General features: G+C 63.9%; 48 protein-coding genes and 1 tRNA gene (2 of these 49 cut by a window edge). 19 read left to right on the plus strand and 30 right to left on the minus strand.

The features are described 5' to 3' along the window. The 5 genes in view from K3152_RS00550 to K3152_RS00565 are tightly spaced (at most 54 nt apart) and all read left to right on the plus strand, a layout consistent with a single transcriptional unit that may run on beyond the window. Positions 1 to 360, plus strand: partial view of a deoxyguanosinetriphosphate triphosphohydrolase gene (locus tag K3152_RS00550; protein ID WP_221572166.1) — the 3' portion only. Its footprint begins 801 nt before the window's first position; only the last 360 of its 1,161 coding nucleotides appear in the window; the start codon falls outside the window, past its left edge; it ends in the stop codon at positions 358 to 360. After that, the gene (locus K3152_RS00555) at positions 353 to 1,048 is read left to right on the plus strand and encodes an NAD(P)H-binding protein (protein ID WP_221572167.1); all 696 of its coding nucleotides are present in this window, start codon (positions 353 to 355) and stop codon (positions 1,046 to 1,048) included. The genes K3152_RS00550 and K3152_RS00555 overlap by 8 nt, the downstream gene beginning before the upstream one ends. A gap of 10 nt (positions 1,049 to 1,058) precedes the next feature. Then, entirely contained in the window at positions 1,059 to 1,511 is a 453-nt protein-coding gene (locus K3152_RS00560) for an ABA4-like family protein (protein WP_221572168.1), read from the plus strand. 54 nt (positions 1,512 to 1,565) lie between these two features. Continuing rightward, on the plus strand, positions 1,566 to 3,116 hold the full coding sequence (locus K3152_RS14075) for a fatty acid--CoA ligase (RefSeq protein ID WP_247713094.1): 1,551 nt from the start codon (positions 1,566 to 1,568) through the stop codon (positions 3,114 to 3,116). Further along, positions 3,113 to 3,706, plus strand: coding sequence for a DUF938 domain-containing protein (locus K3152_RS00565; protein WP_247713095.1), 594 nt, complete (start codon positions 3,113 to 3,115; stop codon positions 3,704 to 3,706). Before K3152_RS14075 ends, K3152_RS00565 begins: the two co-directional genes overlap by 4 nt. 52 nt (positions 3,707 to 3,758) lie before the next feature. Here K3152_RS00565 and K3152_RS00570 read toward each other — a convergent pair whose 3' ends face one another. Next, entirely contained in the window at positions 3,759 to 3,890 is a 132-nt protein-coding gene (locus K3152_RS00570) for an entericidin A/B family lipoprotein (protein ID WP_221572170.1), read from the minus strand. Between the two features lie 13 nt (positions 3,891 to 3,903). Beyond that, positions 3,904 to 4,035: an entericidin A/B family lipoprotein gene (locus K3152_RS00575; RefSeq protein ID WP_221572171.1), complete on the minus strand. Its 132-nt coding sequence runs from the start codon at positions 4,033 to 4,035 to the stop codon at positions 3,904 to 3,906. A 112-nt stretch (positions 4,036 to 4,147) separates the two neighbouring features. Here K3152_RS00575 and K3152_RS00580 point away from each other — a divergent pair, with 112 nt between their 5' ends. Next, a complete protein-coding gene (locus K3152_RS00580; RefSeq protein ID WP_221572172.1) occupies positions 4,148 to 4,396 on the plus strand; it encodes a hypothetical protein in 249 nt (82 codons plus the stop codon). Between the two features lie 125 nt (positions 4,397 to 4,521). On the opposite strand, the gene K3152_RS00585 is transcribed toward K3152_RS00580, so the two are convergent. Next, on the minus strand, positions 4,522 to 6,042 hold the full coding sequence (locus K3152_RS00585) for a TadA family conjugal transfer-associated ATPase (protein WP_221572173.1): 1,521 nt from the start codon (positions 6,040 to 6,042) through the stop codon (positions 4,522 to 4,524). 232 nt (positions 6,043 to 6,274) lie between these two features. Between K3152_RS00585 and K3152_RS00590 the strand changes: the two genes are divergently transcribed. The 3 genes from K3152_RS00590 to K3152_RS00600 all read left to right on the plus strand — a co-directional run bounded on the left by K3152_RS00590 (position 6,275) and on the right by K3152_RS00600 (position 11,530). Continuing rightward, positions 6,275 to 7,177 (plus strand): DMT family transporter, encoded by a 903-nt coding sequence (locus K3152_RS00590; protein WP_221572174.1) that lies wholly within the window; start codon positions 6,275 to 6,277, stop codon positions 7,175 to 7,177. A gap of 57 nt (positions 7,178 to 7,234) precedes the next feature. Beyond that, entirely contained in the window at positions 7,235 to 9,058 is a 1,824-nt protein-coding gene (gene glmS, locus K3152_RS00595; protein ID WP_221572175.1) for a glutamine--fructose-6-phosphate transaminase (isomerizing), read from the plus strand. Positions 9,059 to 9,214: 156 nt separating this feature from the next. Further along, complete coding sequence (locus K3152_RS00600; protein ID WP_221572176.1) at positions 9,215 to 11,530, plus strand: putative bifunctional diguanylate cyclase/phosphodiesterase; 2,316 nt, start codon at positions 9,215 to 9,217, stop codon at positions 11,528 to 11,530. Between the two features lie 7 nt (positions 11,531 to 11,537). On the opposite strand, the gene purQ is transcribed toward K3152_RS00600, so the two are convergent. Both purQ and purS read right to left on the minus strand, forming a co-directional pair. After that, complete coding sequence (purQ, locus tag K3152_RS00605; protein ID WP_221572177.1) at positions 11,538 to 12,215, minus strand: phosphoribosylformylglycinamidine synthase subunit PurQ; 678 nt, start codon at positions 12,213 to 12,215, stop codon at positions 11,538 to 11,540. Next, positions 12,215 to 12,448: a phosphoribosylformylglycinamidine synthase subunit PurS gene (gene purS / locus K3152_RS00610; RefSeq protein WP_221572178.1), complete on the minus strand. Its 234-nt coding sequence runs from the start codon at positions 12,446 to 12,448 to the stop codon at positions 12,215 to 12,217. The genes purQ and purS overlap by 1 nt, the downstream gene beginning before the upstream one ends. A gap of 284 nt (positions 12,449 to 12,732) precedes the next feature. Here purS and K3152_RS00615 point away from each other — a divergent pair, with 284 nt between their 5' ends. Continuing rightward, the gene (locus tag K3152_RS00615; RefSeq protein WP_221572179.1) at positions 12,733 to 15,021 is read left to right on the plus strand and encodes a TonB-dependent receptor; all 2,289 of its coding nucleotides are present in this window, start codon (positions 12,733 to 12,735) and stop codon (positions 15,019 to 15,021) included. A gap of 78 nt (positions 15,022 to 15,099) precedes the next feature. Here the strand turns inward: K3152_RS00615 and K3152_RS00620 are convergent, their stop codons facing one another. Further along, entirely contained in the window at positions 15,100 to 17,979 is a 2,880-nt protein-coding gene (locus K3152_RS00620) for a M16 family metallopeptidase (protein WP_221572180.1), read from the minus strand. 167 nt (positions 17,980 to 18,146) lie between these two features. Between K3152_RS00620 and K3152_RS00625 the strand changes: the two genes are divergently transcribed. Continuing rightward, positions 18,147 to 19,028: a diacylglycerol/lipid kinase family protein gene (locus tag K3152_RS00625; protein WP_221572181.1), complete on the plus strand. Its 882-nt coding sequence runs from the start codon at positions 18,147 to 18,149 to the stop codon at positions 19,026 to 19,028. Between the two features lie 19 nt (positions 19,029 to 19,047). On the opposite strand, the gene K3152_RS00630 is transcribed toward K3152_RS00625, so the two are convergent. Together K3152_RS00630 and purC are read right to left on the minus strand one after the other, a co-directional pair. After that, the gene (locus K3152_RS00630; RefSeq protein WP_247713096.1) at positions 19,048 to 21,090 is read right to left on the minus strand and encodes a DUF3857 domain-containing protein; all 2,043 of its coding nucleotides are present in this window, start codon (positions 21,088 to 21,090) and stop codon (positions 19,048 to 19,050) included. A 79-nt stretch (positions 21,091 to 21,169) separates the two neighbouring features. Then, entirely contained in the window at positions 21,170 to 21,976 is an 807-nt protein-coding gene (gene purC / locus K3152_RS00635; protein ID WP_221572182.1) for a phosphoribosylaminoimidazolesuccinocarboxamide synthase, read from the minus strand. 227 nt (positions 21,977 to 22,203) lie between these two features. Here purC and K3152_RS00640 point away from each other — a divergent pair, with 227 nt between their 5' ends. After that, entirely contained in the window at positions 22,204 to 23,883 is a 1,680-nt protein-coding gene (locus tag K3152_RS00640; protein WP_221572183.1) for a hypothetical protein, read from the plus strand. A 37-nt stretch (positions 23,884 to 23,920) separates the two neighbouring features. Here K3152_RS00640 and K3152_RS00645 read toward each other — a convergent pair whose 3' ends face one another. After that, positions 23,921 to 25,225: a cation:proton antiporter gene (locus tag K3152_RS00645; RefSeq protein ID WP_221572184.1), complete on the minus strand. Its 1,305-nt coding sequence runs from the start codon at positions 25,223 to 25,225 to the stop codon at positions 23,921 to 23,923. Positions 25,226 to 25,302: 77 nt separating this feature from the next. Between K3152_RS00645 and K3152_RS00650 the strand changes: the two genes are divergently transcribed. Genes K3152_RS00650 through K3152_RS00660 form a run of 3 tightly spaced genes read left to right on the plus strand, consistent with a single transcriptional unit; the run spans position 25,303 to position 29,195 of the window. Next, on the plus strand, positions 25,303 to 26,208 hold the full coding sequence (locus K3152_RS00650; RefSeq protein ID WP_221572185.1) for a phosphoenolpyruvate carboxykinase (ATP): 906 nt from the start codon (positions 25,303 to 25,305) through the stop codon (positions 26,206 to 26,208). Between the two features lie 25 nt (positions 26,209 to 26,233). Continuing rightward, positions 26,234 to 28,141: a transglycosylase domain-containing protein gene (locus K3152_RS00655; RefSeq protein ID WP_221572186.1), complete on the plus strand. Its 1,908-nt coding sequence runs from the start codon at positions 26,234 to 26,236 to the stop codon at positions 28,139 to 28,141. A 49-nt stretch (positions 28,142 to 28,190) separates the two neighbouring features. Continuing rightward, complete coding sequence (locus tag K3152_RS00660) at positions 28,191 to 29,195, plus strand: acyltransferase family protein (protein WP_221572187.1); 1,005 nt, start codon at positions 28,191 to 28,193, stop codon at positions 29,193 to 29,195. Positions 29,196 to 29,222: 27 nt separating this feature from the next. On the opposite strand, the gene K3152_RS00665 is transcribed toward K3152_RS00660, so the two are convergent. The 5 genes from K3152_RS00665 to infA all read right to left on the minus strand — a co-directional run bounded on the left by K3152_RS00665 (position 29,223) and on the right by infA (position 31,338). Then, positions 29,223 to 29,298, minus strand: a tRNA-Phe gene (locus tag K3152_RS00665). An 88-nt stretch (positions 29,299 to 29,386) separates the two neighbouring features. Further along, on the minus strand, positions 29,387 to 29,566 hold the full coding sequence (locus K3152_RS00670; RefSeq protein WP_221572188.1) for a DNA gyrase inhibitor YacG: 180 nt from the start codon (positions 29,564 to 29,566) through the stop codon (positions 29,387 to 29,389). Further along, on the minus strand, positions 29,559 to 30,512 hold the full coding sequence (locus K3152_RS00675) for an Rne/Rng family ribonuclease (protein WP_345719742.1): 954 nt from the start codon (positions 30,510 to 30,512) through the stop codon (positions 29,559 to 29,561). Before K3152_RS00675 ends, K3152_RS00670 begins: the two co-directional genes overlap by 8 nt. Next, positions 30,499 to 31,074: a Maf family protein gene (locus tag K3152_RS00680; RefSeq protein ID WP_221572189.1), complete on the minus strand. Its 576-nt coding sequence runs from the start codon at positions 31,072 to 31,074 to the stop codon at positions 30,499 to 30,501. The genes K3152_RS00675 and K3152_RS00680 overlap by 14 nt, the downstream gene beginning before the upstream one ends. Positions 31,075 to 31,080: 6 nt before the next feature. Further along, positions 31,081 to 31,338 carry a translation initiation factor IF-1 gene (gene infA / locus K3152_RS00685; RefSeq protein WP_006833527.1) on the minus strand — a complete coding sequence of 86 codons (258 nt, stop codon included), beginning with the start codon at positions 31,336 to 31,338 and terminating at the stop codon, positions 31,081 to 31,083. Between the two features lie 271 nt (positions 31,339 to 31,609). On the opposite strand from infA, the gene K3152_RS00690 reads away from it, so the two are divergent. Then, a complete protein-coding gene (locus K3152_RS00690; RefSeq protein WP_221572190.1) occupies positions 31,610 to 34,285 on the plus strand; it encodes a TonB-dependent receptor in 2,676 nt (891 codons plus the stop codon). A 4-nt stretch (positions 34,286 to 34,289) separates the two neighbouring features. On the opposite strand, the gene K3152_RS00695 is transcribed toward K3152_RS00690, so the two are convergent. From K3152_RS00695 to K3152_RS00710, 4 genes are all read right to left on the minus strand, one after another. Continuing rightward, the gene (locus K3152_RS00695; RefSeq protein WP_221572191.1) at positions 34,290 to 35,069 is read right to left on the minus strand and encodes a lipase family alpha/beta hydrolase; all 780 of its coding nucleotides are present in this window, start codon (positions 35,067 to 35,069) and stop codon (positions 34,290 to 34,292) included. After that, positions 35,066 to 36,706 carry a WS/DGAT/MGAT family O-acyltransferase gene (locus K3152_RS00700; RefSeq protein ID WP_345719743.1) on the minus strand — a complete coding sequence of 547 codons (1,641 nt, stop codon included), beginning with the start codon at positions 36,704 to 36,706 and terminating at the stop codon, positions 35,066 to 35,068. The genes K3152_RS00695 and K3152_RS00700 overlap by 4 nt, the downstream gene beginning before the upstream one ends. Positions 36,707 to 36,824: 118 nt before the next feature. Next, positions 36,825 to 38,000 (minus strand): BaiN/RdsA family NAD(P)/FAD-dependent oxidoreductase, encoded by a 1,176-nt coding sequence (locus K3152_RS00705; protein WP_221572192.1) that lies wholly within the window; start codon positions 37,998 to 38,000, stop codon positions 36,825 to 36,827. A gap of 3 nt (positions 38,001 to 38,003) precedes the next feature. Then, positions 38,004 to 39,284, minus strand: a complete 1,281-nt coding sequence (locus K3152_RS00710) for an APC family permease (RefSeq protein WP_221572193.1) — start codon at positions 39,282 to 39,284, stop codon at positions 38,004 to 38,006. Between the two features lie 44 nt (positions 39,285 to 39,328). On the opposite strand from K3152_RS00710, the gene uvrC reads away from it, so the two are divergent. Further along, entirely contained in the window at positions 39,329 to 41,326 is a 1,998-nt protein-coding gene (gene uvrC, locus K3152_RS00715) for an excinuclease ABC subunit UvrC (protein WP_425594660.1), read from the plus strand. A 136-nt stretch (positions 41,327 to 41,462) separates the two neighbouring features. After that, the gene (locus tag K3152_RS00720) at positions 41,463 to 42,284 is read left to right on the plus strand and encodes a universal stress protein (protein ID WP_221572194.1); all 822 of its coding nucleotides are present in this window, start codon (positions 41,463 to 41,465) and stop codon (positions 42,282 to 42,284) included. A 71-nt stretch (positions 42,285 to 42,355) separates the two neighbouring features. Here K3152_RS00720 and K3152_RS00725 read toward each other — a convergent pair whose 3' ends face one another. From K3152_RS00725 to hisG, 11 genes are all read right to left on the minus strand, one after another. Then, positions 42,356 to 43,945, minus strand: coding sequence for an SGNH/GDSL hydrolase family protein (locus K3152_RS00725; RefSeq protein ID WP_221572195.1), 1,590 nt, complete (start codon positions 43,943 to 43,945; stop codon positions 42,356 to 42,358). A gap of 122 nt (positions 43,946 to 44,067) precedes the next feature. Further along, complete coding sequence (locus K3152_RS00730; protein WP_221572196.1) at positions 44,068 to 45,885, minus strand: DEAD/DEAH box helicase; 1,818 nt, start codon at positions 45,883 to 45,885, stop codon at positions 44,068 to 44,070. A 249-nt stretch (positions 45,886 to 46,134) separates the two neighbouring features. Further along, entirely contained in the window at positions 46,135 to 46,632 is a 498-nt protein-coding gene (locus K3152_RS00735) for a very short patch repair endonuclease (RefSeq protein ID WP_345719744.1), read from the minus strand. Next, positions 46,559 to 47,941, minus strand: coding sequence for a DNA cytosine methyltransferase (locus K3152_RS00740; RefSeq protein ID WP_221572198.1), 1,383 nt, complete (start codon positions 47,939 to 47,941; stop codon positions 46,559 to 46,561). Before K3152_RS00740 ends, K3152_RS00735 begins: the two co-directional genes overlap by 74 nt. 55 nt (positions 47,942 to 47,996) lie before the next feature. Further along, positions 47,997 to 48,854 carry a hypothetical protein gene (locus K3152_RS00745; protein WP_221572199.1) on the minus strand — a complete coding sequence of 286 codons (858 nt, stop codon included), beginning with the start codon at positions 48,852 to 48,854 and terminating at the stop codon, positions 47,997 to 47,999. 242 nt (positions 48,855 to 49,096) lie between these two features. After that, positions 49,097 to 50,011, minus strand: a complete 915-nt coding sequence (locus K3152_RS00750) for an acyl-CoA thioesterase (protein ID WP_221572200.1) — start codon at positions 50,009 to 50,011, stop codon at positions 49,097 to 49,099. 98 nt (positions 50,012 to 50,109) lie between these two features. After that, positions 50,110 to 52,263, minus strand: coding sequence for a sodium-translocating pyrophosphatase (locus K3152_RS00755; protein WP_221572201.1), 2,154 nt, complete (start codon positions 52,261 to 52,263; stop codon positions 50,110 to 50,112). A gap of 150 nt (positions 52,264 to 52,413) precedes the next feature. After that, a complete protein-coding gene (gene thiL / locus K3152_RS00760) occupies positions 52,414 to 53,283 on the minus strand; it encodes a thiamine-phosphate kinase (RefSeq protein WP_221572202.1) in 870 nt (289 codons plus the stop codon). An 85-nt stretch (positions 53,284 to 53,368) separates the two neighbouring features. Further along, complete coding sequence (gene nusB / locus K3152_RS00765; protein WP_221572203.1) at positions 53,369 to 53,821, minus strand: transcription antitermination factor NusB; 453 nt, start codon at positions 53,819 to 53,821, stop codon at positions 53,369 to 53,371. Beyond that, positions 53,818 to 55,107 (minus strand): histidinol dehydrogenase, encoded by a 1,290-nt coding sequence (hisD, locus tag K3152_RS00770; RefSeq protein WP_221572204.1) that lies wholly within the window; start codon positions 55,105 to 55,107, stop codon positions 53,818 to 53,820. Before hisD ends, nusB begins: the two co-directional genes overlap by 4 nt. Next, entirely contained in the window at positions 55,107 to 55,760 is a 654-nt protein-coding gene (hisG, locus tag K3152_RS00775) for an ATP phosphoribosyltransferase (protein WP_221572205.1), read from the minus strand. The genes hisD and hisG overlap by 1 nt, the downstream gene beginning before the upstream one ends. Positions 55,761 to 55,804: 44 nt before the next feature. Here hisG and K3152_RS00780 point away from each other — a divergent pair, with 44 nt between their 5' ends. Next, positions 55,805 to 56,872 (plus strand): DUF2332 domain-containing protein, encoded by a 1,068-nt coding sequence (locus K3152_RS00780; protein WP_221572206.1) that lies wholly within the window; start codon positions 55,805 to 55,807, stop codon positions 56,870 to 56,872. Here K3152_RS00780 and K3152_RS00785 read toward each other — a convergent pair. After that, positions 56,869 to 57,671, minus strand: partial view of an alpha/beta fold hydrolase gene (locus tag K3152_RS00785; RefSeq protein WP_221572207.1) — the 3' portion only. It continues 97 nt past the right edge of the window; 803 of the gene's 900 nt are visible here — the last part of the coding sequence; its start codon lies beyond the right edge, outside the window — the gene reads right to left on this strand; it ends in the stop codon at positions 56,869 to 56,871. The genes K3152_RS00780 and K3152_RS00785 overlap by 4 nt on opposite strands.

Here is a 57,671-nt window from a genome sequence, read left to right on the forward strand (position 1 = left end):
GTGAAGGGCATGGACAGCGAGGCCGATATCCGCAGCGCGGGCAAGCGGCTGGCGGGCTTTTCCGAGGGGCTGGCCGACGAGGAACGGCGCCTGAAGAAATTCATGTACCAGCGGCTCTATTATCACCCCGAGCAAATCGCGACGGCGGAAAGGGCGCGCGAGGTCGTGGCGAAGCTCTTCGTCGCCTACCAGCAGGAGCCGACCTCCATGCCCGACGATTGGGTCCAGCGCCTGCCCAAGGGAGAGCCGGAACAGAGCCGCCACATCGCCGACTTCATCGCCGGCATGACCGACCGCTTTGCCATCCAGCAATGCCGCCAGGTCTACGGCCGCGCACCCGAAGGGCTGTCGAATGTCTGACGCGCTGCGCCTTTGCCTGGTCGGTGCGACTGGTCTCATCGGGGGGCACATCATGCAGGAATGCGTGGGCCGCGAGGATGTCCGGCTGCAGGCCATCGGACGGCGCGAGGCGAAATTACCGCGGGGCATTCGCATGGAATATTTCGTCGCCGACCCGTCGAAATGGGGCGAGGTGTTCGAGGCGCTGCGGCCCAAGGCGGTCATCTGCGCGCTCGGCACGACCTGGAAGAAGGCGGGCGAGGACGAGGAGGCTTTTCGCGCCGTCGACCAGCACCTCGTGCTCGATACGGCGAAGGCGGCGCTGGAGAACGGCGTCGACCGTTTCGTGATGGTCAGTTCGGTCGGCGCGGATGCGACTTCGAAGAACTTTTACCTGCGCGTGAAGGGCGAGACCGAGCGCGAGCTCACCCGCCTGCGCTTCAACCGGCTCGATATCCTGCGTCCCGGCCTGCTGGTCGGCGACCGCGACAACGACCGGCGGACTGCAGAGCGGCTCGGCATCATCGCTTCGCCGCTCGCCAATCTCTTCATGCACGGCAAATATCGCCAGTACCGCGGCATCAAGGCCGACCTTGTTGCAAAGGGCGCCATTGCGCTCGCCAAGCGGGCGGCGCGGGGGCGTTTTGTGCATGACAACGACGCCATCCTGCGTGCGGCCAACTCTCTGCCCGCGCTGGTCGACAACTGAGGGCGCGGCCATGTGGGACACTGCCTTTTCGCTCGCCAATTTGCTGGCACTGGTCATGTGGGCGGCGCTTATCCTCCTCCCGCGTTGGCCCGCGCTGCTCTCGGCCATCCTCTATCTCGGCATCGGCCTGCTTTGCCTCGCCTATGCGCTGGGCCTCATCGGCATCCTGACCGGGACACTCGATTCAGGCGGCGGTCAGGGTCCGGGGATGGACTTCGGTTCGATCGAAGGCGTGCGCAGCATCTTCGCCAGCGATGGCGGCGTGACCGTGGGCTGGATACACTACCTCGCCTTCGATCTCTTCGTGGGCCTCTGGATAGCGCGCGATGCCGATGCCAAGGGCTTCTCGCGGCTGGTGCAGGCGCCTGTGTTGCTGGCGACCTTCATGGCGGGGCCGCTCGGCCTGCTCGTCTGGCTCGGTATCCGCGAGAAGCGGCCGAGGGCAGGCGGGCGCGCGAGATAGACCGCTTGCAAGCGGGCTTGTCCATGGCATGATGCGGCCAGAGGAGAGCCGCCGATGTCGCAAGCCGAGAAGCTGAGTTTCGACCAGTTCATCCGTCACTGGGCAAAGGAGAGGCCCGACAATATCGCGCTCGAGCAGGACGATGATGCGCTGACTTTCGGCGAACTCGACACCCGCAGCCGCAAGATTGTCGCGATGCTGGCGGCGCGCGGAGTGGGCAAGAGCGACCGTATCGCCTGGCTCGGCAAGAACGCGCGGCATTATTTCGAGCTGTTCTACGCCGCCGCGCGCGTCGGCGCGGTGATGGTCCCCATCGGATGGCGTCTCGCCGCGCCCGAGATTGCTTATATCCTCGGCGATACGGGAGCGAAGCTGCTGTTCCTCGGGGAAGGCTTCGAAGAGTTGGCGGCCAAGGCCTGCGGGCAGATGGATGCGCCCCCAGAAGTCATTTCGACCGCCGACGCGCTTGCGGCCATCGATGCTGCGCCCGCCGGCGACTTCACGCCTGCGGGACCCGACGATGCCGTGCTCCAGCTCTACACCTCCGGCACGACGGGCAATCCCAAGGGTGCGGTGCTGACCAACCGCAACCTCTTCGCGCTGCGCGTGCCGAGCGAGGAGGAAGGCCAGCCCTGGTCGCATTTCGACGAAGACGAGGCGATTCTCGTCTGCATGCCCTGCGCGCATATCGGCGGGACTGGGCTCGGCATCATGGCGATGGGCAGTGGTATCCGCGCCATCGTGCAAGCGGAGTTCACCCCCGACGGCGTGCTCGATGCATTCGAGCAGGGCATCACGCGGCTCTTTATCGTGCCTGCGGCTCTGCAAATGGTGGTCCAGCACCCGCGCGCGAAAAGCACCGACATGTCGGCCATCAAATATGTGCTCTATGGCGCGGCGCCCATCCCGCTCGACCTGCTGCGCGAAGCGGTGAAGACCATTCCCGATGCAGGCTTCCTGCAATGCTACGGCATGACCGAGACGACCGGAACCATCGCCGCTCTGCCGCCCGAGGACCACGACCTTGACGGGAACCAGCGGATGAAATCGGCAGGCAAGGCGGTGCCGGGTGTCGAGCTGAAAGTCATCGGCGAGGATGGCGAGGAATTGCCGCGCGGCGAGGTAGGCGAACTCATCTGCAAGAGCCCGTCGAACATGGCCTGCTACTGGAACCTGCCCGATGCGACCGAGAGCAGCCTAAAAGACGGCTGGATGCACACGGGCGATGCCGCCTACATGGACGAAGATGGCTATGTCTTCATCCAGGACCGAATGAAGGACATGATTATTTCCGGCGGTGAGAACGTCTACCCTGCGCAGGTCGAAAGCGCGATTTACGGACATCCAAGCGTCGGCGAGGTCGCGGTCATCGGCGTGCCCGACGACAAGTGGGGCGAGGCGGTGAAAGCTTGCATCGTCGCCAAGCCGGGCATGGAGGTGGACGAGGCCTCGGTCATCGAATGGACGAAAGAGCGGCTGGCCGGGTTCAAGGTGCCGCGGAGCATCGATGTCATCGAGCTTATGCCGCGCAATGCCAGCGGGAAGATCCTGCGCAAGGATTTGCGCGCGCCCTATTGGGAAGGCCGCGAGCGGCAGGTCAATTGAAGCGCACCGCCCCCGCCGCAGCGCGCAATTCTGCGCCGATTGCCGAGATTCTGGCGCAGGAACTGCCCGCCAGCGGGACGGTGCTCGAAGTTGCGAGCGGGACCGGCGAGCATGCCGTGTTCATGGCGCGGCGCTTTCCCGATATCGTCTGGCAGCCGACCGACCCCGACACCGAAGCGCTCGGCTCGATTGCGGGCTGGGCGGAGGAAGCGAGACTGGAGAACCTGATGCCGCCGCTGCAACTCGATGCGCGCTCGTCCGACTGGCCGATTGGAAGCGCGGATGCGGTGGTGTGCATCAACATGGTCCACATCAGTCCGTGGGCGGCAGCCGAGGGGTTGTTCGCGGGTGGGGCACGGCTGCTCGACAAGGGAGCGCCGCTCATCCTCTACGGGCCGTATTTTGAAGACAATGTCGAAACCGCGCCGACGAACCTCGCATTCGACGAGAGCCTCAAGGCGCGTAATCCCGACTGGGGCATCCGCAACATCGCAGCAATGGATGAGTTGGCCGCACGCACCGGCTTCTCCCGCACCGCCCGCTACGAAATGCCTGCCAACAACCTCACGCTGGTCTACCGCCGCACATAAAAAACGCCCGCCGGATTAGGGCGGGCGTTTTCTTTGAAAGCAGGCAAAAAACTTAGTTGATGGCTTCTTCCCCGGCTTCACCGACGGACTGGACGTCCCGGCCGAAGCCCTTGACCGTGTTGCAGCCGGCCACCACCGCCGACATGGTCAGGACAGAAAGAAGAAGGGTAAGTTTCTTGGTCATTGAAAGTCGATCCTTAATCGATCGCTTCTTCACCAGCTTCGCCGACCGATTCCACGTCGCGTCCGAACCCCTTGACGGTGTTGCAGGCGGTTGCCGTGAGGGCGATCGAAGTGATGCCGAATGCGAGTAAAAGCTTCTTGATCATCGGTTTTTCCTTCCCGAAGAACCCTTGGTGGCCTTCTGACGCTTAACAACGGCTTACAGTCGGGCGGGTTCCGGAGAGGAATGTCGGCAATTCGGCCTTGGCGTGCGACGACATGCTCACCATATGCGCGCCCGCGATGCCCAAGTTCCTCACCTTTGCCAGCGATGCCGATATCCTCGCCCTATGGGGCGCAGGCTTCCTGCTTTTCTCGCTATTCACGCTCTACATGGAGCGCCGCCGCATGAAGCGCGCGCGCATCGATGGTGTGGGCTGGGTTCCGTGGACCGGCCTGTTCCTGACCTGCGCGGTGGTAGGCGGCGGCCTGCTGGCCGTCGCCATACCGGGAATCGTCAGAAGCTAAAACACTAGAGGTCGGCAAAGTCTACGAAGCCGAAGGCTTCGCAAGCACGACCGTGCGCCGGCCGGTTAGGCCGGAGCCAAGCGGGCCGGAGGGCCCGCGCCCGGCGTTTGAGGGCGCGTGTCTCGTTAGAGACACGCCTCAAGATAAGCCTGGTCGAAGCCGAACTGGCGTGCTTTCTCCAGAGTATAGGGACGCAGGCCGCTCGAGCGGAACTCGCCGAGGATCTTGCCGTCCTCGCTCTCGTCGAGATACTCGAACTTGAACAGGTTCTGCGTCACGATCACGTCGCCTTCCATGCCGATCACCTCGGTGATGTCGGTGGTGCGGCGCGAACCGTCGCGAAGGCGCTTCACCTGCACGATCAGGTCGACCGATTCGGCGATCTGGCGCGAAATGGCTTCCTTCGGGATCTTGATGTCGCCCATCAGGATCATGTTCTCCATACGGCCGAGGCACTCACGCGGGCTGTTGGCGTGAAGCGTACACATCGAACCATCGTGGCCCGTGTTCATGGCGGCGAGAAGGTCGAAACATTCCGCGCCACGGATTTCGCCCAGGATGATGCGGTCAGGACGCATACGCAGGGCGTTCTTCACGAGGTCGCCGATGGTGATGGCACCCTGGCCTTCAAGGTTCGGCGGACGCGTTTCGAGCGGCAGCCAGTGCGGCTGCTGCAGGCGAAGTTCGGCGGCGTCCTCGATGGTGAGAACGCGTTCGCCCGGGTCGATCATCTTCGACAGGGCGTTGAGCATGGTCGTCTTACCCGAACCCGTACCGCCCGAAATGACGATGTTCATGCGGCAGGCGCCGGCAATCTTGAGCGCGGTACACATCTTCTCGCTCATCGAGCCGAAGCCCTGGAGCATGTCGAGCGTGATGGGCTTCTCGGAGAACTTACGAATCGAGATCGCGGTACCGCGCAAGCTGAGCGGCGGCACGATGACGTTCACACGTGAGCCGTCCTTCAAGCGGGCGTCGGCGAGCGGGGTGGTCTGGTCGACGCGGCGGCCGACCTGGTTCACGATGCGCTGGGCGATCTGGAACAGGTGCTGTTCGTCGCGGAACCGGATCGGCGCGATGACCAGCTTACCCTTCTTTTCGACATAGGTCTGGTCGGGGCCGTTGACCATGATATCGGAGATATCGGGGTCGTTCAGCAGCTCTTCCAAAGGACCAAAGCCGAGCAGTTCATCGACGAGGACCTTCTCGAGCGCGAACTGTTCGCGGCGGTTCAGAGTGACCTTCAGCTCGGCCAGCACTTCCATGATGATCGGTCGGAATTCCTCCGACAGTTCATCCTTGGTCAGTGTGGCGGCTGCTTCGGGGTCGACGCGTTCGAGCAGGCGGGGAAGCACCTGTTCCTTGATCTTGTGAACGCTGGCTTCGAAGCCGCCCACTTCGGATTCGCCCGAGTGGACCGTGTTCATGCGCTCGTCGAGGCGCGACATCGCGTCGGAGCTGGCCGCTCCGCCCGGAGCCGGCGGGGCGCCGTTCTGCGGCAGCGGCGGGAACTGTTCGCCGCCCTTGTCCGCCTTTTCTTCCGGTTTGGCCGCGCTGCCACCGCCCATCGGCCGGGCTACCCCGAACTGCGGACGAGCTCCGGCACCCATGCCAGAAGGCCCGTTTTTCCGCCCGAATGCACTCATTGCCTAAACCCCCGAGGTCGATATTTCGTCGCATATGTCCCCTGCCGAAAAGACAGCGAAGGGCGCGTTTGGATGTTTGGTGAATAAGTTGGAAACCTTGATTTTTCCTTACCTGCGAAGCGGGAAGGTCAGGGGAAGGGCAAATTTTCCTCAGGGGTTCCGGCACGAGGGGATTGCTGTATGCGCACAGCGTGACCAGCCGGTCTCGCCATTCGGGAATGCTACGAAAAACATGCAGACATCGGAAAGAAGCGGCATCCTGTTTGCCCTGTGCGGCTTTGCGCTGCTCAGCGTCGGCGATGCGGTGGTGAAGACGATGGCGGGAGAGTTCTCGCCGCTGGGGGCCGCCACCTTGCGCTTCATAATAGGGGCAATTGGCGTCTCCGCTCTTCTTTACCGGAAGGAGGGGCCGCGCGCCTTCAGGCCGGTTTCGTACAAATTGCAGGCGGCGCGCGGGTTCTGCCTCGCGGCCGCCTCGCTGTTCTTCTTCTCGGCCGTATTCGTCATGCCGCTCGCGACCGTGATGGCCATCGCCTTCGTCGCGCCGGTCATCGTGGCGCTCTTGAGCGGTCCCCTGCTGGGCGAGAAGGTCCGCCCCGCCGTGTGGCTGGCATCCTTCGCCGCGCTGGTCGGCGTTGTGCTGGTCCTCAGGCCCAACCTCGGCGAGCTTGGCCTCCTGGCGCTGCTTCCCTTGGGCTCGGCGCTGTTCTTCGCGCTGATGATCATCGCCAACCGCGCCAGTGCCGGGCAGGGCAGTGCGCTCTCGATGCAGGTCTTCATGCAGGTCGGAGCTCTGCCGCTGCTTTTCATCGCGGCCATCGGCGGGCATTTGTCGGGTGCCGAGAGCTTGCGCCTCGAAATGCCCGACTGGACCGTGTTCGCCCGCTGCGCGCTTGTCGCGCTTACGGCAAGCACTGCCCACTGGCTCGCCTATATCGGCACGCAGCGCGCTGGCGCCGCGACGATTGCGCCGACAACCTATGTGCAGATGCTGGTGGCGACGTTCATGGGCTGGTGGTGGTTCGACAACGTCCCCGACTTGCTCACGCTGGCGGGTGCGGCCATCATCATCGGAGCCGGACTGCTGCTGTGGTGGAGCACGCCGCGGGAACCTGCGCGCCTCCGCGGCAATTGATTGGCAGACGGGAGGCGCTACATCGGCGCCTGACAGACATCCAAGGGGTCACCACATATGTGCGGAATTATCGGTATCGTCGGCAAGGAATCGGTCGCGGAGCGGCTGGTCGACGGGCTCAAGCGGATGGAATATCGCGGCTATGACAGCGCCGGCATCTGCACCATCCATGATGACAAGCTTATCCGCCGCCGCGCCGAGGGCAAGCTCAACAATCTCGTCTCCGAACTGGCGGAGCATCCCGCACCCGGTGATGTCGGCATCGCGCATACCCGCTGGGCCACGCACGGCGCGCCCACTGCGAATAACGCCCACCCGCATGCCACCGACAAGGTCGCCATCGTCCACAACGGCATCATCGAGAATTACAAGGAACTGCGCGCCGAGGTGAAGGCTGCGGGCCGCACGCTCGAAAGCGACACCGACAGCGAAGTCGTCGCCCATTTGCTCACGCGCCGCATCGAAAATGGCGAGACCCCGCACGAGGCGGTCGCCAACATGCTGCCGCGCCTGCGCGGCGCCTTTGCGCTGGCGATTGCCTTCAAGGACCATCCCGACATGCTGATCGGCGCGCGCCGCGGTTCGCCGCTGGTGGTCGGCTATGGCGAGGGTGAGACCTATATCGGCTCCGACGCACTGGCGCTCGCCCCGCTGACGCAGCAGATTTCCTATCTCGAAGAAGGCGACTGGGTCGAAGTGACGCGCGACGGTGCGAAGATTTTCGACGAGGAGAACCAGGAGGTCACCCGCGAGGTGCGCACCTCGGGTGCCTCTGCGGCGGCGACCGAGAAGGGCAATTACCGCCACTATATGCAGAAGGAGATTTTCGAGCAGCCCACCGTGGTCGCGCAGACGCTTGGCTCCTACCTGCACCGCGAGAGCGTGTCGGTGGCGCTGCCACAGTTCGATTTCGACATTTCCAGCATCAAGCGCGTCACCATCGTCGCCTGCGGGACCTCCTATTATGCAGGGATGGTCGCGAAATACTGGTTCGAGCAATTCGCGCGCGTGCCGGTCGACATCGATGTGGCGTCCGAATTCCGGTACCGCGAGCCGGTGCTGGAAGAAGGTGGCCTCGCGCTTTTCATCTCGCAAAGCGGCGAGACGGCCGATACGCTGGCGGCGCTGCGCCATTGCAAGGAAAAAGGCCAGACGATCGCGGTCGTCGTCAACGTGCCCACCAGCACCATGGCGCGTGAGGCCGACCTGCTGCTGCCGACCCATGCCGGCCCCGAAATTGGTGTCGCCTCCACCAAGGCCTTCACCTGCCAGCTGGCGGTCCTCGCTGCACTCGCTGCGCATATGGCGGTCAAGAAGGGCCTGATGAGCCGCGAGGAGGAATATGACGTCGTCACGCACCTCCTCGAGGCGCCTGCCTGCCTCAATTCCGCGCTCGACCATGACGAGGATATCGCCGCCATGGCGCACCTGATCGCGCCCGCGCGTGACGTGCTCTACCTCGGCCGAGGTCCGGACTATCCGCTCGCGCTCGAAGGAGCGCTGAAACTCAAGGAAATCAGCTACATCCACGCCGAGGGCTATGCCAGCGGCGAGATGAAGCACGGCCCCATCGCGCTGATCGACGATGATGTCCCGGTCATCGTCCTTGCCCCTTCTGGGCCGCTTTTCGAGAAGAGCATTTCCAACATGGAAGAGGTCCGCGCGCGCGGAGGGCAGATCGTGCTGATTTCAGATGCCAAGGGTCTGGAAGAAGCGGGAGAGGGCTGCCTTGCCACGATCGAAATGCCACGCGTCCACCCGCTCATCGCGCCGCTGGTCTATGCCATCCCGGTGCAATTGCTCGCCTATCATGTCGCGTGCGTGAAGGGGACCGATGTGGACCAGCCGCGTAATCTGGCGAAGTCCGTCACGGTTGAATAAACCACCGGTTTCAGCAGCTTGGCGCAATCGCACGTGACCTGCTGAAAAAAGGCGGAAATCAGGCGGACATTTACCCGGGGCTAACCTTTCCGGCCTATGCCGCATGGTGTGAGCGAGACGAATTTCGTGCCGTCCCCAGCGGACGCGTCGCTGAGCATGCGACAGATCATCGGGCTAGATACCCCCGATGGCGACCATTTTGGTCGCGTGCACGGGACGCAATATGCCATGGTCCGCAAGCGTGCGGGCACGCGTGTTATCCTCAACCTGTTCGCCGCGGCAGTCGTCTACTGGCTGTGCAAGGACACGGTGGCCTGGGAGATACTGGCTGCGTTCGGAGGTGCACTCCTGTGCGCCCTCGGCCTCGCCTTTACTCTCGATTTCCGGCTCCGCGATGCCGACCAGCGGTTCTTCTCGCCCGAAGACATGAAGCGCCATGCGCTCGGTTCCGTTTTCAAGGGGCTGGTCTGGGCCACGGGCTTCTGCGTGCTCACCTTCACGGGTGCGGCAGAGCAGGTCGCGGCCATCTGGGCGGTAATCGCCTTCCTCGTGATGGCCAGCTCGGTCAGCCGTTATAGCGCGCCGCTCAGTGCCATCAGCTACGCTCTCATGGTCTGCGCAGGCGGACTCGTCGCTTCGCTCGCGACGTTCAATTACGGGCTCGCCGTGGTCGTCGTCGGTACGGCCTTCTTCGGCTGCTTTGGGGTGGTGGAGACCGCCCGCATGGCCGTCGGCGTCCGCATCGCCGAGCTCGAAATGCAGGAGAAGAGCGAGACCGTCTCCATGCTCCTGCGCGAATTCGAGGACGGGCAGGCCGACTGGCTGTGGCAAATCGACACCAAGCGCAAGCTGCGCTCGGTCAGCCCGCGCCTGACCTTTGCGCTCGGCCGCGAGGTTGCCGAGGTCGAAGGGCAGTCGCTGCTGCAGCTCATTTCGGGCGATGGCTGGAAATCGGGCCAGTTCCCTGCGAGCCTGCACGATCTCGCAGATCGGTTGAAGGGCAAGGAGAGCTTCTCCAACCTGGTGGTCAAGGCGCTCGTCAATGGCGAGATTCGCTGGTGGGAAATGTCGGGTACGCCGATGTTCGACGAAGACGGCAAATGGCTCGGCTTCCGCGGCGTGGGTTCGGATGTCACCGCCCAGCGCGAGAGCAGCGAGAAGATCGAATTCCTCGCCCGCTACGACACGCTGACCCAGCTACCCAATCGCCTGCAGGTCAATGAGTCGCTTTCCGATGCGCTCGCCTATGCGCAGGAATGGCGCACCCGCTGCGCGCTGCTGATGATCGACCTCGACCGGTTCAAGGCGATCAACGACTCGCTCGGCCACCTCGTCGGCGACCGGATGCTGGCGCAGGTCGCCGCGCGCCTGAAGCCGCTGATGGACGAGGGTGAGCTGTGCGGACGCCTCGGCGGTGACGAGTTCGCCGTCATCATTCGCGACGCCAAGGACCGTCGCCGCGTCGACACCATCGCCAAGGCCATCATCTCGGCGCTTTCGGCACCCTATTACATCGACAATCACGTGCTCTATGTCGGCGCCAGCGTCGGTTCGGCCATCGGTCCGCGCGATGGCAGCAAGGTCGAGGAATTGCTGCGCAACGCCGACCTCGCGCTCTACCGCGCCAAGGACGAAGGCGGCGGCGAGCATTGCGAATACGAGCCTTCGCTGCACGTGAACGCCGAGGAACGCCGCCTGCTCGAGGTGTCGCTGCGCCACGCGCTCGAGCGCAACGAATTCGTGCTGCACTACCAGCCGGTGGTCGACGCCAATACCGAAGAGGTCGTCAGCTTCGAGGCGCTTGCCCGCTGGAACAGCGAAGAGCACGGCTTCGTCAGCCCGGGCAAGTTCATCCCGATTGCCGAAGACACGCGTCTCATCGTTCCCATCGGCACCTGGGTCATGCAGGAAGCCTGCCGCGAGGCCGCCGCCAACTGGCCCGAACACGTCAAGGTCAACATCAACGTCTCGCCCGAACAGCTGGTCGAGCCGGATTTCGCCGGAACGGTCGTGCGCGCGCTATCGCACAGCGGGCTCGACCCCAAGCGTCTCGAAATCGAAGTGACCGAGAGCATTTTCATGCGCGATGCGGATGTGGCCCGCAAGGCGCTGGAACAATGCATGGCGCTGGGCTGCTCGGTCGCGCTCGACGATTTCGGGACCGGCTATTCCTCGCTCGGCTATTTGCGCAAGCTGAAGTTCACCACCATCAAGGTCGATCGCAGTTTCGTGCAGGGTGCGGGTCAGAACAGCCCCGAAAGCCTCGCCATCATCCGCGCTGTCGTCGCGATGGCCGACAGCCTGGGCATGACCACGACGGCAGAAGGCGTCGAAAACGAGGACGAGGCGGATTTGATCCGGCGCCTCGGCTGCAACAAGATCCAGGGCTACCACTTCGGCCGTCCGATGCCGGCAGACGATGCGGTGAAGATTTTCAGCCGCAAGGACGCAGGCGGCCGCAAGCGCGCCTGAGCTTGAATCAGGCGTTGGCGAGCGCCTTCATCGCACCTTCGAACAGCATAAGCCCGTCGGTCCCGCCGTGCGCGGCATCCACGGCGCGCTCGGGGTGCGGCATCATGCCCAGCACATTGCCCGCCTTGTTGAGCACGCCGGCGATATCGCGGCGCGAACCGTTGCAGTTCTCGATGTAGCGGAACGCCACCCGGCCTTCACCCTCGATCCGGTCGAGCGTCTCTTCGTCGGCGAAGAAGTTGCCGTCGTGATGGGCCACGGGAATGCTGATCTCCTGCCCGCCCACATAGCCGCTGGTGAACAGCGAATCCGCGTTCTCCACCTTCAGGCCGACATTGCGGCAGATGAAGTGCTGGCTGGCGTTGCGCATCAGCGCGCCGGGCAGCAGGCGGGCTTCGGTCAGGACCTGGAACCCGTTGCACACGCCGAGCACAGGCACGCCGCGGTCGGCAGCGCGCACGACTTCGCGCATGATGGGGCTGTTCGCGGCCATCGCGCCGGAACGCAAATAGTCGCCGTACGAAAAGCCGCCGGGCAGGGCGATGAAATCGAGACCGTCGGGCAGTTCGGCGTCGCCGTGCCAGACGCGGAAGGGCGCCGTGCCCGAAACCTGTTCGAGCGCCACCGCCATGTCGCGGTCGCAGTTCGAACCCGGGAAGGTGATGACTGCGCTGCGGAAAGCCATCAGCCCAGCTTCTCGATCTTGTAGTTTTCGATGACGGTGTTCGCGAGCAGCTTCTCGCACATCTCATTCAGCGCTTCGTCGCTGGTGTCGTCAGCCACGTCGAGTTCGACCGTGCGGCCGATGCGGACATCGTCGACGCCCTTGAAGCCGAGGCCTTCCAGCGCATGGTGGACGGCGCGGCCCTGCGGGTCGAGCACGCCGGGCTTGAGGCTGACGAGAACGCGAATCTTCATGAGCGGCCTTTCGGAATTTACCGGATGGGCAGGTTGCGCCGCGCCTATGCCGCGAGAGAGGGCCGAGGGCAAGCTTCTCGGGAAAAGCGAGCGGGGACAGTGGCTTGGCCGAAGAAGCCTGTTGCTGCAGCGCAACATCCACGAAAAACCGCAGAGTTCTGCGCCTTGATGACTCGTGTTTTGTTACATTTAGGCTACAGGCGCGCCGGTCAATTCGCCTCTCCCATCCCACCAACCCGCACGAATCGGAAAACCGTGACGGGCCAAAAGGATTACCTCTCCCAATGATTGACCGCTCCCTTACTTGCAAGCTCCTCTCCGCCAGCACGCTGGCGCTCGCTTTCGCGCAGCCCGCGCTGGCCCAGGACACCATCGACAGCTCCGACAGCGATGCCACCGGCGCCGAACAGGCCGACAATGGCGCGCTCGACGTCATCGTCGTGACTGCCAACCGCCGCGAGGAAAACCTGCAGGACGTCGCCGTTTCGGCCGCGACCATCTCGGCCGACAGCGCCAAGACGATCTTCGACGCCGGTGCCGACGTCACCGCGCTCGCCGCACGCGTCCCGGGCCTCTTCGTCGAAAGCTCGAACGGCCGTGCTGCCCCGCGTTTCTACATCCGCGGCCTCGGCAACACCGATTTCGACCTTGCCGCCTCGCAGCCCGTCTCGGTCGTTCATGACGACGTCGTGATGGAAAACGTCACGCTCAAGAGCTTCCCGATTTTCGACGTCGCGCGCATCGAAGTGCTGCGCGGCCCGCAGGGTACGCTGTTCGGCCGCAACACGCCGGCCGGCATCGTGAAGATCGACACCGTGAAGCCGGGTGACGAATTCGCTGTCACCGGCTCGGCCAGCTATGGCAGCTTCAGTTCGGTTTCGCTCGATGGCGGCCTGACCGTGCCGATCGTCCCGGGCGTCGCTTCGATCCGCCTGTCGGGCCTGTGGCAGCAGCGCGGCGACTGGGTGGATAACGGCTTCACCGGCGAAGAAGACGCTTACGGCGCCTACAGCGACATCGCCGGCCGTGCCCAGCTGCTCATCACGCCGACCGATCGCATCTCGCTGCTCGGCAGCTACTCGGTGCGCGACCTCGACGGCACCTCGACGCTGTTCCGCGCCAACATCCTCGGCCCTGGTTCGAACGACCTCAACGAGAATTACGACCGCGACACGGTTTTCTATGACGCGGGCGCAGGCAACCAGGCCCAGTACAAGGCCGAAATCGCGACCGTGAAGGCCGATTACGATGCCGACTTCGCCACTTTCACCAGCATCACCAGCTGGGCGAGCAGCGAAGGTTCGAGCCGCGGCGATATCGACGGCGGCAACGTGGTGTTCGGCCCCGGCCCGATCCCGTTCCCCTCGGATACGCGCGACAGCATCACGCTGGACCAGTTCACGCAGGAAGTGCGCCTTGCCTCCAACAGCGGCGGCACCTTCGAGTGGCAAGTCGGCGGTTTCTACTTCGACAGCGATTTCGACGTGACCACGGTCGGCTTCGACTTGGCTGGCAATGTTGATTTCCCACCGTCGACTACTGTGAACCACACCAACGAGAGCTGGGCGGTTTTCGGACAGGTTACCAGCCAGGTCACCGACCTGCTCAAGCTGACCGGCGGTCTGCGCTATACCGAAGACGACAAGGACTTCTTCGTTCGTGACGCAGCCGACCCGCAAGCGCGTTCGGTTTCGGATGAGCGTATAAGCTGGGATTTCGCTGCATTTTACGAAGTAAGCGCCGACGCCAGCCTCTTTGCTCGCGTCGCCAGCGGCTTCCGCGCACCGACCATTCAGGGTCGCGATGTCGCTTTCTTCAACCCGCCGTCCGTTGCGACCAGCGAAACGATCATGAGCTATGAAGCGGGCCTCAAGTCCGAACTGCTCGACCGCAAGGTACGTTTCAACCTCACCGGTTACTACTACACAATCGATGACCCGCAGTTCTCGGCCGTCGGCGGCGGGGGCAACTTCGTGCAGCTGGTCAACGCAGACAAGGGCCGTGGCTACGGTTTCGAGCTCGATAGCGCATTCCAGATCACACCGGACTTCCTGATCACGGCCGGCGCAAGCTGGAACAACACCGAGATCCAGGACGAAAACCTGCTCGTCGGCGTGTGCCAGCCCTTCCCGGGTGCTCCGGTCCACTGCGCAGTGACTGATCCTACGGTCGTATTCGATACTCCAACCGAATTTGATCCGGACGCGACTACGACCCGCGCTTTTGTCGACGGCAACCCGTTCCCCAACGCTCCGGAATGGATTGCCGACGTTTCCGCACGTTACGGCGTTCCGGTTGGCTCGGACGGTGAGGTTTTCGCCTACACCGACTGGACCTACCAGGGTGCGACCAACTTCTTCCTCTACGAGAGCGCCGAGTTCAATGCGGACAGCCAGATCGAAGGCGGCCTGCGTCTCGGTTATGCCCGCTACGACGGTAGCCTCGAAGTGGCGCTGTTTGCCCGTAACATCACCAATGAGGACAATGTGAAGGGCGGCATCGACTTCAACAACAACACCGGCTTCGTAAACGACCCGCGCGTGATCGGCCTGTCGGTTCGCTTCCAGCACTAAGCGCTGGAAGTCTCCGGACAAACAAAAGGGCCGGGAGGGGGATACCCTTCCGGCCCTTTTCTGTTGCTTGGGTGCGGATTACTCGGCGCCCGGCGCGAGGCTCTCGTGGACGATACTGATGCGCAGCATGTCGTCCTCGGTGAGGTAACGCGCGGCCGCTTGCTGCAGCAATTCCGGCGTCACATTATTCAGCCGCTGCTCGTAAGTGCGATAGCGGTCGAGGCGGTCCGCCCCGAGCTGTGCATCGGACAGTATTCGCAGCCAGTATCCATTCTGTGTGCGCTGCTGGGTGAGGTTTTCCAGCATCGGCTTGCGCGCGCGGTCGAGCAGGTCCGCATCGACCGGGGTCTCGCGCAGGTCCTTCGCGATTTGCGAGACGGTGGCGAACACGCGGTCGGCATCTTCGGGCGCGACAACGACCGAGGTCCAGAAAGCACCGTAATCGTCGTAGGTGTTCGACATGCCCGAACTTGCGCCGGGCGAATAGGACGCGCCAAGATTTTCGCGGATTTCCTCGAGCAGCTGGAGGCGCATCACGCCGGCGAGGAGGCGCATGGTCGCCTCTTCCTGGGCGTCGTCATCGTCGGTGGTCGGCCAATAGGCGAGCGCCAGCGCCTGGTCCGGCGCTCCGGCGTGGGTCAGCGTCACCGGTTCGCGGCGCGAGGTGAAGCTCGCCTGACGCGCGGCGGTGAAGGGCTGCAGCGCAGTCGCACGTTCGGGTAGTGCTCCGAAGGTGCTGGCGACGGCGGCGATGACTTCGTCCTCGTCGATTTCGCCGACCACGGCAATCTCGATTGCGGCCGATGCGAACTGCTCGGCCACCAGTGCACGGGCTTGCTCCAGCGTCACCGCCTCGAGCTGTTCCTGCGCCGGGATGCCGAAGCGCGGATTGTTGTCCGAAATCAGCTTTGCCAGCTTGAACTGGGCAACTGCCTGCGGGGTCGCATCCGCCTGCGCGAGGAACGGCGGGAGGATGGAGAGCCAGCGCGTCAGCGCCTCTTCGCGGAAGCCCGGGTCGGTGAGGAAGGCGCTGGTCAGCTGCATCTGCAGGCCGAAGTCGTCCATCGTCGTGCTACCGGCCCTGCGGAACTGGTCGGTGGATACAGAAATGCCGCTCGCCACATTGCGGCCCGCCATGATGCGGCGGATTTCGTCATAGCTGTGCTTGCCGAGCCCGCCGCTGGCAAGCGCCGAGGACACGAAGGTGCCGGTCGCGACAGCATCATCGGGCAGCGACAGCATGCCGCTGCCGATGCGGACCGAATAGCGCAGCTTGCCTTCCTCGAAATCGGTTGGCTTGAGGTTGAGCATCACGCCATTGGCGAAACGGATCTGGCGGAAGCCAAGGTCCTCCACCATCGTGTCCGACACCACTTCACCCGGCGTGCCGAAATCGGTGTAGCCGAAGCTGGCCACCTCGACCGCTGCGGGAGGCTCGACCGGGGTCGCCTGCGAGGCGGAGAGCACGTCGAGAATGGCCTGCTCGCCGCCCTCGATGGCTTCCTTGGTGCTGACATGCACCAGCGCGGGCGACAGGGCGTAATCCTCTTTGAAAACCGCATGCACCATTTCGGGCGTGACGGTTTCGGCAAAGGCCTGCCACATGTCGTAACTCGTCTGCGGCGTGAAGAAGAGCGTGCCGGTCTTGGCCGTGTTGAGGATGCCGCCCGCAAGTCCCGCGCTCTGGCGCGTGTTCTGCTGCTGCGCGCTGTTGCGGAAGGTGCGCGTGAAATTGGCAATCTGCTCGGCCAGTTCGGCTTCGGTGAAGCCATGCTCGATGGCGCGGCGCCATTCCTGTTCGCCGATGGCCAGCGCCTGCTGCCATTCGCCTTCCTTGGCCTGCATGGTGACCGAGGACTGGTCGGCAAGGCGGAAGAAATCGCCCCCCGAAAGGCCGCCGGAGATAATCGGCGCATCGGGCGCGTTGCGGATTTGCTCGAAACGGCGGTTCACTATCGCGCGTCCAAGCATGGACAACATCGAACGGCGGAATTGCGCGACCGTGCTGACTGGCTCGTCATAGGGCGCGTAACGCTGGATGACGACGAGATAAGGCACGTCGGGGTCGACGAAATTGGCCGCCGCCGGACCGCGCGTCAGGTCGATTGTGCCGCCGTCGACATAGTCGATGGCCTCGGCGGGTTTCGCCCAGTCGCCGAACACATCGCGCACCTTGGCCTCGACCTCGGCGACATCGACATCGCCTACGATGACCAGCGCCGCATTGTCGGGACGGTAGTAGCGTGAATAGAGGTCGCGCAGCCGCTCTGCCGGGGCCGCATCGATATTCTCGACCGTACCGTCAGCGCGGAAGCGGGCGGAATAGCGCGTGTCGGGCGCGACGAACTTGAAGAGGTCCTTGAAGCGGCGGATCTGGAAATTGTTTCGCGTGCGGGTTTCCGACTGGATGACCCCGCGTTCACGGTCGACGGCATCTTCGGCAATGGTCAGTTCGCTTGCGGTTTCACGCATCAGCATCAGCGCGGTGTCGAACAATTCGCCATCGTTGCGCGGCAGGTCGAGCTTGTAGATGGTGTCCTCGAACCCGGTCGAGGCATTGGTGTCGGCGCCGAATGCCAGCCCCTCGCGCTCGAGCAGCTTGATCATCTCGCCTTCGGGGATGTTGGTCGAACCGTTGAAGGCCATGTGCTCGATAAAGTGCGCAAGGCCCAGCTCATCGTCTTCCTCGTCGACCCAGCCCACGTCGAAACCGAAGCGCAGCACCACGCCCTTCTCGGGCCGCTCGTTATGCATGATTGCGTAGCGCATGCCGTTTTCGAGCACGCCGTAAGTGACCGAAGCATCGGGCGCGATGTCGTAGATGGCATTGCCCCATGCGGTCTCGGCAGTCTGCGGGGTTGCGGCGACCTTGGCATCGACTTCCTGTGCGGCCAGCGGAGCGGCCATGGCGATAAGCGGCAGCGCGGCCAATACGCGCGTGAACTTGCGGATTTTCATAAGAATTGCGTCCCTCTTGCGCCGCAGGAATCGCGGCAGTCCCGTCTCGAACCCTACAAATCGGGGGCCAAGGAGCAAGGTGAGCGGCGTTCCAATCTACCAATTGCCAGCCAGCGCCGACGAATTGCGTGTTCTCTTTTGCGGACAGGCAGCTACATGTTCGCACCATGACTGCGCTCGACCTCGTCTATAATCCCGTCTCGGGCAGTTTTTCGGCCAAGCACCTCGAAAACCTGGTCGCTGCACTCGAAGCGGAGGAATTTTCGGTCACGCCCATGCCGACCACTGCCGAAGGCGCGGAACTGTCGGGAACTGCGGACATAGTCTGCGTCCATGGCGGTGATGGCACGCTGCGCGATGTCGTGCGCGCCCTGGGCGACAAGGCAGGTGATGTCCCGCTCTGTGTCGCGCCATCGGGCACCATCAATCTCGTCGCGCGCGAGCTGGGCTATTCGCGCAAGCCTCGCAACTTCGCCCGCGAACTTGCCGAGGCATGGAAGCGGGGCGAGGAAAGCTGGGTGGCCGCGCCGCTTTACCGGCTGGGCGAGATGCCGATTGTGTCCTGCCTCTCCATCGGTCCCGACAGCCACGCGGTCGCGCGCGTGTCGGGCAAGCTGAAGAAGCGCATCGGGCGGTATGCCTATGTCGCGGCGATGATGCAGCAAATGCGCGAATGGCCGCGTGCCCCGATGAAGGTGCGCGGCACGACCACCGAAGGCGAGGATTTTGCAGACGAGGCCGAAGCGGTCATCGTCTCCAACGCCGCGCTTTATGCTGGCCCCTTCCGGCTTAGCCCCGAAGCCGCACTACACGCGGATTCGGTCGAACTGATCAGCGTGGACGAGAGCACGCGCCTGCGCATCACGCTGCTGAGCATCGCCGCCATGCTGGGCCTGCCTGTCGAACGCTTCGCCAAGGCGCGCGTGCGCAGCTGCCGCCGCATCGAATTCGACCGCTGCGTGACGCCCGTACAGGTAGACGGAGACCACATGCCCGACTGCGCCTATGCCATTGCGCCTGCGGGCCTCAGCTTGCGCTATGTAGTCTAGCGAGCTTTCCGCTTACGCCTTACCGCAGGTCTTCGGGCAGGCAGGGCGCTGCGGGCGAGACCCAGTCGAATTCGTAGACAGCCGGAACGGGGCTGAGATTACCCCAGGAATTCATTGTCCGTTCCGGGTCATAGGTGATGTTCGCCTTGGAGTTGTCGAACTGCTCGATGCGGCCATTGTCGCGTTCTGCGCGTTCCGGGGAAATCTCGATAACTTCGTTTCGCGACCCACGGACCATGCGGATAGTCATGTCGTCGCGCTTCTCCATCATGCGGTAATAGACCCGCCCGAACAGCATCGTGTCGAAGGTCGAGTTGAAACCCCAATTGTCGAGGTCCGTATCGCGCGGCAGGCGCAGCGTCGTCGAATGGCAGCTATAGCTCGGCGGGGAGTAAAACGGGGCGGTCTGGTCCTGCTCGGAGGAACGACGCCGCCGGTTTGGTGGGCTGAAGCCACCGCCGGGAAGGACCAGGCTGCGTGCGCCATCTCCATCATCGTCCCAGTCAATCGGGCCCACGCCGGAAATGGTCAGCACGCTCGCCAGCGTATCCTTGTCGTAGCGATAGGTGACGGAAGTGATTTCGTCCCATTCGCCGCCGCCTGTCAGGTTGGAGCGATAGGAAGTCTCGATCTGGTCGGCGGTCATCGCCGAATGCTGTATATATTCCAGCACTCCGGCGGGGCCGCGCGTGACATTCGTATAGGTCTTGCGCGCGGGAACGTCGAAGCCATCGCGCGCATCGAGTTCGTACAATCCCATTTCTGTCGGCAATGCGAGTGGCTCCGGTTCGCGCGAGACCAGCTCGCTCCCCTCGCTCGCCAGCGGGAGGACCCAGCGATATTCGAAGAGGGGCCTCGTCTGCATTCCCACCACTGCGGGCAGTGTGCCGTCGAGCCAGTAGGTCTCGCCGTCGAAGTCGGCTTGCACCAGCACGTGGTCGAACATGCCCGGATTGGGCAGGAAACCGTCCAGCCCGTCGTCCCCGCCGCTGTTGTTCACAAGAACAGCGCGCGCATCGATGTCCATTTCTGCCAGCAGGGCGAGCAGCAAGGCGGTCTTGCCCTTGCAATCGCCATAGCGCCGCTCCCACGTCTCATCGGCCGTGGCCGGGGTGAAGTTCCCGCCATTGAGGCCGACAAAGATGTAGCGAACCTGCTGCTGCACCAGTTCCAGCGCGGCGGCTGCGCGCTCCTTGTCGGTCGAATAGCTACGGGCGATACGCGCGGCTTCCTCCTTGAGCGAGGAACTGGCGCTCAATTGCGAGGCATTGTCGAAGAGGGTGTCGAAAGTGCTGGAAACCTCCCGCCAGCTTTCGAAATCGCTGAACTGCGCCACACGGTGGAAGGCGTAGCGCGGCGGGGCATCCTTGGGCATCGTGCGGGTGGGCAAATTGTCCGCGGCGATGAGCAGGCGGTCGGAAGTCTGGGTGGTGTACTCGCGCAGGCCCTCGGGTACCTGAATGTTCGGCTTCTGGCCGTCTTCCCATGTCAGCGACATGCGCACGCGCCCCGGCGGCGCGCTGTCAGCAAGGAACAGGACGCCGAAACTCTGTTCTTCCAGCGTGGGGTCGTGGGCGGGGGCGGTCCATGCCAGCTCAAGCTCATCACCAACCCGCAGGTCCGGAACACGCATGACGGCTGTCAGGATGCCGTCGAGCATCGCTTGCTCGAGCTGGTCCTCGCGCCGCAGGATTTCGAACTGCGTTTTCTCGAGCACGTCGATGGTCTCGCCGTCGCGATGGACGAGGACGCGGTGCACGACCGCATCGCCAGCAGCCGGGTTCCATGCGATGCCGAGATTGCCCGCCTGCAAGGCTTGCGGATGCAGGATGGCGAGATGCTGGGCGTTGAAATTCCACTGCCCGTGGTCGTCGAAATGTACCTGCGTGTCCTGGCGCCGCAGGAAGAACATGCCCGACGCATCTTCGGGCACGGGGAGCGGCTCGCTCTCCTGCACCCATGCGGGGACAGGCCCGGTGCTTATCGTCTTCTCCTGCGCGGCGAGCGGCGACGCGGAGGCGAGCAGGGCGGCTAGAAGAATAGCGTGCGTAGATTTCATCATTCGGACCCCGTTTAGGGCCCGAACAATGAAGTAATCTTGCGAATTGGCAAGGGGTCGCGGCGAGAAAACCGCAGCCCGATTACTTTTTCGGCGGGGTAATCTTGTTGCGCAACCGGCTGCGGTGGGCGCTCATGTCGAGCACTTCGCCCGGTCCATCGTCGCTGTTCTGCAACAGGCCGAGACGGCGCGCGACTTCCTGATAGGCCTCGCTCTCGCCGCCGAGGTCGCGGCGGAAGCGGTCCTTGTCGAGCTTTTCGCCCGTGTTGATGTCCCAAAGGCGGCAACCGTCGGGGCTGATTTCGTCGGCGAGGATGGTGCGGCTGTAATCGCCGTCCCAGATGCGGCCGAACTCCAGCTTGAAGTCGACGAGGCGGATGTCGATGGCAGCGAACATGCCCGACAGGAAGTCGTTGATTCGCACGGCCATGCTCGACATGTCCTGCATCTCTTCATGGCTGCACCAGTTGAAGCAGGCGATTTCCTCTTCGGAGACTTTGGGATCGCCCAAAGCATCGTCCTTGAGGCAATATTCGATGAGCGTGTGCGGCAGGACCTCGCCTTCCTCGATGCCGAGGCGCTTCGAGAGCGAGCCGGCGGCGACATTGCGCACGACGACTTCGAGGGGAATGATTTCGACCTGGCGGACCAGCTGCTCGCGCATGTTCAACCGGCGGATGAAATGCGTCGGGATGCCGATATGCGAGAGGCGCGTGAAGACATACTCGCTGATGCGGTTGTTGATCACGCCCTTGCCGTTGATCGTGCCTTTCTTCTCGGCGTTGAAGGCGGTCGCATCGTCCTTGAAATACTGGATGAGCGTGCCCGGTTCGGGGCCTTCGTAGAGGATCTTGGCCTTGCCTTCGTAGATCTGGCGGCGACGTGCCATGCGCAGCGTTCCCTTCACGCTTAAAAACTTGCGCCCCGGCAGGTGGAATCGGGTGAGGATTCGCAGCGTCCGGGGCGATTGGCTGGCGCTTACCGGAAGGCCGGGGTGAAAGCAATTGCGCTACCCTTTCAGCTGCACAGGCCCGTGTAGGACAATTTCTGCTTTCCTACCGCGATTTCGCCTCAATATTTCGCTCGCTCCGTGAAGGAATCAACAGGAGCAAGCACTTGACCACCATTGCCACACGCGCCGCCGCCATCGGGCAGGATTTCACCGGCAGCGAGATTATCGAAACCGCCGGATACGCGTCGAAAGGAGATGGGGGCGAGGGGACGTACTACCTCATCGACCCCGCCGCTTATTCGGGCGCGCCTGCCGATGCGGGCCCGGGCACCATCGAATGCGCCAACGGCTGGTATCGGCTGCTGGGCGAAACGCTCTTCATCGAGCAATTCGGTGCGAAGAGCAGCGGACCGGACCAGGCCACGCTTGATGGCAGTTCGGGTTTCGACAATGCGCAGGCGATCAACGACGCGCTTGCCTTTGCCACCGCGAACGGGGCGCATCGGGTCGGGGCACGTAGCGAGACCCGTTTCGGCGTCGGTTCCAAAATCACCATCTCCGACAAGCGCATCACCTTCGGCAACTGCACTTCGCCGCTCAGCCTCGACATGGTCGCGCTGGCCGCGAATGATTTCGTGGCGGGCGAGGGGATTGTCGAGGTCACTGCCAACCGTGCTTCGCTCGACGGGTTCAGCCTGACCATCCCGACCTCGGTCTGCGACCCGGTCGCCGGTACCGGCACCCAGGTCTCGGGCGTGAAGACGGTGGGCGAGGGCAAGCTCATCTACCACAACCGCATCTGGAACGTGGAAGTGGCGGGCGGGCACAAGGCCTTCGATCTCGTCGGGCTGGAAGGAGATATCCGCAAGACCCGCGCCAAGGGCCCCTATGCCTATGGCTATCACGTCACCGGCAGCGACAACGAGTTCTCGCCCAGCTGCACGGCGGCGGACGGTGATATCGGCTTCTATTCCGATGCCGGCGCGGAAGGCGCGATGCATTGCGTGCGCAACCGCATCAATTTCCACTTCGACAGTGGGCTGCCCAATCGCTTGTTCTGCTTCGACGACACGCCGCTCGAAATCGGTATCTGGTGCCAGAACGTGCGCGGGGCGCATTTCCTCACCTATCACGGCAAGGTCGGCCAGCATGCCAATGCTGCGGCCGAGGCGCATTACATCAAGCTCGAACGCTCGCGCCATTGTACCTTCGAGAATGTCGCCACTTACCGCGCACAGGATGCGGCCACGCTGGCGGTTTCGGCCCCGGCCTACTTCCTCGACGTGCCAGCCTCGTGGAACGGCGATCCATGGTCGAGCGTACGCAACCGCTTCCTCGGCTACCAGCTGGAAGGGGTGGACCTTGCCAAAGACACCGCAACGCTGGAGCGGGTGGCTCACAACACCTTCCTCGGCTGCGAGGGGGGCGAGGTATCGCGCCTCGCGGGCGACAATCACCAGCTCACGGGCAAGGGCGAGGTGCTGGCAGCGGGAGGCACGGCCAGCTTCACCCGCTTTCTCACGCGGCGACCGGGCGGAGAATACCCGCATGTCCTGCGCGTGCTTGGCCGCGCCATCGTGTCGCGAAGCGATGCGGAAGATGTGTTGCTCGACATTTCGCTGCGCGTACCCATCCTCGATGGGGTTGCAGCCAGTTTCGCAGGCACGGCCCATGTAACCGAGCGCGAGAAGACCGGCAGCGGCAATTACTCGGTGAGCATTGCCAACGTCAGCTACAAGGTCGCCGACAACAGCATCGGCTTCGACCTCACCGGCCCGGCGAATTTCGCCAGCAAGTGCGAAGTCGTGCTGACCGACGTGCTGTGCGACAACGGCGGCTTCTGAGACGGCCGGGCGGGGGAGGGGTGCGCTCCTCTCCCGCTCAATGCACCGCCTGCGTGTCCTCTTCGACGGCAGGCGCGTGGTCCTTTTTCAGCTTCTCGATGAGGCGGCCAAGCGTGGCGCGCTGGACGAGGACGCTGAAGAGGACAGCGGCAAAGGTCGCGGCGAGGATGAGGTCGCGCGTCTCGCCCGGCGGGAGCGAGAGGGCGAGCGCGATGGAGATGCCGCCGCGAAGTCCGCCCCACCACAGCACGCGGCCCGCACCCTTGTCCTGCAGGCGCGCTGCCGGAATGGTCTTGGTCGAGACGAAGATGCCGACCGCGCGCGCCATCAGCGTGAGCGGGATGGCGAGCAGGCCGAAGAGCAGCACGTCGCCGCCCACGGTCAGGACAATCATTTCAAGGCCGATGAGCAGGAACAGCACCGAATTGAGCAGCTCGTCGAGCAATTCCCAGAACTTGAGCAAATAGTCGCGCGTCACGTCGCTCATCGCGTAGGTGACACCGTGATTGCCGATGAGGAGGCCCGCGACGGCCATCGCCAGCGGGCCGGAGATGTGCAGCTGGCTGCACAGCGCATAGCCTCCCATGACGACCGCCAGAGTAATCAGCACTTCGAGCGTGTACTCGTCCATTCCCGCCAGCGCCCGGTAGCCGAGATAGCCTGCGACAAGGCCGACGAGGATGCCGCCGCCCGCCTCGATGGCGAAGAGTTCGGCGCCTTCGATGAAGGAGAACTCGTTCCCGCTCACCGCTGCGCCCAGGAGGATGATGAAGACCACGATGCCCACGCCGTCGTTGAACAGGCTCTCGCCCGCAACGGCGCTTTGCAGCGACTTCGGCACGTTTTCTTCCTTGAGCACTCCGAGCACTGAGACGGGGTCGGTCGGGGCAATCAGCGCGCCGAAGACGAAATACCATATGGGCGCGAAGGTAAGGCCGATGAGCGAGCCCACTCCCCACATGGCGAGGCCCACCAGCACGGTCGAAATCATCACCCCGACGGTGGAGAGCAGCAGCACGGGCAACCACGCGACCTTCAGCCGGTCGAGATCGACATGGAGCGCTCCTGCAAACAGCAGGAAGCTCAGCATCCCCTGCAGCAGCGTGTCGGTGAAGTTCATCTGTTCGAGCGTCGAGGCGACCCAGTCGTCGAGCGTCACGCCGGGCAGGAAAGCATCGGCTGCGGTCAGCGCGATGGCGGCAATTGCGCCCATCACGGTCAGGCCGATGACATGCGGCAGCTTGATGAAGTGATGGTTGAACCATCCGAGCAGGGCGGAGGCGACAACCAGCAGGGCGGCGATGTCGAAGGCGGAGAGCGCGGTCGCGGTTTCTTCGTGCATAAAGAGCGCGATAGCGTGGAGAGCGCGCGAGGTGAAGCTTGCCTGTGGACGGGGCGCTGGGGCAGGGTCGTTGCGTCATGCCGGAGCCGTTCCACTATCGCCATTCGGGGTTGCACATAGCTTCGCAGCTGGAGCTTCCCGAGTGGGAAGCCTTCGCCTGCGAAGAGGGCGAGCCGGATGTTCGCATTGTGCTGTCGGACGAGCCATGCCCCGACTGCCCGACCGACGGCAGCGTGGCGGTGGGCGAGACCTTGCGGTTCGCGGTGGAGGGCATCGGCGGCTGGCAGGTCGAGGGCGGCCACACCATTCGCCTCCATCCCGGGCTGACTGCGGATGTGCCCGAACTGCGCCTGTTCACGCTGGGCAGCGCATGGGGCGCGCTCGGCTACCAGCGCGGCTTTGCCATGTGGCATGGCAGTGCGGTGGAGGTGGATGGGCGCGTGGTCCTGTTCTGCGGCGATGCAGGGGCGGGCAAGAGCACCATGGCGGCGGCACAATGCGTTGGCGGAGCGAAGTTGGTCGCGGATGACCTCAGCCGCATCGAGCCCTCGGCAGGCGGTGCTCTCATCCACCCTTCCAGCATGCGCATCAAGTTGTGGCGCGAGGCGGTGGAGCATTTCGGCTGGCAGGATCGCATCCTCCAGCGGGACTACTACCGCGACGACAAGTTCCACTGCAGCGTGCCTTCGCATCATGCGGGAGGCGAGGCGCTGCCACTCTCGGCTGTCATCATCCTTGCGGACGCGGAAAAAAGGCACCTTGAGCGATTGTCCGGTTCCGCTGCGCTGGAGGCAGTGATGCAGGGCACGCTTTACCGGCCAGAAATGCTCGATGCGCTGGGCGGGTGGGGCGTGCAAGGCGGGCTGGCCGCACGCGTGCTGGGAGAGGTTCCCGTGTGGCGATGGGCGCGGCCCAAAACCTTCACCGCAGCCTCGCTCGAATCACCCATGAAAACCATCCTCAGTACTAGCCGAGAACCATAAGCCTCCCTCATGCGTTCGGTGCGGCATGGAGGGTAAACTTCGCCACACTACCGACACAATTTCGCTCTGGGCGAGCCAGAGGGCATGGCCGTGGCTGCGCGAAACACTCTGGCCCTGGCTGCGCGACCGCCCGCTGCGTTATACGCTCGCCGGTGCGGCGCTCGCCCTCTTGCTGGCATGGCAAGTCGTGGCCATCCCCCCATGGAGCGCGGGCGAGCGCCGAGGCGAGCCCAGCCTCACCTTCCTTGCCAGCGACGGAAGCATCGTCGCCCGCCGCGGACCTGCGCCGGTCGAGGAAATAGACGCTTCGCAGCTTCCCGACCATGTCCGATACGCCTTCATAGCCATTGAGGACCGCCGGTTCGAGGACCATGGCGGCATCGATTTGCGCGGCCTCGCGCGCGCCACGCTCGCCAACATGAAAGCGGGCGGGGTGGTCGAGGGCGGCTCCACCATCACGCAGCAATATGTGAAGAACGCCTATCTCACGCAGGACCGGACCTTCACCCGCAAGTTCAAGGAATTCCTGCTCGCCGACTGGGTCGAGAACTGGATGGGCAAGGACGAGATCCTCTCGCGCTATCTAGAAAGCGCCTATTTCGGCGGCGGCCAGACCGGGCTGACCGCGGCGGCACACTATTTCTTCGACACCACGCCGCAGGAACTGACGCTTGGACAGGCGGCGATGCTGGCAGGCGTGATCAAGGCACCGTCCAACCTCGCTCCGACTGTCGACCGCGAAGCCTCGCTCGAACGGATGCAGGTGGTGCTCGACGCCATGGTCGATGCCGAATTCATCACCCGCGAAGAGGCGGATGCTGTCGAAAACCCGGAAGTCGACAAGGGCGAGAACAGCGAAGTCGCCGCCGGAAGCTGGTTCACCGACTGGCTTTTGCGCGACATGGATGACGACGACTTCGGCGAGGTGCAGACCACGCTCGATGCCGACATGCAGGAGGCAGCCGAAAAGGCCATCGCCAATGCCGGTCTCGGAAGCGCCGAGGCGGCGCTCATCGCCATCCGCCCAGACGGCCGCGTGCTGGCGATGGTCGGCGGCAAGAAATGGCAGCCCGAAGCCTTTAACCGCGCGCTTTTTGCCGAGCGCCAGCCCGGTTCCACTTTCAAGCTGTTCGACTATCTCGCCGCCCTGCGCGACGGGGCCACGCCCGACGACATCATGCTCGACGCCCCGCTCGATATCGACGGATGGCAACCCAAGAACGGCTACAAGGGCTATTACGGCCCGGTCACCATCCGCGAGGCCTTCGCATTTTCCAGCAACACCGTGGCCGTGCGTGCGGCACAGACGGCGGGCTATGACGAAGTGCGCGAGGCTGCCCGAGACCTTGGCGTGCATTCCGACTTGCCCGAGGCCGACAGCCTCCCGCTGGGCACGGCGAGCATGACGCTGGCCGAACTGGTCACGGCCTATGCGGCGTTTGCTGGCGGAAGCTATCCGGTGAAACTCTATGGCATCGAGGATGATTTCGACGAACCCGACCACAAGCTTGCTCGCCACGACGAATGGGCGCCGATGCTCGACCTGCTCTTTTACGCGGCCAATTACGGCACGGGTAAACGCGCCGCTCTCGATGTGCCGACCTTCGGCAAGACCGGCACCACGCAGGACGGTCGCGACGCGCTGTTCGTAGGCTTTGCGGGCAATGTGGTGACCGCCGTGTGGATCGGCCGCGACGACAACAAGCCGGTGTCGGGCGCGAGCGGCGGACGCTTGCCCGCGCAAATCTGGCGCGCTTTCATGTCGCAAATCGAGCTGGAGCCGATGGCCTTGCCCTATATCCCTGGCGGACGTCTGGAACAGATTCGTCAGCCTCTGCCCGAGTTCGAGCCTCAACCTGCTCCCCGCGCCGAACCGCGTCGAAGCGGCAGGAAAGGCAAGAAAAAGCGCAGGGGCCCGCGCCACACGCGCTGAATTCGTTCGGTTTTAGGGAGCCTTAACCATAAGCTGCGATTGTCCGACGATGGACAAGGGACGGCTTCACGGACTGGACGGCCTGCGCGGTCTCATGGCGTGGTGGGTCGTTGCCGGACATATCGGTCACACCTTCGGCAGCGAGAACCCCGTCCTTGCCAGCAACGGGCTGGCGGTCGATGTGTTCATCATCCTGTCGGGTTTCGTCATTGCCAAGCTGATCGAAGAGCAGCGCGAGGACTACGCGACCTTCATCACACGCCGCGCCTTGCGGCTCTTCCCGCTCTATCTCGCGGTCCTGTTCGCCTCGGCGCTGCTTCTTCCGTTAATCTACGAAGTGCTTGTGACTTTCCCTGAGAACGCCCGCAACCACGCGCGCGAAATTGTTACGGTTGAAGGTCTGGCCAATCTGCCGCTTCACCTTGCCGCACATATTCCCCTCCTCCAGGGACTCGTACCGCACTCTGTTCTCGAATACTCCGCTTACACAATTGTAGGGCAGGCCTGGAGCGTCTCGCTCGAATGGCAATTCTATCTTGTCGCACCGCTGGTGATGGGCGCACTGGCCACGCGCCGTTACGTGCTCCTGGGTGCATTCTGCGCAGTGCTGATGGCGCTCTCGCTGCACATGGGACCCGCCTTCCTGGGGAGTAAGCTGGCGCTCTTCGCGGTCGGTATCGGCAGCTACCGCTATCCGCGGCTGTTGCTGCTTGCCGTTCCGCTCGCTCTCTGGGCAGACGGGATAGCGGTGTTCGTGCCGCTGGCGATATGGGCGGCCGCACTGCCCTTCGCGAACAGCGCGCTGATGGGGGCGGCACCGCTGCGCTACCTCGGTGACCGATCCTATTCGGTCTACCTCGTCCATATGTTGCCGCTCTACGTCGGGGGGTGGTTCACGCGGGATGCGCTGGTGCTGAGCGCGATCGTGGTGTTCGGGACGCTGGCGCTATCCCACTTCACCTACCGCTTTATCGAACTTCCGGGAATCGCCCTCGGCAAGCGCCTGACGCGGCGGATGCACGAGCGCAGGGCGCTCCTGGAGGTGGCTGCCTGACTTGTGTTGGCCGAAGGGTGGGAAAAGTGGTGCCCGGGGACGGATTCGAACCGCCGACACTGCGATTTTCAGTCGCATGCTCTACCAACTGAGCTACCCGGGCTTACCCTCGCTGCGGCCTCGCGTGGGGCGCTGCAGCGGTTGGAGTGCGCGCCTATGGCGAAGGCACGCGCGCTTGGCAAGGGCCTATTTCAATCGTCTTGCGGCTTGATCACTTCGGCAGCGATTTCCTCGGGCAAGGCGGCGCGTCCGGGGACGGCGTAACCGTCGCCGAACCACTGTGCGAGGTCGCGGTCGCGGCAGCGCACGGAGCAGAACGGCTTGTGCTCTTCGCTGCGCGGTTTCTTGCAAATGGGGCAGGGCTTACTCATGGGGGACCACTTGGGCAGCGGCTGCCTCGATGGCAAGGCCGGGGTCGGTCTCTATCCGCAGAGTGCGGCCCGTGCGGCGCTCCACGAGGGCGAGCCATTCGGGCTTGAGCGTTGCTTTCAAGGCGGGGTGGACGGTGAGCAGCGTTACGCCTGCGCCTTCGACCATTTCCGCGCGGCGCAGCGCCATGCGGGTGGCCATCCCGACACGCGAGGTCGCGAAGCGGTGGAGCAGGGAGGGGCCTTCGAGCCGCGCCACAAGCTGGACGAGGCCGAACCCGTTCATCGCGGTGCGTTCGTGCGGCCAGTCCGCCAGCGTCTCACCAAGCGCCTCATCGACGGCCTTGCGGTCGGCCTTGGCCTGCAGGGTCGGGAAATCGATACCGATGGAGCCGCCGAGGTCGAACTGGCGCAGAGCGTTCGCGAGTGGCTCGACAGCGGCCAGCGCGAGCGAGCGCAGGTCGAGGTCGCCGTCGATATCGACCAGCGTCATGGCGGGGGTGACAGCGAAGAGCAGCGAGCCGCCGCTGAAGGCAATCTCGCCCGAGCTGGCGGCGTGCCAGACGTCTTCCCATGCACCCGCCGGGAAGCGATGGACGCGGCGGGCAGTCTCGAAGATGTCCTCGCCTGACGAAACCAGGCCCGCAGGCCGCGCGGCTGGCAGCTTATACCGCCCGCGCTCGGTCATGGCGGCGCGGGTGATGGCGAGGTCGAGCGTGCTCCCCTCACTTGCATCGCGCGGCAGCTTGTCGACCAGCACTTCGCGGCCCTGGGCGGTCACAGCCGTGCCGCGTGTCCCGCGCTTGGTGGTGAGCTTGGCAGAGACCTGCTGTCCGGCGTCCAGTTCACCCTGCCAGCGACATTTCGCCGCCAGCACTATGTCGCCATCCATCAGGAGCGCGCGGGTCTCGCCCACGCCGTCCTCGACCAGCCACTCAGGCAATTTCAAATCCCGCCGCCTTCAGCAGCGCGCGCGTCTCGTAGAGCGGCAGGCCGACCACGCCCGAATGGCTGCCCTGGATGCGGGAGATGAGCCCCTCGGCAATGCCCTGGATGGCATAGCCGCCTGCCTTGCCGTCCCATTCGCCGCTGGCGATGTAGGCATCGATTTCTTCTACGGAGAGGCGCTTGAACATCACCATCGTCTCGCTCAACCGCTCGCGCATCGAGCCGTCGGGCGAACGCAGCGCGATGGCGGAAAGCACGCGGTGGCGGCGGCCCGACAGCAGCTCGAGACACTTGCGCGCCGTGGCCTCGTCCTCGGCCTTGGGCAGGATGCGGCGTCCGGCAGCAACCACCGTGTCGCCCGCCAGCACGAAGCCGTCATAGCTGGCTGCAGCCTCGGCCTTCTCGCGCGCCATGCGCTTGGCATACTCGCGCGGGAGTTCGCCCTTGGCGGGCGTCTCGTCGATATCGGCAGGCGCGATGGCGTCCGGCGTCAGCCCGAGACGCGCGATGAGCTCGCGGCGGCGCGGACTGGCGGAAGCGAGGATGAGAGTGGGCTTGCCCACGCGTGTTTACTGCGGACCGGGGCCCTGGCCGGGACCGCCACGACCGGGCATGAAGCGGTAGGTGATGCGCGCCTTGGTCAGATCGTAGGGCGTCAGTTCGCACAGGACCTCGTCGCCGACCAGCACGCGGATGCGGTTCTTGCGCATCTTGCCCGCCGTGTGGCCGAGCACTTCATGGCCGTTCTCGAGCTCGACGCGGAACATGGCGTTGGGCAGCAGTTCCACAACGCGCCCGCGCATTTCGAGAAGTTCTTCCTTGGCCATTCGTATCCTTAAGTCATGCAGTTGGTCGAGTAATGTCGCGCGCCCATAGCGGCAGGCGGGAAAAAAGGGAAGAGTCTGGCATTGAGCCTTGTGCAAGGTGTGCGCGACGTTCTGTTACGCGACAACTCCTTGTCCCCCTTCGGATTTTACCCGAAGAGCCGCGTGCGAGGGGTCACACAGGCAAAGCGAGACTGCACTCTTGGCCAGAAATTCCCGTAAATCCGCGCTGTTGGCGCTCACTGCCATATGGGTATGGCAGGTTCCTTCTGCAATGGCACAGGATGCTGACGCGGGCGAGCAGGAGGCCGGAGAGGTCCAGGCGACCGGCGACCAGCCACGCGTCGAGGATGGCGATATCCTCGTGTTCGGTACGCGATTGAAGGGCCAGCTCAACGTCGACCGCCCCCCGCTTGCGGAATATGACGAGGCAGACATTGCAGCGCTGGGTGCAGGCTCGATTGCCGACATCGTCGCCGCGATTGCGCCGGCGACCAACAGCGGTGCGCGTGGCAGTCGCGGGGGCGGGCGGCCGGTATTCCTCATCAACGGCATCCGCGTATCGGGCTGGCGTGAATTCCGCAGCTATCCGCCCGAATCCGTCGCCAAGGTCGAGGTATTTTCCGAAGAGGTCGCCCAGCGCTTCGGCTATTCGCCCGACCAGCGCGTGGTGAACATCATCCTGAAACCCAATTTCCAGAGCCTGACGGGCGAGGTGGAGTACGAGCAGCCCGAAGACGGCGGTTTTTCGCGCAATGAGCAGGAGCTGACCTGGCTGAAGATTGGCGAGAAGGGTCGGCTCAACCTCAATGCCCAGCTCGAAGACCGCAGCCTTTTGACCGAGGCCGAGCGCGGACTAGTCACCGTGGGCTCGCCCGAGGCAGCCGAATTCCGCAGTCTTGTCTCCGATACGATGAGCGCGCAGCTGGAGGCGAACTATGCGCGCGCGGTCATCGAAACCGGGACTTCCTTCAACATCAACGGCACCGTTGCCCGCAGCGAGAGCCGTAGCCTTTCGGGTCTTGCCGTAGACGGCACGACCCCGCTCGAGCGGCGCGGGGATTCAGACAGCTATTCGGCGGCGCTGTCAGTCAACCAGCCGCTCGGGGGATGGGTGGCGACCTTCACCAGCGATGCCAACATCACGCGCTCCGCGACCGAAATCGACCGCAATGATGCGAGCGGTTTCGACACGGCGCTCAGCCGGACCTACACCACGGTCAACAAGCTGACGGTCAACGGCTTCCCGCTCCAGCTGCCAGCGGGCGAACTCAGCACCACGCTCGACCTCGGCTTCGACTGGAAGCATATCGAGAGCGAGGACTCGCGGGTCGAGGAAGACCTCGGCCTGACCCGCCGCCGCTTCAACGCCGGCCTCAACGTCGTCGCACCCATTGCGCGGCGCGGCGAGGGGCTGGGGGCAATTGGCGACATCAGCCTCACCGCGACCGGCGGGGTGGAGGATTTGTCCGACTTCGGCACGTTGGCGAACTGGACGCTGGGTGCGAACTGGTCGCCGACCGAGAAACTGAGCCTCAGCGCGACGCGCATCTGGCGCGAGGTCGCGCCGTCGCTCACCAATCTCGGCAGCCCGCGTATCGATGAATTGAACGCGACGGTGTTCGACTACCGCAGCGGCGAAACCGTGCTGGCGACGCTGGTGACGGGCGGCAATCCGGACCTGCTCGCCGAAACGCAGGCCGACTGGAAGTTCGGCGCGAACTGGGAGCTGCCCTTCTGGAAGGACACGCGGCTAAGTGCCGATTACGGCATCAACCGCTCGCGCGATGTGACTTCGACGCCTGCCTTCAGCTCGGCCTTCGAACAGGCTTTTCCGGACCGGGTGGAGCGTGATGTCGATGGCAGCTTGCTCGCCGTCGACCGGCGACCGCTGACCCTGTTCGAGACGCGCAGTCGCATACTTTCCTTTGGCCTTTTCTCGCGCGGGCAAATCGGCAAGGCGCCTGCGCGCTCTGAACGCAGCGGGCGTGGCGGACCACCTCAAGGTGCGGCAAGCAGCGGGCAAGGCCGTCCGGGTGGCGGCGGTGGTTTCGACCCCGCGCGGATGCAGGCCATGCGCGAGGCCTTCTGCAACACGCCCGAAGGCGAGACTCCTGACCTTTCGCAAATCCCCGAGATGTTCCGCGCGCGCCTGCTCGATGCGGACGGCAATCCCGACCCCGAGAAAATCGCTGCAGCTCGCGCGCGCTTCTGCGGCGCCGAGGCGGACGAGCGCGGCGAGCGCTTCGCCGCGATGCGCACTGCGGTCTGCGCCGACCCGCCCAAGCTCGACGACCTGCCAGAGGAAATGCTCGCGCGGCTGAAAAACGAGGATGGCGAAATCGACCCCGAGAAGCTGAAGGCCCTACGCGAACGCATGTGCAGCGCCGACGGCGCGCAGCCTCAGGGCCAGCCGGGCGGCGGTCGCCGCCGCGGAGGAATGTCGATGTTCGGCGGCGACCCGTCCGACACGCGCCCGCGCTACTTCCTCAGCCTCAACCACAACATCACGCTCGAAAGCGAAGTGCTGCTGGCAGAGGGCGGCCCGCTGTTCGACCAGCTCGACGGCTTCGTGCTCGGCGGCGGTGCGCCTGCGCGCCATTCCTCGCGGCTCGAGGGCGGCATTTTCTGGCAGGGTTACGGCATGCGCCTGTCGGGGCGCTACACCGGCAAGGCCGTGGTGCGCGGCGGAAATTTCCCCGGCGCAAGCGACCTGTTCTTCGACGACATCGCTACGTTCGATATCCGCCTCTTTACGAACCTCGGCGAAGTCTTCGACAAGGAAGACGGGTGGATGGACGGGCTCACCGTGTCCGTGCTGGTCGACAATGTCTTCGACGGCCAGCGCCGCGTGACCGACGAGAACGGCGTTGTCCCCGACGCCTACGACCCGCGCCGCATCAACCCCACGGGCCGCTATTACGGCATCGATATCAGGAAGGTGTTCTGACCGCTCAGTGCAGCGCGCGCTTGGGGAAGAACACCCGTACCAGCGGGCCGGGTTCGAAGCGTTTCCACGCGCCTTCTTCCTGCGCAAGCCGGTCGGCGACGGCATAGACCACTGCCGGGTTGACGCCGAGGCCGCAATGGCTGGCGATGACCTCGATGTTCTCGCAATCCTCGCGGTCGCCGCACTGGACCGAGCCGCGCCAGTGGACGACGCCGTCGGTGCGGGTGAGGATGGAGGTGGTCGGCACGGGCGGCGCATCGCCGAGCCCTTGGAATCCGCCGTCGCGCAGCGGCTCGGGTTCCTTGCCGTTCAGGAGTTCGAACAGGCGCGCGGCATTGGTATGGCCGCGGTCGTCGCTGATGGGCGAGCCGAGGCTGATGACGAGGCGCACCTTCTCGGGCGCCATCTTGGCCAGTTCGCGCGCGAAGACACCGCCGAGGCTCCAGCCGACGATGCTGATGGGACGTTCCGTGCGCTCGAAGAGTTCGTCCACGCAGCCCATCATCGCTTCGATACGGGCGTTGTCGACCTTGACGTTGCGGCCCAGCTTCCAGCCAGTCGCGTCATAGCCGAGGTCGGACAGCAGGCGGCGCAAGGGGCGGGTCGAATAGTCGCTCGCCATGAAGCCGGGGAGCACGAGCACGCCGTGCCCGTCGCCGCGCGGCAATCCGCTCATCAGCGGGCGCAGTGCATAGAAGCTGGCGAGTTCGCCGAAAGCGCGTCCGGGCTCTGCCAGCGTGAGCAGGCGGCTGGGCGGACGGGCGGTGATGGCTGGTGCCGTCATGACTTGGATGTTCCTTTCCCTTTCGGGGCAGCCTTCTTACGGCTGGCGACCCCCTTTGTGCCCTGCGTCCCCGTCTTCTTTTTCGCAGCGGGTTTGGCAGGCGTTTTCTTGTTCGCAGGAGCAGCCCGCTTCTTTTCGGCAGGCTTGGTCGCACCCTTCCTAGGCGCTTTTGGTTTATTTGGGGTTTCCGTCGAAGGCTTTGAAGCGCTTTTTCCCACGGTTTTCCCCGCTTCGCGCAGTTCCTCGAAACTTTGCTCGATGCAACTCCGATAGAATTCGGGGTCCGGCATCATCTCGCGGTCGGCGGTGAAGGCGATGGTTGCCTCGTCGGTATAGCTCTGCACGACGTGGCCGAGGCCGAGACCGTCGGTGAGGCACAGGAGCCCCATCATGCTCTCCATCCGCGCGCCGGCGGAATAGATGGGGATGGGCGGGCCAGGCACGTTGGTTACGACGGTGGTGAACACCGGTCCCACCCCGCGATTGGCGAGGCTGAGGCGGCTGTAAAGCTGCGCGCCCAAGGCCATGAAGAGCGCCGGCGAGGCCTTGCTCATCTCGGTCATGTTGCGCGCGCCAAGCGCATCGGTCATCGCCTTGGAATTCATCGTGCGCTTGTGCACCCACGCCAGCCGCTCGACCGGGTCGGCGATATGCGTGCCGAGCGGGGCAATCATCGCCGCAACCTGGTTGCCCATCGCATTCTTCTCGTCCTTCGCGCGGACCGAGATGGGCGCCATGGCGGTGAGGGTCTTCTTGGGCAGCTCGCCCTTGTCATCGAGATAGCGCCGCATGGCCCCGCCGATGATGGCGAGGAAAACATCGTTGACCTTGGCCCCTTCGGCAGCGGCGCGAATGGCCTTGATGTCGGCCAGGGGCACGCTGACCCCCTCGACCACGCGGTGCGGCGAAATCTTGCGGTTGAAGCGTGTCTTGGGCGCAATCATCTCGGTCGAGACGTCGAAATCCTTCGCCGCCAGACCTTTAAGCGCCTTGGCAAGACCCGGAGCGGCCTTGGCGGCAACCTCGAGCTGCTTCATCGGGTTGGTTATCGCGCTCATATAGCTGCGGCCGAGGAGTTCGACCGGGCTGGGCAGTTTTTCCGGCTTCCAATTGTCGGGCGTATCGGGTGGCGGCTGGTCGGGGCGCAGCGTGTGGGTCGCCTCCATCAAATCGATGCCGCTCATCCCGTCGATGGCGGAATGGTGGACCTTGGTGATGTAGGCATAGCAGCCCTTGGGAATGCCTTCGACGTTGTCGAGGCCTTCGACCACAGTGATTTCCCACGGCGGGCGGTCGAGGTCGAGCGGGCGGGCGAAGATACGCGCCGCCTGGATACACAGCTGCCGCCAGTCTCCCGGCTCGGGGAGGGCGACGTGCCGCACATGGTATTCGAGGTCGAAATCGGGGTCCTCGATCCAGTAGGGATAGTCGAGGTCGAAGGGCACGCGGACCAGCCGCTGGCGCATGGTGGTGGAGAGCTGCAACCGGCTTTCGATGAAGGAGAGGATGTCCTTGAACCGCACGAAACCGCCCGGCGCGGTCTCGGGATTGTAAATCAGTATCGAGCCGATGTGCATCGGCGAATTGCGCGTTTCCAGCGCAACGAAGCTGGCATCCATACCTTGCAGTTGCTGCACGGTTTTCTCCTGCACCGGCCTGCTTTTGTCGCAGGTCCGAAGGAGAAGAGGCTAGCAGAGAGCGGAAAGCGGTCAACTTGCCGCACCAGTCAAAGCCTGCCGCAGCGCTTACAAGGACTTAGAGCGCTTCGCCCGCCGCAACGCCGCTCGCCCAGGCCCATTGGAAGTTGTAACCGCCCAGCCAGCCGGTCACATCGACAGCCTCGCCGATGGCGTAAAGGCCGGGGACTTTCTTCGCTTCCATGGTCTTCGACGACAGCTCGCCAGTCGCAATGCCGCCCACGGTGACTTCGGCCTTGGCAAAGCCCTCGGTGCCGTTCGGGAGGAAGGTCCAGCGTTTCAGCCGCTCCTGCGCCGCGCGCAGGGCCTTGTCGCTGGCGTTGCCGAATTCGGTCTCCACGCCGAGCTTCTCGGCAAGGATATCGGCCAGCCGGTCGGGCAGCGCCTCGCGCAGGGTCGAGCGCATCGTCGCGCGCGGGTTCTCGCGCTTGGCGTCCAGCAGCCAGTCGCCCGAGCGGTCGGGAAGGAAGTCGATGGCGACCTCTTCGCCCGGCTTCCAGTAGGACGAGACCTGCAGGATGGAGGGGCCCGAAAGCCCGCGATGGGTGAACAGCGCGGCTTCGGGGAAGCGCGCCTTGCCCGCGGTGGCGACCACCGGGGCGGAGACGCCAGAGATTTCGCGAAACAGCACTTCCTCACCGCCCAGCGTCAGCGGGACGAGGGCAGGGCGGGGCTCGACCACCTTGAGGCCGAACTGGCGCGCGAGGTCATAGGCGAAGCCGGTTGCGCCCATCTTGGGGATGGAGGGGCCTCCGGTGGCGATGACGAGACTGTCTGCGGTGACGGCCTGCCCGCTCGCCATGACGGCAAAGCGCCCGTCCTCATGCTCGACCGCGCTGACCTCGGCGTTGCAGCGCACTTCGACCTCGCCTTTCGCGCATTCCTCCAGCAGCATCTCGACAATCTGCTTCGAGGACCCATCGCAGAACAGCTGGCCGAGCGTCTTCTCGTGCCATGCGATGCCGTAACTCTCGACCAGTTCGAGGAAATCGCGCGATGTGTACCGCGCCAGCGCCGACTTGGCGAAATGCGGATTGCCCGAAAGGTAGTTCGCCGGACCCGCGCCGATATTGGTAAAATTGCACCGCCCGCCGCCTGAAATGAGGATTTTCTTCCCTGGCTTCTCGGCCTTCTCGAGCACCAGCACGCGCTTGCCTCGCTGGCCCGCACGCGCCGCGCACATCAGCCCGGCTGCGCCCGCGCCGAGGACTATGGCATCGTAACTCTCGGACATGGCTCAGGCGCTCGCCGCCTCCAGCGGCTTCTGCCGCGCGGCGATGAAATAGAGCACCGTGCCGAGCGCGAAGAGACCGCCGAAGGTCAGCCACGACTGCGTATTGGCATGCGTCGCCACCCAACCGGTGCTGACGAAAGCGAGGCCGGCGATTACGGCGTGGAGCATGTTCAGTTTCTCGTCGCGCTGTTCGAGCACGGGCAGTGCGGCCGCGCTGACGAGATAGGTGAACAGGCGGGTCAGCGTTCCGGCCAGCGCCAGCGCCTCGAAACCCTCCCACAGGCCGAACAATATGCCCGCTACCCCGTAGAAGAGGATGGAGTTCGATGGCGTCTGCCAACGCGGGCTGACATGCGCGAACCAGCGTGGCAGCATGCCCCGCTCGGCCATGCCATAGGTCATGCGCGGCAGTGTTACGCCGCCCTGGAAATTGTTGCCTGCGATGCTGAAGGCGGCGGCAAAAACGATGGCAAAGGCGCCGAACTGACCCATCGAGACTTCGGCGGCTCCTGCCAGCGCATTGTCCTCGCCGCCCGTGCCCGGACCGATGGCGAGAAAGGCCCAGATGATGGCCATGTAAAGCAGCGTCACCGCGCCGAGCGTGGTCAGCAAGGCAAGCGGCACGTCGCGTTTTGGTCGCTTCATCTCGCCTGCGGGCAGCACCACCGTCTCGAAGCCCATGAAGGCGTAATAGAGCATCAGCACCACGGTCTCGACCTCGCTGAACTCGGGCAGGGCGAGCGCGACGTCATTGGTCCCGGCGAACACGGCCGAGACGATGAGGAGGCCTAGCGGGGCGAGCTTCAGCACCGTCATCAGCCCCAGCGCGCCGACCGATTTGCGCATGCCGAACAGGTTGATGGCGGTGAGGATGGCGATGATGGTGGCGACCGCGCCCGCCTTCATCACCGGGTCGCCCAGCACGGGGAAGAGCGCGGCGAGATAGGCGACCATGACATGCGTATTCGCCGCCACGGTGACAATGGCGCTCATGTAGCGCATCCAGCCTGCCTGGTAGCCGATGAAACGCCCGAAGGCCGCCTCGCCGTAGAGCACCGGTCCGCCCGAATGGTCGAACCGCGCGGCGAGCCATGCGAAGACGAGGATGAGCGGCGCAAACAGCATCCCGCCTGCCAGCATCAGCCACGGCGCGAAATCGCCTACGGCGGCCACGAGGATGGCAGGCATGGCGAAGATGCCCGCGCCAATCATGCCGTTCACCGGGAAGAGCGCCGTGCCCCAGAAGCCGACCGTGCGCGGCGGTGCGATTTGTTGTCCGTCCATAGTCGCAGGGGATGGCGGCAAACATCGCTTTGCACAAGCGGAGCATGAGCACTATCTCCACCCCCATGTCGCGCACGGGCTATAGTTCTGGGGCAGGGTCCCCCCACGACCCGAGAGGCAAGGAGCGTTTCCACGAGGAGCGCGCCACCAAGACCGTGGCCAGCGCGCAGCCGGACCTCGAGACCGGCATTACCGCCATCCGCGAGACGGTGAAGACGTTGAAGCCGCGCCCGGGGGTCTATCGCATGCTCGATACCCGCGGCGACGTGCTCTACGTCGGCAAGGCGCGCAGCCTGAAGGCGCGGGTGGCGAATTACACGCAGGTGAAGGGGCTGTCGAACCGGCTCCAGCGGATGGTCAGCCAGTGCCGCGCGATGGAAATCGTGGTGACGAATTCGGAGGCCGAGGCGCTGCTCTTGGAAGCGCAGCTGATCAAGCGCTACCGCCCGCCGTTCAACGTGCTGCTGCGCGACGACAAGAGCTTCCCCTTCATCCTCCTGCGCGCCGACCATGCCTTCCCGCGCATTCAGAAGCATCGCGGCGCGCGGCGGGCCAAGGGCAATTACTACGGACCCTTCGCGAGCGCAGGCTCGGTCAACATGACGCTGAACGCGCTGCAGAAACTGTTCCTGCTGCGCTCCTGCACCGACAGTTTCTTCAACAACCGCGACCGGCCCTGCCTGCTCTACCAGATCAAGCGCTGCTCCGCGCCTTGCGTGGGCCGTATCGACGAAGCCGGCTATGACGCCCTCGTGCAGGAGGCGAAGGACTTTCTCGGTGGCAAGTCCTCCGCAGTGCAGGCTGAAATCGAAAAGCAGATGGCCAAGGCCGCCGAGGATCTCGACTTCGAAACCGCCGCCATTTTGCGCGACCGCCTGCGCGCGGCGACCTTTATCCAGGGAAGCCAGGCCATCAACGCCAGCGGGGTGGGCGATGCCGACGTCTTTGCTCTCGCCGCGAAGGGCGGGCAAATCGGCGTGCAGGCCTTCTTCATCCGCGGCGGGCAAAACTGGGGCCACAAGGCCTTCTTCCCCAAGAACACGGGCGACCTCGAACTCGCCGAAGTGCTGTCCGACGTCCTTCTGCAATTCTACGAGGAAGTCCCGCCGCCGCGCACCATCCTCGTCGACCGAGAACTTGCCGAGCAGGAACTGATTGCCGAGGCGCTGGCAGAAAAAGCAGGCCATGCGGTCGCCATCTCTATCCCCCAGCGCGGCGACAGGCGCAAGCTGATGCAGCAGGCGACGCGCAATGCTGTGGAATCGCTCGAACGGCGGTTGGCGGAAAGCGGCACCAAGGCCCAGCGCCTGCGCGAACTGGCCGACTTCCTCGAACTCGACGAGGTGCCGCAGCGCATCGAGATTTACGACAACAGCCATATCCAGGGCGACAAGGCGCTGGGTGCAATGGTCGTCGCTTCGCCCGAGGGCTTCGAGAAGGGCCAGTACCGCAAGTTCAACATCAAGCAGGCGCAGACCAACGACGATTTCGGGATGATGCGCGAAGTCATGGCGCGCCGCTTCCGCAAGCTCGCCGAAACCGGGCGCGAGGAAGAGGGCGGGCAGGGCAAGGGCCATGAGACCATCTGGCCCGACCTCCTGCTCATCGACGGCGGCAAGGGGCAGGTCTCATCCGTGATGGCCGTCCTCGAAGACTTGGGGCTGGCCGAACAGGTCCCCGTCATCGGAATTGCCAAGGGCCCGCATCACGGGCGCGAGGGGCGCGAGGTGTTCCACTTCCCCGACGGACGCGAGAAGACGCTGCCGGTCAATTCGCAGCTGCTGTTCTACCTCCAGACCCTGCGCGACGAAGTCCACCGCTTCGCCATCGGCGCGCACCGCGCCAAACGCAGCCGCGCCATCACCGCTTCGCCGCTCGATGAAATTCCCGGCATCGGCCCGGCGCGAAAACGCGCGCTGCTGCTCCATTTCGGCACCGCCGGAAAGGTCCGCGCCGCGGCGCTCGACGATTTGAAGCGCGCCCCCGGCATCAGCGAAGGGGTGGCGCAGCAGATCTACGATTTCTACCACGCGGGTGGGTAGACCGGCTGCTTGCCCGGCCCCGGTGGGCTGGGCCAGTTTGCGCTCGATCAATTATCGCCCCCGCAGATAGTGTAGGCTGCATCGCAGAAGGCTCGGGCGAGTCGTTGCCTGGCCGAACCCAGCCGGGAGACCTGCCATGAAAGCCATACTCTTCAACGCCCATTCGGATGAAGGCCACTCGAGACGGCTGGACGTAGCGCTGGATCTCGCCCGGGCTTTCGATGGCCACCTCACCCTGCTGAACGCAGTGCCCTACGAGGCTGCGGCGAGCGCCGACCCATATGGCGCGGCATTCGCGGCCATGGTGCCTGTCTGGCGCGAGCAGGCGAAAAAGCTGCGCGAGGCGACCGAAAAGGACCTCGCCAATGAAGACGTGCCGTGGGATTGGGTCGACAAAGCCGGGCCGGTTTCGCTGGCCATGCTGCGCCGTTCCTCGCTCGCCGACCTGATCATCATCGGAGAACGCGATCCGACGACCGGCGGCAAGGCACCTTCCTTCACCGCTGGCGAACTGGCGGTGACGGCTGGCTGCCCCGTGCTGGTCCTGCCCGACGATTGCGACCGGCTCGATTTCGACAAGCCGGCGCTGGTTGCATGGGACGGTTCGGCCGAAGCCAGCCACGCCCTGCGCGCGGCGGTGCCGCTGCTGAAGCGCGCCAGTTCGGTCTATCTGGTCAGCGTGCGCACGAAAAAGTCGAGCAAGAAGGACACGCTGGACCTGCCGCCGACACGCGGGGCGGACTACCTGTCCTATCATGGTATCAAGAGCGAAGTGGTCGAGGTCGACGAGGGTGAAGAGGGTACCGCGCATGCGCTGCAGAACGCCGCCGACGTGCGCGGTGTCGGGCTGATCGTGATGGGCGCTTATGGCCGCACGCGCATATCGGAGTGGATTTTCGGCGGCGTGACCCGCGCGATACTTTCCGACGTACGCGTGCCGCTGCTGCTCAAGCACTAGGAGGCGCTTCGTAGGGTCGTCCTTCGGAGGGCGACGGCGGATCCCCGAGCGACTGGCCGGGCAGGTCGCGGTCAGAGCATGTGGATGTCCACCGGATCGATCATGTCCCATGCCTTGGCCGCGAGCGGCGCGAAGGCCAGCTCGGGCGCGGAAGCTCCACCGGGTTCGAAAGCGCCAGCGAGGTCGAGCGAGGGTTCGGGCGCAGCCTGCGCGAACAGTGAAGCGCTCATCTGCGCCGTTCCGACCTGCACCACATAGCTGCCGGTCAGCGTGCCTTCCGCGCCCACGGTAATCGTGTAGCGACCCGAGGCGCTGGCGGTGAAGGTGAAGCTGGCGTCGAAACCCAGCCCGCTGTCATTGCCCGATGTAAGGGTGAAGCCTTCGGTGATGACATTGCCCGCCTTGTCCGCCAGCTGGAGCCACGGGTCGGCGAGGCTGCCGTCGGCTGCCAGCGTGCTCATGCCCAGCACCTCGATCGTATAGGCCTCCCCCTTGCGCAGGCGGATGCCGAAGCTGTCGGTCTCGCCGGCAAAATCGATCATGCCGCTGAAGCTGCGCAGGAGCGCGCTTTCGTCGAGTGGCATCAGTTCGATCCATTCGGTCCCCTCCATCTGCGCATGGATGTAAGCACCGACCAGCGCGTGCACCTGTGCCGTCGGGTGGACGCTATCGAAGAAGACGAGGCCCGCATAATCGAGCCAGTCGGCCTGCATCTGCTCCAGAGTAATGCCGTTCAGAGCGGCGATGGACGGCAGGACCGCATCGAGCGCGCCCTCGAAAGCGAGTGAACCGTCGCTGCCCGTGACATCGGCCAGCGAGGTATAGTGGACGGTCGCACCCATGGCTTCGAGTTGGGGAATGACCTCGTCGCGGATAAGCGCATCCAGCTGCGCGGAATATTCGCTGGCGCGCAGCGACTGGTGATATTCCTCGTAATAGCCTTTCCAGCCGCCGCCTTCGCCGGGCGAGCCGTCGAGCACGCCGTCTCCATCGACATCATAGGCCGGGATAAGGCCCACGTCGGGAATTCCGGTGATGAGGATGTGGCCGAGCCCGCGCGAGACGAGCTGCGCCAGCTCTTTCAGCAGCTCGTCGGCCGCTGCCTGGATGGCGATATTGGCGTGGTATCGCGTGGCCGGGTTCTCTCCTGCGGGCGCGAGCGAGCGGATGTCGTTGCCGCCCATGGTGATGATGACGAGGTCGCTCGAATAGAGCCTTCCGTCCACTGCATCGCGCAGCGCGTCGGTCTGCTCGTCGAGGCCGGAGACGAACTCGTCCCCGCGAATGATCTGCGCGCCGCCGTAGGCGAAATTCAGGCTGTTGCCGCGCGGGTCGCCGGCGAAGGGGGCGATCGGGAAACCGATCCAGGGGTCGTCATAGCCGAAGGGAAACACCGCTTCGGTCGGCGAGCCGACATAGCGGTTCGCGATGAGGTCGGCATAGGTGTAGCCGTTGGTGAAGCGGCCCTCGAAATAGCCGTCTTCCGCCGTCGGCGCGCCTTCGGGCAGCGCGGTGAAGGGCAGGCTGTCGTACCACTCCGCCAGCCCCAGCGCATTGCCGCTGTCGACGAGGCTGTCACCCAGCACGAAGACGCGGTTGAAGACCAGCGCATCGGCGGACAGCGTGAAATCCGCCTGATGCTTCTTTTCCAGATTTGCCATGACGACCTCCTGTACGGGGCCAGGAAACCCCGCGCAGGAAATGCGCCCAACCTAGCCCTCACAAGAATTCACGCCTCGGGCCGGGAAAAGTCAAACCCCTTAAGATATAGGGCGAAATTGCGTCAGCCGTGCTTCTTGGGTCCCGGCTTGCCCTTGCCAGCGAACTTCTTGCCCGCGGGCTTGGGGCCTTTCTTGAAAGGCTTGCCGCCGGGGCCGCCATGTGGGCCTTTACGCGGGCCCTTGCCGAAAGGCTTCGGGCGCACGCGCGGACCGTCGCCGGAGCGCGAGCCGCCGCCGAAGTCCTTGCGGTTCTGGCGCGCTTCGATGCGCGGACCTTCGGGCGATTCCTCGATCAGGATGGCGTCCTGCTCGTCCTCGGCAGAGGCCGTTCGCCCGACGGCCTCGGCGAACTTCGGCGCGATGGCACTCGGCACCTGGAACCAGCTTTCGAACTGGCCGATGCGGATAGCGCCGATTTCGTTGCGGGTGATGTGGCCGCGGCGGCAGAGCAGCGGGAGTATCCAGCGGGCTTCCGCGTTCTGGCGGCGGCCGACGCCGATCTTGAACCACACCACGTCCTCGAAGCCCGGACGGATGCGGTCGGCCTTGGCCTTGTCGCGCGCTTCGGGCGTGTTGGGGATGAGCTCTTCGGGGGTCGGCATCTTGGCCCGATGCGCGCGCACCAGCGAGGCGGCGATGTCTTCGGGCGAGAGCTTCGCCATGACTTCCTTCGCCAGTTCGCGGTCGTGATCCTCGAACTCGGTTTCGGCGGTGAGCATTTCCAAGAGGCGCGAGCGGTCCTGCTTGTGAATCATCTCGGGCGTCGGAGCGTCCATCCACTGCGCTTCGATCTTAGCGCCGCGCAGCATGCCTTCGACCCGGCGGCGGCGGTTGTAGGGGACGATGATGGCCGCCGTGCCCTTCTTGCCCGCACGGCCGGTGCGGCCCGAACGGTGCTGGAGCGTCTCGGCATCGCGCGGGATTTCGACATGGATGACGAGGCTGAGCGTCGGCAAGTCGATACCGCGCGCCGCCACATCGGTCGCCACGCAGACGCGCGCGCGCCGGTCGCGCAGCGCCTGCAGCGCCTGGTTGCGCTCGGACTGCGAATGCTCGCCCGACAGCGCCACCACGCCGAAGCCGCGCTCCTGCAGCGTGGCATGGAAACGCCGCACATTGTCGCGCGTGGCGCAGAACAGGATGGCCGTCTCCGCCTCGTGATAGCGCAGCAGGTTCACCACCGCATTTTCGATTTCGGACGGCGAGACGGTAATCGCCTGGTAGCTGATATCGCCATGCCCGCGGTCCTGACCGACGAGGCTGAGGCGCAGCGAATTGGTCTGGTAACGCTCGGCCAGCCGCTCGATCGGGCGCGGCATGGTGGCGGAGAACAGCAGCGTGCGGCGGCCCTCGGGCGTCGCGTCGAGGATTTCTTCCAGGTCCTCGCGGAAGCCCATGTCGAGCATCTCGTCCGCTTCATCGAGCACCACGCCGACAAGGCCGGAGAGGTCCAGCGCGCCGCGTTCGAGATGGTCGCGCAGGCGACCCGGCGTGCCGACCACGATGGCAGGTCCAGCGCGCAGCGCGCGGCGTTCCTTGCTCGCATCCATCCCGCCCACGCAGGTCGCGATACGCAGGCCAGCGCCCGCATAAAGCCAGCCGAGCTCGCGGCTGACCTGCAGTGCCAGCTCGCGCGTCGGCGCGATGACCAGCGCCAGCGGCTTGTCGACAAGCGCGATATTGCCCGTCTCTGCCAGCAGCGCGTCGGCCAGCGCGAGGCCGAAGGCGACCGTCTTGCCCGAGCCGGTCTGCGCCGACACCACGAGGTCGCGCCCGCGCGCCTCGTCTTCGATGACGGCGGACTGGACGGGGGTGAGGTCGGTATAGCCGCGTGCGGCAAGGGCTTCGCCGATGACCGGCGGCAGGGTTTCGAAAGGCATCGTGGCTCGCAATACAAAAGCGCAGCGGCAATAGGCCGCGAGCGCTGGGAAAAGGGGGCATGTGTGAAGCCGGCTGGGACACGGCGAAAGGGTCGCGCGCGCCGCCTTACGGCTCCCACACGACCATGCTTGCAGCGGCCCCTACACGAAAGCGAGCGGTTTGGCTTCAGTTATTTTGCAGGTGCGAAATGAACATAACCGTTATCACTTTGAAGGTGGGGTGGCTCTCGCCGGTAAAATCGGGCTCTCCTATCGCAAGAAATCTGAAAGTCGGTCTTCCAAGTCATCGGAGTGGACCTCGCATTCCCAGATTTCCAGCACGCCCCAACCTTGTTGGATGAGTGCATTGCGATTCCTGCGATCACGTTCTTTGTTGTTTAAAAACTTGGCTTCCCAAAACCCTGAATTGCTCGATGGTTTTCGCGATACTGGGCAGCCTGACTTTTCATGTTGATGCCAAAAACATCCGTGGACGAAAATCGCCTTTTGCAGTCCTATAAACGCTATATCGGGCCTACCCGGGATATCTCTGCGGTGTAGTCGATAACCACGCCGAACGTTTTGCAAAGCCCGACGGACAACGAGTTCAGGTTTTGTGTTTTTCGACTTCGAGCCGCGCATGATACGCGATCGTTTCTCCGGACTGACAAAATCGGCCATGGTGAGGCATTTATCAGTATCCCGCTTTATCCAAAAGCCTATCAAAATGTTGACCGATAGCTTCCGCCAATTTGACAGGCACAGCATTTCCGATTTGCGTGTATTTGGGTACCTCCCGCTCAAAGATACCCTCGCGCGGATTACCGGCCCTTCGTATGCCGCCGGTCGTCCGTTTTCCTAGGAATTTATACGTGTCCGGGAAGGTTTGGAGCCGCGCCCATTCGCGTACGGTCAACGAGCGTGGCTGCGAATAGTGCACGTAGTCATCTGCCAGTGAGCAGGCGGTTATTGTGGGGCCCTGATTCTTCCATTGCCGAGGCAGCAATCGCTGGGCAAACTTCTTCGTACGAAATTCCTCTGGAATCTCGCCACCGCTTGCAATCATCGCCTGAAATTTTCTGACGACCTTGTCGGAATGCTTGCTGACCTCTTGCTCTTCGAGTTCGGCAAATGCCTCGGATAGTTCGCCAGGCCTGAAATATTCCTGCCACTTACCAGATGCGGCACGAGGGTACGAATGCGTTACAAGTCCCTCGGAGAAGTCGCGGCTAACTAACCTTTGTGTGATATTCTTGTCTTCAAGGTCAGCAAAAATCTCTTCGAGATCTGGCGGCGTCTCTCCATAGGCGGGGAGCATATTAGCAAGGACAGCGTCTTCGCTGCCATTATCGAGATTCAGGTGCTTGGCAACCTTATCAGCGAAGTCTTTTCGGAAGCCGACAATGAGGACACGAGGCCTATTTTGGGGAACCCCATAGTCTTTCGCATAGACTAGTTTCCACCGCACGACATATCCGTGCTCGCTTCCCAGACGTTTGAATCGTCCGTAAACATCGTCCCAAATTTCGCCCTTCTTTCCTTCGGAAGTCCAGCGTGCAGAAAGAAGGCCTTTCACATTCTCAAACAAGAAGACCCGAGGTCGAAGCTGCTCGATGACGAAGGCCATTCGCTCGTAGAGGCGATTAGACGGAATGTCCGCTTTGTCGACGGAGTAAGCGCGCCTATGGCCGATGCCAGAATATCCCTGACAGGGAGGCCCGCCAGCCAAGACGTCCAAGTTCTGAGCTTTCGCGAAATCCAATCCGATATTGAGCGAAGTTAAGTGTGCTTTGAGTTCGGTCAGACGTTCCTCATCCAACTCGGTAACGTCTGCTGAGTGCAGTTCGCGCCTTTCGTTGAAAGGGATACCGTCGATGAGGTGTTTGCGATTGGCCAGGTAGGTGCTTCTAGCATCATGATTGAGTTCATTGACGAATACCGGGACAAATCCCGCATGTTCAAACCCCAATGAGAGACCGCCGCACCCAGCAAATAAGTCGACCATTGAGCGGCCACCCAAACCGCCACCCTGAGTCGAGCGCTCTATTCGGTTGTCGCGGATCTTCTCGAGGAGCATGGCATCACCTTACGTTTGTGCGTAGGGCACAAATCGCGAACAAACCAATGTCCTGTCAAGGCGTGAGGCGAGAGATACGTCCATTATCGACAAGGTTCTTTATGTGAGACCTCACGTCGGCTTGAAACGCTCGCTTGAAAACCCGTTTGAAAATTTCCGAAATGCTTTCCGCCACTCCACTCTCAGAGGGCTTGCCCCAGTAGTTACCGCCAGAGAGCGAATGAACCCTATGCACTTGCATAGAGTTGGGGCGGACAACCTTTTTGCCGGTCGGCACGGTTACAAAACTGTAGGTGAAATCGAGAAGGTCATCGAGGTCGAACCCTTCGACGCCGACCCTGACGCTATGTGATTTCACGTCGCGAAACTGATAGACCATATCCCAAAGCATCGGAATCTGAGCGTTGTCATTCCAATTGGTCTTACATTGAATACTATGAGCTGAGGTGCGCGCCAAATTTCTCGCAAGAATTTCGTTAAATCTGCTACGTTCATAAATTCCTGATATGAGTTCAGGGTCATCGGGCAAGATGAGGCCGGTCAAATCTGATTCAGTATTTGTTCTCACATTTTTGTAAGTGACGGTCATCGCGTTGGAAATGACCTCGGGCACCAATTTCTTTGATTGCTTTAGGACTATGGCGTTGGTCCCAGCCAAGATTGCGTTGAGATACCAGCAGACAAGTCCTTCCCAAGCGGCCCCTCCTCCCGACAGACTGCTTTGGTCACGACCAGGCGCTCCCGTGAGGGAAAAAACGTAAGCAAGCTTTCCGCCCAACTGATAAATCAAGTCAGGATCTGACATATTGTTGGTCAGACCGTCAATTTCCGGTCCCCACACTTCACGGCTGCGAGCGAATGTGGACATCCCGTATACGGATGCTAACGCTTCTTGCCTTAAGCCTTCGATCATCTATTGCCCCCTCTTCGCCCACCTGATTGGCCGCTTGCCAAGGCTCTGGCAAGATGGAGTTTTCCTACTCCGCCTGCCCGCGCTAGCTTCGCGGCGGCTCTTTCATACCGTCGATAAGCCCGATGCCCGCGCGGGTCCTATGGCGCGCTCCCTGTGAGGGGGAGGGGCGCATGTATTTCGCCAACTAACTCCCCTTGTTGTTTATCTGCGCGGGGGGCGGGGTGAACGAATCGCCTGGGGCCTCAGCCTGCGCCGCGCTTCGCCTTTCGCACCACGCCTTCCTGCGCCACGCTGGCGACGAGCAGCCCTTCGCGGTTGTAGATGCGGCCGCGGTTGAAGCCACGGCCTCCGCCCGACCAGGGGCTGTCGGTCGCGTAGAGGAGCCACTCGTCGGCGCGGTAGGCCTCCAGCGCGGGGCGGTGGAACCAGATGGCGTGGTCGAGGCTCGCGCCTTTCAGTTCGCCGCGGGCCCAACTGAGGCCGTGGGGCAGGGCGCTGGTGCCGAGCAGCGTGTAGTCGCTGGCATAGGCGATCACGGCGCGGTGGAGTGCGGCGTCGTCCGGCAGCACGGCGGCGGTGCGGAACCAGCTGTGGGCATGCGGCGGTTTCTTGTCGGCGTTCATCCAGTGGAGCTTGCCGCTGGTGCGCATCTCGATGGGACGCGGGCGGAGCATGAGCGTGCGCTGGATGTCGGAGACTTCGCCCATCTCCTCGAGGAACTTCTCCCGCATCTCCATGTCGGAGGGGAGGTCTTCGGGAGGGGGAACGTCGGGCATGGGGCTGTCGTCATGCTCCAGCCCCGCTTCGGGCCGCTGGAAGCTGGCAGTGAGGTTGAGGATAGGCTCGCCGCCTTGGCTTGCCACCACGCGGCGGTTGGCGAAGCTGCGGCCGGTGAAGTCGGCGGCGACGGAGTAGTCGAGGTCCACGCCCTCGCGCCCGCCGCGCAGGAAATAGGCGTGGAGCGAGTGGGCTTCCATGTCCTCAGGCGCGCTGGCCTGTGCGGACTGGAGCGCCTGCGCGATGACCTGCCCGCCGAAGACGCGGCCGATGCCGTTCGGTTGCTGGTTGCCGGTGTAGGCGTGTTCGCCAGCCGGCGTGACGGTCAGCAGGCGGACGAGGCCCTGGACGAGCTGTTCGGGGGTAGGGGTATCACTCACGGCCCCGCATGTGCGGGCGCTTTACGTGAGCGTCAAGAAAAAGGCGGCGACACGCGAGGTGCCGCCGCCCTTGTCCAGCGGTCCGGAGACCGGAAAGGTTAGGCCGCGAGAGCTGCGAGGAGCAGCAGCGCGACGATATTAGTGATCTTGATCATCGGGTTCACGGCCGGGCCCGCGGTGTCCTTGTAAGGATCGCCCACGGTGTCGCCCGTCACGGCAGCCTTGTGGGCTTCGGAGCCCTTGCCGCCGTGATTGCCGTCCTCGATGTACTTCTTCGCGTTGTCCCATGCGCCGCCGCCAGCGGTCATGGAAAGCGCGACGAAGATCCCGCCGATGATGACGCCGAGGAGCAGCGCTCCGACAGCGGCAAAGGCGTTCTCCTGGCCTGCAAGCAACAGGATGGCGAAGTAAACCGCGATCGGTGCGAGCAGCGGCAGCATCGAGGGAAGGATCATCTCCTTGATGGCCGCCTTGGTCACGAGGTCGACCGTCTTGGCGTAGTTCGGCTTGCTGGTGCCGGCCATGATGCCCGGATCGGCAGCGAACTGTTCGCGAACGTCGACCACGACGTCGCCGGCGGCGCGGCCCACGGCGGTCATGCCCATCGCACCGAAGAGGTACGGGAGCAATGCGCCAAGCAGCAGGCCGACGATGACGTAAGGGTTCTCGAGGCTGAAATCGACGTCAGCATCGGGGAACAGCTTCGCCAGGTCGGTCGTGTAGGCGGCGAAGAGCACCAGCGCGCCGAGGCCCGCCGAACCGATCGCGTAACCCTTGGTCACGGCCTTGGTGGTGTTGCCAACGGCATCGAGCATGTCGGTCTTCTCGCGAACGCTGTCGTCGAGACCGGCCATTTCGGCGATGCCGCCTGCGTTGTCCGTTACCGGACCATAGGCGTCGAGTGCGACCACCATGCCCGCCAGCGCCAGCATCGCGGTGGCAGCATAGGCAATGCCCATGAGACCGGCGAGCTGGAAGGTGGCGATGATGCCGGCCACGATCACGATCGTCGGCAGTGCGGTCGATTCAAGGCTGATGGCGAGACCCTGGATTACGTTGGTGCCGTGACCCGTCTCCGAGCTCTTGGCGATCGAGCGGACCGGACGGTAGTTTGTGCCGGTGTAGTACTCGGTGATCCAGATGATCAGGCCGGTGATGGCCAGGCCGATGAGCGAGCACCAGAACAGGTCCATGCCGGTGAAGCCGACCACCTGCTGGGCCGTGCCTTCTTCGGCCAGCGGAGCGCCAGGATCCACGCCGGCGACTGCGCCGCCGATTTCCGTACCCATGCCGCCCAGCGCATAGCTGATGACGAAGTAGATAAGCGGAATGGCAAGGACCGCCGAAACGATGAAGCCCTTGTACATCGCGCCCATCACATTCGTGCTGCCCTTGCCGAGCTTCACGAAATAGGTCCCGATGATGCTGGTCACGATGCATGCACCGCCGATCAGCAGCGGGAGCGACATCATCGGCATCAGCAGGTCGCCCAGTACGTCGCTGAAGAGCAGCGCGGTGAGGACCATGGTGACACCGACGGTAACGACATAGGTTTCGAACAGGTCGGCAGCCATGCCGGCGCAGTCGCCCACATTGTCGCCCACGTTGTCGGCGATCACGGCGGGGTTGCGCGGATCGTCTTCGGGGATCCCTGCCTCGACCTTGCCGACGAGGTCGGCACCGACGTCGGCAGCCTTGGTGAAGATACCGCCGCCCAGACGCGCGAAGATGGAGATGAGCGAGGCACCGAAGGCAAGACCTACGAGGCCGTAGACCACTTCGTCACTGTCAGCCGCGAAATTGGCGATGCTGGTCAGGTAGTAGAAGAACACGGCAATCGAGAGCAGGGCGAGACCCGCCACGAGCATGCCGGTGATGGCACCTGCGCGGAAGGCAAGGGTGAGACCTTGCTGCAGACCGCTCTGCGCGGCGGCCGCCGTACGCACGTTCGAGCGCACCGAGATGTTCATCCCGATAAAGCCCGCAACGCCCGACAGGACTGCGCCGATGACGAAACCAACGGCCGGAAACAGGCCGAGGAACACGAACACCAGCACGGCGACGACAACGCCGACCATGCCGATAGTGGTGTACTGACGCTTAAGATAGGCCTGCGCGCCTTCCTGGATGGCGCCGGCGATTTCCTGCATTTTCTCATTGCCGGCGCCCGAATTGAGCACCTGGCGGCTGGTGACGAAGCCGTAGATAACGGCCAGCAGTCCCAACCCTATGGATAGGATTACAAGGTCCACGAAAAACTCCCCTCCCGATTATATGTTTGATGCGACCCGGCATGGGAGACGCCGACGCATTGGAGGCGGGAAGGTGTATCAGCAGTGCATACGCTTGCAAGGGGTCAAAAGCGCAAGATTCCGCGCTTTTCCCCGACGTTGCGCGCAAGTTTAGTGCTGGTAGCCCAGCCCGTGCTCGGGAGTGAGCACTTCGCCGTCGAGCCAGAGCGGGGCGAAATCGGCGTTAGTCACCGTGCCAATGCGCGTGGCGGCGACGGAAAGCTTGGTGTTCTCGGGGGCGGTGAAGAGAAGCTGGTAATCGTCGCCCCAGCGGATGCATTCGCCGCGGCGGGCCTCGTCGGCCACGGGTATTGCAGCGCTTTCCAGTTCGAAGGCGACGAATTCGGAAGCGGTCGCCATGCGCCAGCAATCGAGCAGCAGGCCGTCCGATATGTCCATCATGGCAGAAACATGGGGAGCGAGGAGGCGGCCCTCTTCAAGCAAGGGGGCGGGGCGGCGGTAGGGAGTGCTGTCGGCTTCGACGCCATCGCGTAGCGCTTCGAAGCCGAGCATGGCCGCGCCGAGTGTGCCCGAGACGTAAATCGCATCGCCGACCTTTGCGCCTCCGCGCGACGGCACAGGTGTATGCGTGGCGCGCCCGATGGCGGTGCAGCCCCAAACGCGCGGGCCTTCGCCGCGCACCGTGTCGCCGCCCAGCAGCGGGACATTGTAGTCCTCGAGCACTTCGCCAAGACCCGTGACGAAGCGGTGGTCGTCGGTGCCAAGCATGTGCGAGAGCAGGACGCCGACTGGCTCGGCGCCTTTCGCCGCGAGGTCGGACAGGTTCACTGCCACGAGTTTCCACGCGATATCGGCCGGGTCCTGTCCTTCGAGGACGTGAACGCCGTCGACCATGGTGTCGTGTGTCAGGACGAGGGTTTCGCCGCTGAGTTCGATGACGGCGGCATCATCCTCCAGCCCGCGGGCGGCAGGGTTTGAAGCCAAGCCTCGAAGGGCGGTGATGAAGTCTGCCTCGTTCACTTACCCACCTTGCCGTTCGGTTCGAGCGAAGTCGAGAACCGTTGGCGCGGGCGTGTCTCGACTTCGCTCGACACGAACGGAAAGCTTATCTGCCGATTTCCCTGGCCACCGCGTCGAGGATGCCGTTGACAAATTTCGCCTCGCGGTCGTCGAAGAAGGCCTTGGCGACATCGACATATTCGCTGATGGCCGCAGCCTTGGGCACGTCGTTGCGGGCAAGCAGTTCGTAGGTGCCGCCGCGCAGGATTTGCAGCATGGTCTTGTCGAGCCGTGCGAGTGTCCAGCCCGAGGCGAGACGCGCGGTGAGCAGCTCGTCGATTTCCTCGCGGCGCGCGTCGACGCCCTTCACGACATCGTCGAAGAAATCGACGTCTGCGTCGGCATATTCTTCTTCCTCGATGACCTTGCCGAGGCGGTGCTGGTGGAATTCATCGAGCAGCTTGGCAGTCGCCGTGCCTTCCATCTGCTGCTGGTAGAGTGCCTGGACGGCGCCGAGGCGGGCGGCGCTGCGCGACTGGCTGCGGGGGGTGTGGCTCACGAAAGCCTCCTTGAAATGGACAGGGCGTGCGCGGGGAGGCCCTCGGCCTCGGCAAGACGCACGGCGGCAGGCCCGATGGCCTTGAGCGCACCTTCGGTTGCACCGATGAAGCTGGTGCGCTTCATGAAATCGAGCACCGACAGGCCGCTTGCGAAACGCGCGCGGCGGCCGGTGGGAAGGACATGGTTCGGCCCGGCGATATAGTCGCCGACAGCTTCGGGCGTCATCTTGCCGAGGAAGACACTGCCGGCGTGGCGCAGCTTACCAAACAGCGCTTCGGGGTCGGCGGTGGCGATTTCGACATGCTCGGCGGCGAGGCGATCCGACAGGGCCGGTGCTTCATCGAGGCTATCGACCAGCACCACGAGGCCGTGGTCGTCCCAGCTTTGCTTGGCGGTCTTGGCCGTCGGCAGCTTGAGGAATTCGAGGTCGATCTGGTCCATCACCTGGCTCGCAAGGCCACGGTCGTCGGTGATGAGGATGGATTGGCTGGTCGGGTCATGCTCGGCCTGGCTCAATAGGTCTGCGGCGAGCCATTCGGGATTGTTGTCCTTGTCGGCGATGACGAGGATTTCGCTGGGTCCAGCCACCATGTCGATGCCGACCACGCCGTAAAGCTGGCGCTTGGCCTCCGCCACCCACGCATTGCCGGGGCCGACAACGACATCGACGCGGGCGATACGCTCGGTGCCGAAAGCGAGTGCCGCCACCGCCTGCGCTCCGCCGACGCGGTACATTTCATCGACACCCGCGATATGCGCGGCGGCGAGGACGAGGTCGTTCATCTCGCCCTTGGGTGTCGGCGTTGTTACAACAAGACGCTCGACGCCTGCGACTTTGGCAGGAATCGCATTCATCAGCAGCGAGGAGGGATAGGCTGCGCGGCCACCCGGAACATAAAGCCCGGCCGCTTCTACCGCACCCCAGCGCGCGCCGAGGCGCATGCCGATGTCGTCGGTGTAGTCGCGGTCCTTGGGAAGCTGGCCCTCGTGATAAGAGCGGATGCGCGCTGCGGCGGTTTCGAGCGCCTCGCGAAGTTCGGCATCGAGACCGTCGTAGGCTGCCTTGCAGGCCTCTTTGGAAATCGACCAGTCCTCGTCGCTCGACAAATTATGCTGGTCGAAGCGCTTGGTGTATTCCACCAGCGCGCTGTCGCCGCGCTCGCGCACTTCGTTGAGGATTGCCGAAACATCGCGCCCGACCTGAGCATCGCTTTCGCGGCGATCGCGGACGACACGGTCGAACTTCGCTTCGAAGTCGGCATCGCTTGTGCGAAGCAGCTGCATCAGGCGACGCTCCGCTCTTCACAGTCGGCGCGGAAGGCCTCGACCAGCGCAGCCACACGCGGGTCGGTCTTCAGCGCGGCGCGGTTGACGATGAGGCGCGCGGTGATGTCCATGATGTGGCCGGTCTCGACCAACCCATTGTCCTTCAGAGTTTGCCCGCTGGAAACTAGGTCGACGATGCGGCCTGCAAGGCCCAGCTCGGGGGCGATTTCCATTGCGCCGTTGAGCTTCACGCACTCGGCCTGGATACCCTGCGCCTCAAAATGGCGGCGGGTGAGGTTGGGGTACTTGGTCGCAACGCGCAGGTGGCTTGCACCATTGGTCGCGCTCGCGCCCTTGGGCTCGGCCACGGCGAGGTGGCAGTGGCCGATGTCGAGGTCGACCGGGGCGTAAAGCTCGGCGTAGTCGAATTCCTCGATGACGTCGGAACCGACGATGCCCAACTGCGCTGCACCATGCGCCACGAAGGTCGCCACATCGAAGGCGCGTACGCGGATCAGGCGCATATCGGCCCGCGTGGTGGCGAAGGTCAGCGAGCGGTTGGCCTTGTCGTGAAACGCGTCTTCCGGCACGACGCCGGCACGCGCCATGACGGGCAGCGCCTCGTCGAGGATGCGGCCCTTGGGGATTGCGAAGGTAAGACAGTCGGTCATTGCGTGGCGGCAGATAGGCATAGAGAGGCGAAAGGGCAACGGATATGGCAGGCGGCGCAGTGATGGATATCGTTTCGGTGCCGGAAGCTATCGAATGGCAGGCGAAGCACGCGGAAAATGCAGGTGCGCCCGGCACGGCGCAGGTCATCCGCGCGCTGCTGGCGCTGGAGGATAGCGAGGCGGCGACGGCCCGGCGGATTTTCGCCTGGCAGGGGCTCTCTTTGCGCGATGCCATGCCGCTGCGGATTGCGGGCGGGCTGCACAACCTCCTGCTGACCGGCGAAGAGCCGCGGTTGGAAGATGTCTACGCCGGACGCATGCCCGATCAGGGACAGGTCGATACGCTGGTGCGCGAGATCATCGAGACGCACGACTTCCAGCTGATGCCCTGGCTCGACGGGCCGCCGCAGACCAACGAGGCGGGGCGGTCGGCGAGTTTTGCAGCCGGATTGCTGTGGCTGGCCGATGGCCGCACCACCGCGCAGTTCGAGTGGCTCGAAATCGGCGCGAGTGCGGGCATCAACACCATGCTGGGCCGCTATCACTACGACCTCGGCGGAGTGAAGACCGGCCCCGGCGGCAGCCGGATGCGCATTGCGCCTGAATGGCGCGGCGGGCCTCCGCCTGCGAGCGAAATCGGCTTCGTCGATGCGCGCGGGAGCGACATTGCGCCGGTGGACCTCACCGACGAAGCGCAGGCTTTGCGGCTCAAGAGCTACGTGTGGCCCGAGGCGACCGGGCGGATGGCGCGCATCGATGCCGCAATCGAGTTGGCAAAGATGATGTCTCCGGAAGTCGAACGCATGGATGCGTGGGAATGGGTCTTTCAAGAGTTATCGAAGACACAGGAACAGGGAGTGACCCGCGTCTTGGCGCATTCGATAATGTGGCAGTATCTAACCGATGACGCGCAGCACAGAATTAAAGGTGCAATTCAAACAGTAGGCTCAGAAGCGACACCCGAACGCCCGTTTGCGCACATTTCGCTCGAAACCAATCGCGAGACCTTCGCGCATGAACTCAAGGTCCGTTACTGGCCCGGCGGCGAAGACGAAGTGCATCTCGCCAACGCCCACCCGCATGGTGCGTGGGTAGAGTGGCTGAGTGGCTAGGCCGTCCGCGCGAGGAACTCTTCCATCGCCGCATTGACTGCTTTGGGTGCCTCCCACGGGACGAAGTGGCCGCAGTCGGGCACTTCGATCAGCGTCAGGTCCTTCACATGCTCGGGCAGTGCGGCGGTGTTTTCCGGCGGTAGCGCCAAGTCGTCCTGCGCCCAGATGACCAGCGTCGGGATGGTCTGCGGTGGGAAGGGCGGGGGCGCCCAACCTTCGGGAACCTCGAAGGGTGCGTCCATGGCCGGAATGTCGATGGGGCTGGCGCGATACCAGTTGAGCATCGCGAAGGCCGCTTCGCGGTCCTGCCAGTCCTCGAGCAGGCGCGCGCGTTCCTCGGGCTCCATCTTGTCGGGCGCGTCCCACCGGATTTGCGCTTCGAGAATGCCGAAGAGGCCCTTCTCCTGCACGAGGGCATCGTTCGCAGGATCGCGGAAGCCGCGCATGTACTGGCTCGCCTCGCGCTGGACGGGTGAGGTATAGAGCAGCTTCTGGAAGACCGCATGGTGCGGGGCATTGGCGATGATGGCGCGCTTCACACGGCCCATCTGCTCGCCAGCCATGGCGACACCCCATGCAATCGCGCCGCCCCAGTCATGGCCGACAATCGTGAACTCCTTCACGCCGAGCGCATCGGCCAGCAGGAAGATGTCGCCGACGAGCTTGTCGGGCGTGTAATTGTCCACGCCCTCGGGTTTGGACGAGCCGCGATAGCCGCGCTGGTCGGGTGCTATGCAGCGATACCTGTCGCTGAAATGCGCAATCTGGTGCCGCCATGTCCGGTGGCTTTCGGGAAAGC

This window comes from Qipengyuania polymorpha, assembly GCF_019711435.1.
In the GTDB taxonomy this organism is placed as follows: domain Bacteria; phylum Pseudomonadota; class Alphaproteobacteria; order Sphingomonadales; family Sphingomonadaceae; genus Qipengyuania; species Qipengyuania polymorpha.

Coding starts and splice junctions, on each gene's coding strand:
- K3152_RS00555 (WP_221572167.1), top strand. CDS start 353: ATGTCTGACGCGCTGCGCCTTTGCCTGGTCGGTGCGACTGGTCTCATC.
- K3152_RS00560 (WP_221572168.1), top strand. CDS start 1,059: ATGTGGGACACTGCCTTTTCGCTCGCCAATTTGCTGGCACTGGTCATG.
- K3152_RS14075 (WP_247713094.1), top strand. CDS start 1,566: ATGTCGCAAGCCGAGAAGCTGAGTTTCGACCAGTTCATCCGTCACTGG.
- K3152_RS00570 (WP_221572170.1), bottom strand. CDS start 3,890: ATGACCAAGAAACTTACCCTTCTTCTTTCTGTCCTGACCATGTCGGCG.
- K3152_RS00575 (WP_221572171.1), bottom strand. CDS start 4,035: ATGATCAAGAAGCTTTTACTCGCATTCGGCATCACTTCGATCGCCCTC.
- K3152_RS00580 (WP_221572172.1), top strand. CDS start 4,148: ATGCTCACCATATGCGCGCCCGCGATGCCCAAGTTCCTCACCTTTGCC.
- K3152_RS00585 (WP_221572173.1), bottom strand. CDS start 6,042: ATGAGTGCATTCGGGCGGAAAAACGGGCCTTCTGGCATGGGTGCCGGA.
- K3152_RS00590 (WP_221572174.1), top strand. CDS start 6,275: ATGCAGACATCGGAAAGAAGCGGCATCCTGTTTGCCCTGTGCGGCTTT.
- glmS (WP_221572175.1), top strand. CDS start 7,235: ATGTGCGGAATTATCGGTATCGTCGGCAAGGAATCGGTCGCGGAGCGG.
- K3152_RS00600 (WP_221572176.1), top strand. CDS start 9,215: ATGCGACAGATCATCGGGCTAGATACCCCCGATGGCGACCATTTTGGT.
- purQ (WP_221572177.1), bottom strand. CDS start 12,215: ATGGCTTTCCGCAGCGCAGTCATCACCTTCCCGGGTTCGAACTGCGAC.
- purS (WP_221572178.1), bottom strand. CDS start 12,448: ATGAAGATTCGCGTTCTCGTCAGCCTCAAGCCCGGCGTGCTCGACCCG.
- K3152_RS00615 (WP_221572179.1), top strand. CDS start 12,733: ATGATTGACCGCTCCCTTACTTGCAAGCTCCTCTCCGCCAGCACGCTG.
- K3152_RS00620 (WP_221572180.1), bottom strand. CDS start 17,979: ATGAAAATCCGCAAGTTCACGCGCGTATTGGCCGCGCTGCCGCTTATC.
- K3152_RS00625 (WP_221572181.1), top strand. CDS start 18,147: ATGACTGCGCTCGACCTCGTCTATAATCCCGTCTCGGGCAGTTTTTCG.
- K3152_RS00630 (WP_247713096.1), bottom strand. CDS start 21,090: ATGATGAAATCTACGCACGCTATTCTTCTAGCCGCCCTGCTCGCCTCC.
- purC (WP_221572182.1), bottom strand. CDS start 21,976: ATGGCACGTCGCCGCCAGATCTACGAAGGCAAGGCCAAGATCCTCTAC.
- K3152_RS00645 (WP_221572184.1), bottom strand. CDS start 25,225: ATGCACGAAGAAACCGCGACCGCGCTCTCCGCCTTCGACATCGCCGCC.
- K3152_RS00650 (WP_221572185.1), top strand. CDS start 25,303: ATGCCGGAGCCGTTCCACTATCGCCATTCGGGGTTGCACATAGCTTCG.
- K3152_RS00655 (WP_221572186.1), top strand. CDS start 26,234: ATGGAGGGTAAACTTCGCCACACTACCGACACAATTTCGCTCTGGGCG.
- K3152_RS00660 (WP_221572187.1), top strand. CDS start 28,191: ATGGACAAGGGACGGCTTCACGGACTGGACGGCCTGCGCGGTCTCATG.
- K3152_RS00670 (WP_221572188.1), bottom strand. CDS start 29,566: ATGAGTAAGCCCTGCCCCATTTGCAAGAAACCGCGCAGCGAAGAGCAC.
- infA (WP_006833527.1), bottom strand. CDS start 31,338: ATGGCCAAGGAAGAACTTCTCGAAATGCGCGGGCGCGTTGTGGAACTG.
- K3152_RS00690 (WP_221572190.1), top strand. CDS start 31,610: ATGGCACAGGATGCTGACGCGGGCGAGCAGGAGGCCGGAGAGGTCCAG.
- K3152_RS00695 (WP_221572191.1), bottom strand. CDS start 35,069: ATGACGGCACCAGCCATCACCGCCCGTCCGCCCAGCCGCCTGCTCACG.
- K3152_RS00705 (WP_221572192.1), bottom strand. CDS start 38,000: ATGTCCGAGAGTTACGATGCCATAGTCCTCGGCGCGGGCGCAGCCGGG.
- K3152_RS00710 (WP_221572193.1), bottom strand. CDS start 39,284: ATGGACGGACAACAAATCGCACCGCCGCGCACGGTCGGCTTCTGGGGC.
- uvrC (WP_425594660.1), top strand. CDS start 39,329: ATGAGCACTATCTCCACCCCCATGTCGCGCACGGGCTATAGTTCTGGG.
- K3152_RS00720 (WP_221572194.1), top strand. CDS start 41,463: ATGAAAGCCATACTCTTCAACGCCCATTCGGATGAAGGCCACTCGAGA.
- K3152_RS00725 (WP_221572195.1), bottom strand. CDS start 43,945: ATGGCAAATCTGGAAAAGAAGCATCAGGCGGATTTCACGCTGTCCGCC.
- K3152_RS00730 (WP_221572196.1), bottom strand. CDS start 45,885: ATGCCTTTCGAAACCCTGCCGCCGGTCATCGGCGAAGCCCTTGCCGCA.
- K3152_RS00735 (WP_345719744.1), bottom strand. CDS start 46,632: ATGCTGTGCCTGTCAAATTGGCGGAAGCTATCGGTCAACATTTTGATA.
- K3152_RS00740 (WP_221572198.1), bottom strand. CDS start 47,941: ATGCTCCTCGAGAAGATCCGCGACAACCGAATAGAGCGCTCGACTCAG.
- K3152_RS00745 (WP_221572199.1), bottom strand. CDS start 48,854: ATGATCGAAGGCTTAAGGCAAGAAGCGTTAGCATCCGTATACGGGATG.
- hisD (WP_221572204.1), bottom strand. CDS start 55,107: ATGCAGCTGCTTCGCACAAGCGATGCCGACTTCGAAGCGAAGTTCGAC.
- hisG (WP_221572205.1), bottom strand. CDS start 55,760: ATGACCGACTGTCTTACCTTCGCAATCCCCAAGGGCCGCATCCTCGAC.
- K3152_RS00780 (WP_221572206.1), top strand. CDS start 55,805: ATGGCAGGCGGCGCAGTGATGGATATCGTTTCGGTGCCGGAAGCTATC.